The 57671-nt window shown below is 69.3% G+C and carries 48 protein-coding genes, 2 tRNA genes and 1 pseudogene (2 of these 51 cut by a window edge); 30 read left to right on the forward strand and 21 right to left on the reverse strand.

Going from position 1 to position 57671, the window contains the following annotated elements; all coding sequences use genetic code 11:
- Positions 1-6133: the 3' end of a non-ribosomal peptide synthetase gene (locus tag C6Y44_RS12090; RefSeq protein WP_192378850.1), read on the forward strand. 7592 nt of this gene lie to the left of the window's left edge; 6133 of the gene's 13725 nt are visible here — the last part of the coding sequence; its start codon lies beyond the left edge, outside the window; it ends in the stop codon at positions 6131-6133.
- Here C6Y44_RS12090 and C6Y44_RS12095 read toward each other — a convergent pair.
- Positions 6112-6783, reverse strand: a complete 672-nt coding sequence (locus C6Y44_RS12095) for a TVP38/TMEM64 family protein (RefSeq protein WP_159419235.1) — start codon at positions 6781-6783, stop codon at positions 6112-6114. The two genes, C6Y44_RS12090 and C6Y44_RS12095, sit on opposite strands and share 22 nt — an antisense overlap.
- A gap of 277 nt (positions 6784-7060) precedes the next feature.
- Between C6Y44_RS12095 and C6Y44_RS12100 the strand changes: the two genes are divergently transcribed.
- Genes C6Y44_RS12100 through C6Y44_RS12115 form a run of 4 tightly spaced genes read left to right on the forward strand, consistent with a single transcriptional unit; the run spans position 7061 to position 12963 of the window.
- Positions 7061-8926 carry a methylmalonyl-CoA mutase family protein gene (locus C6Y44_RS12100; protein ID WP_159418398.1) on the forward strand — a complete coding sequence of 622 codons (1866 nt, stop codon included), beginning with the start codon at positions 7061-7063 and terminating at the stop codon, positions 8924-8926.
- On the forward strand, positions 8927-11173 hold the full coding sequence (gene scpA, locus C6Y44_RS12105) for a methylmalonyl-CoA mutase (RefSeq protein ID WP_060653296.1): 2247 nt from the start codon (positions 8927-8929) through the stop codon (positions 11171-11173).
- 7 nt (positions 11174-11180) lie between these two features.
- Entirely contained in the window at positions 11181-12230 is a 1050-nt protein-coding gene (gene meaB, locus C6Y44_RS12110; protein ID WP_159418397.1) for a methylmalonyl Co-A mutase-associated GTPase MeaB, read from the forward strand.
- 4 nt (positions 12231-12234) lie between these two features.
- Positions 12235-12963: a lysoplasmalogenase gene (locus C6Y44_RS12115; RefSeq protein WP_159418396.1), complete on the forward strand. Its 729-nt coding sequence runs from the start codon at positions 12235-12237 to the stop codon at positions 12961-12963.
- Here C6Y44_RS12115 and C6Y44_RS12120 read toward each other — a convergent pair.
- The 7 genes from C6Y44_RS12120 to C6Y44_RS12150 form a co-directional block, all read right to left on the reverse strand.
- Positions 12903-13523 carry a hypothetical protein gene (locus C6Y44_RS12120; protein ID WP_159418395.1) on the reverse strand — a complete coding sequence of 207 codons (621 nt, stop codon included), beginning with the start codon at positions 13521-13523 and terminating at the stop codon, positions 12903-12905. The two genes, C6Y44_RS12115 and C6Y44_RS12120, sit on opposite strands and share 61 nt — an antisense overlap.
- 69 nt (positions 13524-13592) lie before the next feature.
- Positions 13593-14171 (reverse strand): hypothetical protein, encoded by a 579-nt coding sequence (locus C6Y44_RS12125; protein WP_159418394.1) that lies wholly within the window; start codon positions 14169-14171, stop codon positions 13593-13595.
- A gap of 19 nt (positions 14172-14190) precedes the next feature.
- On the reverse strand, positions 14191-15228 hold the full coding sequence (locus tag C6Y44_RS12130; protein ID WP_159418393.1) for a sulfite exporter TauE/SafE family protein: 1038 nt from the start codon (positions 15226-15228) through the stop codon (positions 14191-14193).
- Positions 15229-15521: 293 nt separating this feature from the next.
- A complete protein-coding gene (locus tag C6Y44_RS12135; RefSeq protein WP_159418392.1) occupies positions 15522-16757 on the reverse strand; it encodes a saccharopine dehydrogenase family protein in 1236 nt (411 codons plus the stop codon).
- Positions 16758-16770: 13 nt separating this feature from the next.
- A complete protein-coding gene (locus tag C6Y44_RS12140; RefSeq protein ID WP_159418391.1) occupies positions 16771-17151 on the reverse strand; it encodes a DUF2784 domain-containing protein in 381 nt (126 codons plus the stop codon).
- A 61-nt stretch (positions 17152-17212) separates the two neighbouring features.
- Positions 17213-17581, reverse strand: coding sequence for a universal stress protein (locus C6Y44_RS12145; protein WP_006551545.1), 369 nt, complete (start codon positions 17579-17581; stop codon positions 17213-17215).
- 109 nt (positions 17582-17690) lie between these two features.
- Complete coding sequence (locus C6Y44_RS12150) at positions 17691-19160, reverse strand: SDR family NAD(P)-dependent oxidoreductase (RefSeq protein WP_159418390.1); 1470 nt, start codon at positions 19158-19160, stop codon at positions 17691-17693.
- 86 nt (positions 19161-19246) lie between these two features.
- Here C6Y44_RS12150 and C6Y44_RS12155 point away from each other — a divergent pair, with 86 nt between their 5' ends.
- A complete protein-coding gene (locus C6Y44_RS12155; RefSeq protein WP_159418389.1) occupies positions 19247-19480 on the forward strand; it encodes a PLDc N-terminal domain-containing protein in 234 nt (77 codons plus the stop codon).
- Positions 19481-19556: 76 nt separating this feature from the next.
- Here C6Y44_RS12155 and C6Y44_RS12160 read toward each other — a convergent pair.
- Positions 19557-19642, reverse strand: a tRNA-Leu gene (locus C6Y44_RS12160).
- Positions 19643-19927: 285 nt separating this feature from the next.
- Positions 19928-20013, reverse strand: a tRNA-Leu gene (locus C6Y44_RS12165).
- Between the two features lie 133 nt (positions 20014-20146).
- Between C6Y44_RS12165 and C6Y44_RS12170 the strand changes: the two genes are divergently transcribed.
- Positions 20147-21499 carry a M20/M25/M40 family metallo-hydrolase gene (locus tag C6Y44_RS12170; protein WP_159418388.1) on the forward strand — a complete coding sequence of 451 codons (1353 nt, stop codon included), beginning with the start codon at positions 20147-20149 and terminating at the stop codon, positions 21497-21499.
- Positions 21500-21529: 30 nt separating this feature from the next.
- Positions 21530-22072 carry a YbhB/YbcL family Raf kinase inhibitor-like protein gene (locus C6Y44_RS12175; RefSeq protein WP_159418387.1) on the forward strand — a complete coding sequence of 181 codons (543 nt, stop codon included), beginning with the start codon at positions 21530-21532 and terminating at the stop codon, positions 22070-22072.
- 57 nt (positions 22073-22129) lie between these two features.
- Here the strand turns inward: C6Y44_RS12175 and C6Y44_RS12180 are convergent, their stop codons facing one another.
- From C6Y44_RS12180 to C6Y44_RS12215, 8 genes are all read right to left on the reverse strand, one after another.
- The gene (locus tag C6Y44_RS12180; RefSeq protein ID WP_192378851.1) at positions 22130-23200 is read right to left on the reverse strand and encodes a quinone-dependent dihydroorotate dehydrogenase; all 1071 of its coding nucleotides are present in this window, start codon (positions 23198-23200) and stop codon (positions 22130-22132) included.
- A gap of 46 nt (positions 23201-23246) precedes the next feature.
- Positions 23247-23501 carry a DUF5703 family protein gene (locus tag C6Y44_RS12185; RefSeq protein ID WP_006551956.1) on the reverse strand — a complete coding sequence of 85 codons (255 nt, stop codon included), beginning with the start codon at positions 23499-23501 and terminating at the stop codon, positions 23247-23249.
- Positions 23501-24523, reverse strand: coding sequence for an NHL repeat-containing protein (locus C6Y44_RS12190; RefSeq protein WP_159418385.1), 1023 nt, complete (start codon positions 24521-24523; stop codon positions 23501-23503). The genes C6Y44_RS12185 and C6Y44_RS12190 overlap by 1 nt, the downstream gene beginning before the upstream one ends.
- A 139-nt stretch (positions 24524-24662) precedes the next feature.
- Positions 24663-25529 carry a heme ABC transporter ATP-binding protein gene (locus tag C6Y44_RS12195; protein WP_159418384.1) on the reverse strand — a complete coding sequence of 289 codons (867 nt, stop codon included), beginning with the start codon at positions 25527-25529 and terminating at the stop codon, positions 24663-24665.
- On the reverse strand, positions 25526-26623 hold the full coding sequence (locus C6Y44_RS12200; RefSeq protein ID WP_159418383.1) for a FecCD family ABC transporter permease: 1098 nt from the start codon (positions 26621-26623) through the stop codon (positions 25526-25528). Before C6Y44_RS12200 ends, C6Y44_RS12195 begins: the two co-directional genes overlap by 4 nt.
- A 7-nt stretch (positions 26624-26630) precedes the next feature.
- Positions 26631-27656, reverse strand: a complete 1026-nt coding sequence (locus C6Y44_RS12205; RefSeq protein WP_159418382.1) for a heme/hemin ABC transporter substrate-binding protein — start codon at positions 27654-27656, stop codon at positions 26631-26633.
- Positions 27657-27659: 3 nt separating this feature from the next.
- Positions 27660-28325 carry a biliverdin-producing heme oxygenase gene (locus tag C6Y44_RS12210; RefSeq protein ID WP_159418381.1) on the reverse strand — a complete coding sequence of 222 codons (666 nt, stop codon included), beginning with the start codon at positions 28323-28325 and terminating at the stop codon, positions 27660-27662.
- A 95-nt stretch (positions 28326-28420) separates the two neighbouring features.
- Positions 28421-29359: an aldo/keto reductase gene (locus C6Y44_RS12215; protein WP_159418380.1), complete on the reverse strand. Its 939-nt coding sequence runs from the start codon at positions 29357-29359 to the stop codon at positions 28421-28423.
- 211 nt (positions 29360-29570) lie between these two features.
- On the opposite strand from C6Y44_RS12215, the gene C6Y44_RS12220 reads away from it, so the two are divergent.
- From C6Y44_RS12220 to mshC, 5 genes are all read left to right on the forward strand, one after another.
- Positions 29571-30416: an undecaprenyl-diphosphate phosphatase gene (locus C6Y44_RS12220; protein WP_174247147.1), complete on the forward strand. Its 846-nt coding sequence runs from the start codon at positions 29571-29573 to the stop codon at positions 30414-30416.
- Between the two features lie 36 nt (positions 30417-30452).
- Entirely contained in the window at positions 30453-31181 is a 729-nt protein-coding gene (locus C6Y44_RS12225) for a histidine phosphatase family protein (protein ID WP_159418379.1), read from the forward strand.
- Between the two features lie 45 nt (positions 31182-31226).
- Complete coding sequence (locus tag C6Y44_RS12230) at positions 31227-31817, forward strand: DUF3090 domain-containing protein (RefSeq protein ID WP_006551966.1); 591 nt, start codon at positions 31227-31229, stop codon at positions 31815-31817.
- 4 nt (positions 31818-31821) lie between these two features.
- Positions 31822-32628: an SCO1664 family protein gene (locus tag C6Y44_RS12235; protein ID WP_159418378.1), complete on the forward strand. Its 807-nt coding sequence runs from the start codon at positions 31822-31824 to the stop codon at positions 32626-32628.
- 75 nt (positions 32629-32703) lie between these two features.
- Positions 32704-33945, forward strand: a complete 1242-nt coding sequence (gene mshC / locus C6Y44_RS12240) for a cysteine--1-D-myo-inosityl 2-amino-2-deoxy-alpha-D-glucopyranoside ligase (RefSeq protein ID WP_159418377.1) — start codon at positions 32704-32706, stop codon at positions 33943-33945.
- 54 nt (positions 33946-33999) lie between these two features.
- Here mshC and C6Y44_RS12245 read toward each other — a convergent pair whose 3' ends face one another.
- A complete protein-coding gene (locus C6Y44_RS12245; protein WP_159418376.1) occupies positions 34000-37218 on the reverse strand; it encodes a DEAD/DEAH box helicase in 3219 nt (1072 codons plus the stop codon).
- A 170-nt stretch (positions 37219-37388) separates the two neighbouring features.
- Here C6Y44_RS12245 and C6Y44_RS12250 point away from each other — a divergent pair, with 170 nt between their 5' ends.
- The 3 genes from C6Y44_RS12250 (at position 37389) to C6Y44_RS12260 (ending at position 41295) form a co-directional block, all read left to right on the forward strand.
- Positions 37389-38750: a hypothetical protein gene (locus C6Y44_RS12250; protein WP_159418375.1), complete on the forward strand. Its 1362-nt coding sequence runs from the start codon at positions 37389-37391 to the stop codon at positions 38748-38750.
- A gap of 83 nt (positions 38751-38833) precedes the next feature.
- The gene (locus C6Y44_RS12255) at positions 38834-40060 is read left to right on the forward strand and encodes an AAA family ATPase (protein ID WP_159419234.1); all 1227 of its coding nucleotides are present in this window, start codon (positions 38834-38836) and stop codon (positions 40058-40060) included.
- Complete coding sequence (locus C6Y44_RS12260; protein WP_006551973.1) at positions 40057-41295, forward strand: vWA domain-containing protein; 1239 nt, start codon at positions 40057-40059, stop codon at positions 41293-41295. Before C6Y44_RS12255 ends, C6Y44_RS12260 begins: the two co-directional genes overlap by 4 nt.
- 72 nt (positions 41296-41367) lie before the next feature.
- On the opposite strand, the pseudogene C6Y44_RS28100 reads toward C6Y44_RS12260, so the two are convergent.
- A pseudogene (locus C6Y44_RS28100) lies at positions 41368-41565 on the reverse strand (VOC family protein); the annotation flags it as partial.
- Between the two features lie 88 nt (positions 41566-41653).
- Between C6Y44_RS28100 and C6Y44_RS12265 the strand changes: the two are divergent.
- The 11 genes from C6Y44_RS12265 (at position 41654) to C6Y44_RS12315 (ending at position 52896) form a co-directional block, all read left to right on the forward strand.
- Complete coding sequence (locus C6Y44_RS12265; RefSeq protein WP_192378852.1) at positions 41654-42418, forward strand: GntR family transcriptional regulator; 765 nt, start codon at positions 41654-41656, stop codon at positions 42416-42418.
- The gene (locus C6Y44_RS12270) at positions 42415-42852 is read left to right on the forward strand and encodes a phosphonate C-P lyase system protein PhnG (RefSeq protein WP_006551975.1); all 438 of its coding nucleotides are present in this window, start codon (positions 42415-42417) and stop codon (positions 42850-42852) included. Before C6Y44_RS12265 ends, C6Y44_RS12270 begins: the two co-directional genes overlap by 4 nt.
- Complete coding sequence (phnH, locus tag C6Y44_RS12275; protein WP_159418373.1) at positions 42849-43436, forward strand: phosphonate C-P lyase system protein PhnH; 588 nt, start codon at positions 42849-42851, stop codon at positions 43434-43436. Before C6Y44_RS12270 ends, phnH begins: the two co-directional genes overlap by 4 nt.
- A gap of 1 nt (position 43437) precedes the next feature.
- Positions 43438-44547 carry a carbon-phosphorus lyase complex subunit PhnI gene (locus C6Y44_RS12280; protein ID WP_159418372.1) on the forward strand — a complete coding sequence of 370 codons (1110 nt, stop codon included), beginning with the start codon at positions 43438-43440 and terminating at the stop codon, positions 44545-44547.
- Positions 44547-46409, forward strand: a complete 1863-nt coding sequence (locus C6Y44_RS12285; protein WP_120282544.1) for an alpha-D-ribose 1-methylphosphonate 5-phosphate C-P-lyase PhnJ — start codon at positions 44547-44549, stop codon at positions 46407-46409. Before C6Y44_RS12280 ends, C6Y44_RS12285 begins: the two co-directional genes overlap by 1 nt.
- Before the next feature lie 2 nt (positions 46410-46411).
- Positions 46412-47155, forward strand: coding sequence for a phosphonate C-P lyase system protein PhnL (locus tag C6Y44_RS12290; protein WP_225623787.1), 744 nt, complete (start codon positions 46412-46414; stop codon positions 47153-47155).
- Positions 47152-48390, forward strand: coding sequence for an alpha-D-ribose 1-methylphosphonate 5-triphosphate diphosphatase (locus C6Y44_RS12295; protein WP_006551980.1), 1239 nt, complete (start codon positions 47152-47154; stop codon positions 48388-48390). Before C6Y44_RS12290 ends, C6Y44_RS12295 begins: the two co-directional genes overlap by 4 nt.
- 125 nt (positions 48391-48515) lie before the next feature.
- Positions 48516-49481 (forward strand): phosphate/phosphite/phosphonate ABC transporter substrate-binding protein, encoded by a 966-nt coding sequence (locus C6Y44_RS12300; protein WP_159418370.1) that lies wholly within the window; start codon positions 48516-48518, stop codon positions 49479-49481.
- Positions 49482-49513: 32 nt separating this feature from the next.
- Positions 49514-50335, forward strand: a complete 822-nt coding sequence (phnC, locus tag C6Y44_RS12305; RefSeq protein WP_174247041.1) for a phosphonate ABC transporter ATP-binding protein — start codon at positions 49514-49516, stop codon at positions 50333-50335.
- Between the two features lie 7 nt (positions 50336-50342).
- The gene (gene phnE, locus C6Y44_RS12310) at positions 50343-52073 is read left to right on the forward strand and encodes a phosphonate ABC transporter, permease protein PhnE (protein WP_159418369.1); all 1731 of its coding nucleotides are present in this window, start codon (positions 50343-50345) and stop codon (positions 52071-52073) included.
- A 28-nt stretch (positions 52074-52101) separates the two neighbouring features.
- A complete protein-coding gene (locus C6Y44_RS12315) occupies positions 52102-52896 on the forward strand; it encodes an inositol monophosphatase family protein (protein ID WP_120282546.1) in 795 nt (264 codons plus the stop codon).
- Positions 52897-52951: 55 nt separating this feature from the next.
- On the opposite strand, the gene C6Y44_RS12320 is transcribed toward C6Y44_RS12315, so the two are convergent.
- A complete protein-coding gene (locus C6Y44_RS12320; protein ID WP_225623788.1) occupies positions 52952-54583 on the reverse strand; it encodes a Mur ligase family protein in 1632 nt (543 codons plus the stop codon).
- Between the two features lie 17 nt (positions 54584-54600).
- Here C6Y44_RS12320 and C6Y44_RS12325 point away from each other — a divergent pair, with 17 nt between their 5' ends.
- The 3 genes from C6Y44_RS12325 to C6Y44_RS12335 form a co-directional block, all read left to right on the forward strand.
- Entirely contained in the window at positions 54601-56109 is a 1509-nt protein-coding gene (locus C6Y44_RS12325; protein WP_159418368.1) for a protein adenylyltransferase SelO, read from the forward strand.
- Positions 56110-56362: 253 nt separating this feature from the next.
- Positions 56363-57601, forward strand: coding sequence for an ABC transporter substrate-binding protein (locus C6Y44_RS12330; RefSeq protein WP_225623823.1), 1239 nt, complete (start codon positions 56363-56365; stop codon positions 57599-57601).
- A gap of 34 nt (positions 57602-57635) precedes the next feature.
- A protein-coding gene (locus tag C6Y44_RS12335; protein ID WP_159418367.1) for a branched-chain amino acid ABC transporter permease/ATP-binding protein crosses the window boundary here: on the forward strand, positions 57636-57671 show its start. It continues 2781 nt past the right edge of the window; the window shows 36 of its 2817 coding nt (coding positions 1-36); the start codon lies at positions 57636-57638; its stop codon lies off the right edge, out of view.

The following is a 57671-nucleotide window of genomic DNA, read 5'->3' on the forward strand; positions in this document are numbered from 1 at the left end:
GTCCTGGGCGGGATTCGGAACACTCGCCGCGCTCGCCGACCACCTACGGACGGATCGTCCCGACGCCCTGCGCGTGTCCGGCGTACCGCACACCGCCCTGCAGTCCGTGATGGCCGCGACGACCTCCCTCGATGCGATGCCCGGCCACGCGTTCGTACCGGAACCGGACCCCCGGCCACGATCGGACGGCATCGGTCCTGCGGACTTCGATCTGCTCGGCGCCGAACTCGGCTACCGGGTCGCCGTGACGTGGTCGCAGGAACCGGGATCGATGGAGGTGATCGTCCTCCGCGACGACCCGGACGACAGGGCCGATGCAGCGCTGACCGATGTGTACCGTCCGGCCGATGACATCGGCAGCCTCGCCCGCTATGTCAACGACCCCGCCGCAGAGGAGCGACTCGACGACGTCCGTCGCTTCGTCCGAGAGCGGTTGCCCGACTACATGGTTCCCGCCGCGTTCGTTCACATGGCCGACCTGCCGGTGACGGTGCACGGCAAACTCGACCGCCGCGCGCTGCCGGCCCCGGAGGTCGCGACGCGGAGCGAGGGCTACATCGCACCGACCACCGACACCGAACGGGCTCTCGCCCGGGTGTTCGCCGACGTGCTCGGCGTCGACCGGGTGGGTACACAGGATTCGTTCTTCGCTCTCGGCGGCGATTCGATCATGTCGATCCAGCTGGTCGCGCGGGCCAAAGCTGAGGGACTGGTGCTCTCGCCCCGAGATGTGTTCGAACACAAGACCATTGCAGCGCTCGCTGCGGCGGTCACCCTGGCCGGACCGGCCGCGCCGACGCTCGAGGAACTGCCGGGCGGCGGCGTCGGTGACGTTCCACTCACCCCGATACTGCGGTGGCTGGTCGGGAGCGGCCGCACGTATCCGGGCTTCTGCCAATCGGTGTCGGTTCCGCTGCCGGACCGACTCCGCGAGGCCGACCTTCTCGCGGCCCTGCAGGCGGTCGTGGATCGGCACGACATGCTGCGGGCGCGGCTTCACGCGGAGCCCGGAACGCCTGACGAGCTGCATCTCGAGACACGGCCCATCGGATCTGTCTCGGCGTCGTCGATCCTGTGCCGCGTCCGGGTCGACGACCTCACGGGGCCCGAATTCACCGCGATCGCCGCTGCCGAGCATGCTGCCGCGACCGGACGGTTGGATCCCGGCAGGGGAGTGATGTTGCAGGCGGTGCAATTCGAGGCGGGACCCGCGTCGCGGCTGTTGCTCGTGGCACATCATGCCGTGATCGACGGTGTCTCCTGGCGAATCCTGTTGGGCGACCTCGCTGCTGCGGCGGCTCGACTCGAACACGGACTCGACCCGGATCCCGCACCGACGGGCACCTCGATGCGCCGCTGGGCGCACGGTCTCGTCGAGGCGACCCGCCGCGGCACGCGCGCGGCCGAGCTGCCGTTCTGGATCTCGACCCTGTCGGGTCCGGATGCGCTGCTCGGCGCCAGAGAGCTGGACCCCGCGGTCGACGTCGGGGCCACCGTCGACACCGTCACCGTCGAGGTTCCCGCCCCCACGACCACCGCGCTGCTGACCGTCCTCCCGGCGGCCTTCCACGGGAGCATCGTGGACGGTCTTCTCGCAGCGCTGGCCGGAGCCGTCGTCGCGCAGCGCGCCGAGCGCGGGATCGACCTCGCCCGGGTGCTCGTGGCGTTGGAAGGCCACGGCCGGGAGGAGCAGGTCGTGCCGGGAGCCGATCTGTCCCGGACGGTCGGATGGTTCACCGCGGCCTATCCGGTGCGACTGGACCTGGCCGGTATCGACGTGGAGGCCGTGGAACGCGGCGGCACCGCAGCGGGAACCGCGATCAAGACTGTCAAGGAACACCTGCGTGCCGTTCCCGACCACGGGATCGGATACGGGATGCTGCGGTATCTCGACGACGAGGGCCGCGCCGCGCTCGAAGCCCTGCCGGCACCCCGGCTCGCCTTCAACTTCCACGGCCGGAGCACGCTGCCGGACGCCGTCACGGACATCGAATTCGGCGGTGGCCTCGATCCCGCTCAGCCGGTACCGGCGGTGATCTCCGTCAACGCCATGGTCGTCGACACCGCCGACGGTCCGGTGCTGCGCGCGGATCTCGCCTATGCGACCGGGGTCATCGCCCGCCCGGAGGTGTCGGATCTGGCCGAACGGTGGCGACGCATGCTGAGCGGCCTCGCCCGGCACGTCGCCGAACCGGGCGCGGGAGGGCACACCCCGTCGGATCTGCCGCTGGTCCCGTTGAGCCAGGAACGCCTCGACGAGCTCGAGCGCCGTTATCCCGGCCTCGAGGACGTGTGGCCCCTCACCCCCTTGCAGACCGGCTTTCTGTTCCATGCCCTCCGGAACGATTCGCTCGACGCGTACACGGTGCAACTGACCCTGCACCTGGGCGGTGTCGTCGATCCGCGACGCCTCCGGCGGGCGGTGGCCGCCCTGGCGGCGCGGCATCCGAACCTGCGGGTGAACTTCGTCTTCGACGGGGAGTCCCCGCCCGTGCAGGTCGTGCAGGCATCGGTCGAACTGCCGCTGTGTGAGCGGGATCTGAGCGACCTGGATCCTGATGACCGTGCGTCGGAACTGGCCCGTCTGCAGACCGAGGACCGGACGCAGCGTTTCGACACGGCGCACGGACCGCTGGTGCGCTTGAGCCTGGTCAGGATGGGACCGGACGATCACCGGCTGGTGTTCACGAACCACCACATCCTGCTCGACGGTTGGTCGGCGCCGTTGCTGCTGAAGGAACTCCTCGTGCTGTACGGCACCGATGCGGACACCGGGGTTCTCCCGCCGGTACGTCCCTACCGGGACTATGTGCGGTGGCTCGTGCAGCAGGACCCGGCGCCCGCCCGCGATGCCTGGTCGCGGTACCTGGCCGGTCCGGATCGGCCCACGCTGGTCGCCCCGGACGCCGAGCAGACCTTCGTGCAGGCTCTGTCCGAGGAGACCACCTGGGCGCTCGATCCGGCGGACACCCGGCGCCTGGAGGCCTTCGTCCGGGACCACGGGCTCACCGTCGGCACGGTGGTGCAGGTCGCGTGGGGGATCGTGCTGGCGAAGCTCACCTCGCAGCGCGACGTCGTGTTCGGATCGACCGTCTCCGGGCGGCCCGCGGAGGTCGACGGGGTCGAGGAGATGATCGGTCTGTTCGTCAACACGGTTCCCGTGCGGGTCCGGCTCGACCCGTACGAAACCCTCGCAGCGCTCGTCGAGCGGATCCGAGTCGAGCAGACCGCACTGCTCGACCGGCATCACCTCGGTCTCACGGAGATCCAGCAGGTCGCCGGACCGGCTGCCGGGTTCGACACCCTGACGGTGTTCGAGTCGTACCCGGTCGACCGTGCCGCTCTGTCCGATGCGGTCGACATCGCGGGCATGCAGGTGCGCGAGGTCACCGGACACGACTCCGGCCACTATCCGCTGACTTTGATCGCGCACGTCGACGACGCGCTGCGGCTGCGACTGAGCTACCGTCCGGATCTGTTCGACGGGGCCGCGGCCGACGCGATCGTGTCGCAGGTCGCCCAGGTCCTCGAGGCCGTCGTCGATCGGCCGGAGGTGCCGCTCGGTCGTCTCCGCCTGTTCGGGGACGAGGTGTCGGTCGTGTCCGCTCCCGGCACCGCCCCTTCACGGACGTGGGCGGAGATCCTCGACGACTGGATGGCGCGGTCCCCGGAGTCCGTCGCCGTCGTCGACGCAGGCAGGCAATGGACCTACGCGGAGCTGGACGAGCGGGTCGAGCGGCTCGCACATCTGCTCGTCTCCCGCGGAGCAGCACCGGAGACCACCGTCGTGGTGGCGATGCGGCGGTCGTTCCTGCGGGTCGTCGCCATGCTCGCCGTCGTCCGCGCCGGTGCCGTCTACGTGCCCGCCGACCCCGACCAACCCCGCGACCGCGTCACCGCGATGATCCGGACGGTCACACCGCTCTGCGTGCTCGTCGACGGACCCGAACCGGCGGTGCCCGACGATGTATCCGTCGTGCCGGTTCGGGACATGGACGTCGACGGTGCGCCGGCAACGCCGGTGCCGGACATCAACCGCCGCGCTCCGGTGCGCGCCGACAACGCCGCGTATGTCGTCTTCACGTCCGGATCGACGGGCACGCCGAAGGGGGTGACCGTGACGCATCGCGGCATCGCCGAGTTGGTCGATCGGCTCTCGACGGTCGCCGACCGCGAGTCGCGAGTCGCGCAGGCGATGCTTCCGGTGTTCGATGCCTCGCTGCTGGAAACGATCGTCGCGTTCTCGGCCGGGGCACGGCTCGTCGTGGTGCCGCCCGGCATTGCCGCCGGTGACGACCTCGAGCGTGTCCTCGCCGACGAGGAGATCACGCACCTGTACACCACACCCGCGGTGTTGGCGACGCTGGATCGGGACGCGCTGCCGGCCCTCACCTTTGTGAGCGTCGGTGGGGAGGCGTGCCCGCCGTCCCTGGTGGAGACGTGGGCCCGGAGCCGTCACATGGTCAACGGCTACGGTCCGAGCGAGGCCACGGTGATGTCGAACCTGCTCGATCCGCTCGTCCCCGGCGAGAATCCCACCGTGGGGCCGCCGATACCCGGTTTCGACGAGTACCTGCTGGACTCGTATCTGCAGCCCGTGGCCGGCGGCGCGGTGGGGGAGTTGTACCTCGCCGGACCGGGTCTGGGGCGAGGGTATGCGGGACAACCCGGCCTGACGGCGACGCGTTTCGTCGCCGACCCCCTCGGCGCCCCGGGGCGCCGGATGTACCGCACCGGAGATCTGATGCGCTGGACCCGCACCGCGGCGGGCGCCGAGCCCGTCTACGTCGGGCGCAGTGACTTCCAGATCCAGCTGCGCGGTCTGCGCATCGAGCTCGAGGAGGTCGAGGCGGCACTGCTCCGGCATCCGGCCGTTGCCCAGGCGGTGGTCGTGGTGCGCGACGACGGCAGCGGCGACCGGCTCGTCGGATATGTGGTGCCCACCGGGACCGTTCCGATCGAGGCGCCCGAGATCCTGCATTTCGCGGCCACCCGGCTGCCGCGGTACATGGTCCCGTCGGTGATCGTCGTGCTACCGGGCCTGCCCGTCACCCCGAGCGGGAAGGTGGACAGGTCGGCGTTACCGGCGGCCGCGCCGGTCGGGGCTGCCTACCGGGCGCCGCGCACGCCGACCGAAGGTGCCGTCGCCCGCGCGTTCGCCTCCGTCCTCGAACGGGACCGGATCGGGATCGACGACAACTTCTTCGACCTCGGCGGCAACTCGCTCGCCGCGACCGCCGTGGCATCGAAGCTGCGCAGCGAGCTGGGCCGGGAAGTTCCGCTGTCTCTGGTCTTCCTCGACCCCACACCGGCCGGCCTCGCGGATCGCCTCGACGAGGCGACCACGACCACTGCTCCGGCGACCGGCATGTTCGGTGTGCTGATCCCCCTGCGCGGGCACGGTCACCGCCCACCGGTGTTCTGCGTACATCCCGCGATCGGCTTGTCCTGGGTGTACGCGGGACTGCTGCGCCACCTGCCGGATCGGCCGGTGTACGGGCTGCAACTGCCGTACCTCTCGGGCGGACCCCTCGACGCGACACCCGCCGAACTGGCACACCGCTACGTCGAGGAGCTGCGGGCCGTGCAACCGCAAGGTCCCTACACCGTGCTCGGCTGGTCCCAGGGCGGACTGATCGCCCATCACATGGGTGTCGAACTGCGTGCCGCGGGGGAGCCCGTCGATCTGGTCGTCCTCGACTACTACCCGCTCGAACGCGAGCGGCGTGCCCACACCCACGCGGAGCTGCTGGCGGGACTGGGCATCGAACTGCCCCACGCGACACCGGACGAGATGACCTCCGAGCAGCTGCTCGACGCAGTGAACCGCAGTCTCGGGCACGAGACCGGACTGTCCACCACCGACCTGGAGCGGATCCTCACGGCCTACGCGCACGTCCACCGGGCCGCGCCGACGCTCGACCTGCGATGTTTCGACGGTGACCTGCTGTTCGTCGCCGCGGCGCGCTCGCTCGGCACGGGCGACGGTGCGTCACCGGCCCTGTGGCGGCCGTGGGTGTCCGGCACGATCACCGAGCACACGATCGACTGCGACCATCTGGAGATGATGACCCCGGCCGTACTCGCCGTCCTCGGCCCGATCCTGGCCGACTATCTCGCCGCCGGATCCTGATCCGGATCGACGACGGCGTCGAGCGCCGAACCGGCGGGCTCGGGGAGCCTGGCCTCGAGCAACAGCCCGGCGAGACCGAGCGCGATGCACACCCCGGTGATCACCATCAGCCGCGGATCGGTCTGCCCGGTCAGGGCGTCGCCGAGGAGCACCACCGCCACGGTGCCCGGCAGGATGCCCACGACCGTCGCGAGTGTGTAGGGGACGAGACGGACCGCCGAGACCGCGCAGCAACAGTTCACGACGAAGAACGGGGCGGCGGCGATCAACCGCAGGGAGCCGACCGCGAGCCATCCGCGGCGTGCCAGTCGCAGATCGATCGCTTTCGCTGCCGGGTGCGTGAGGCGCGATTCCACGGCCTTGCGTCCGACGGCCCGCACGAGCAGGAACGCGAGGACGGCGCTGACCGTGGACGCGGCGACCGTCACGCCGATGCCGACGGCACTGCCGAACAGCACGCCGGCGCTGAGGGTGAACACCGTGCGCGGAATCGGGGCGATCGTGACCAGGGCGTGGACGGTGAAGAACACCAGGACCAGTGCCGGGCCGTGCACCGATTCCGACCACTCCCGGATCTGGGCGATCGTCGGATGCGGCACCACGAGAGCTGCGACGACGAGCGCCGCCACCAGGCCCAGGATGCCGAGCACTCTACGGTCTGCGGCAAGCCTCGTCACGAGCGTCCACACTACCGGCCGGGCGGTCTCTGCTTCCCCGCGAGCAGAGTGACGAAGGCGGCACGATACCGTTCCGGTCGAGGACGTCGTTATCGAACGCTAGAAAAACTGTGGTGATCCCCACAACGACCGCGCGGTGTGTGGGGATAGCATCACACCGAAGGCAACCTACCCTTTTCGAGGTTGTCCACCTCCGGCCGACAACGCCGTCCGTACAAAGCCTGCAAACCCGCAGTAGGAGGAATCGCCCGTGTCATTAGCTGCAGAAGCCGAGGATGCCGCGCGCGCATATGCGCAGTGGCAGGACGCGGTGGCGGGGGTGCTGGCCAAGTCCCGACGCGTCGACCCGGCCGAACTCGGACCCGAGCCGCAGCGTCTGCTCGAGACCACGACCTACGACGACGTCACCGTCGCGCCGCTGTACGGCGTGCGCGACGAGCGCGACGAAGCGCCGCTGCCCGGTGAGTTCCCGTTCGTCCGCGGTGGCTCGTCCACGCGCGACGTCAACACCGGCTGGCTCGTCGACGTCCGGTTCACCGGCACCGACGCGGCCTCGGTCAACGAGCGCATCCTCGACGCCCTGAACAACGGTGTCAGCTCGGTGTGGCTCGGTCTCGGCGCCGGCGCGGTCCCCGTGGACGCACTCGACACCGCGCTCAACGGTGTGCTCCTCGACCTCGCGCCGGTCCGTCTCGACGCCGGTGCCGATGTGGTCGCAGCGACCACCGCCGTGTACTCCGTGCTCGACAATCGCACCGACATCGAGGACCGCGCCGCCGTGCGCATCTTCCTCGGTGCAGCGCCGCTCACCAGCGCGTTCTCCGAACGTCCCGACGTGTCTCTCGACGAGGCCGTCGAGCTGGCACGGGCCGCCGCCGACCGCACCGAAGCGGTGCGTGCCCTCACCGTGGACGGCACCGCCTTCCACAACGCCGGTTCGTCCGACGCCGAGGAACTCGGTGCCGCGATCGCCGCCGGACTCGATTACGTGCGAGCACTCGTCGACGCCGGGGTTCCCGTCGCGGCCGCGCTCGGTCAGCTCGAGTTCCGTCTCGCCGCGACCGACGACCAGTTCCAGACCATCGCCAAGTTCCGCGCAGGTCGTCAGGTGTGGGCGCGCGTGGCCCAGGTCGCCGGTGCCCCCGAGGCCGGAAACGCTCCGCAGCACGCCGTGACCTCCGCGGCGATGATGGCCCAGCGCGATCCGTGGGTGAACATGCTGCGTACGACCCTCGCTGCGTTCGGCGCGGGTGTCGGTGGCGCCGACGCCGTCACGGTCCTGCCGTTCGACTCCGCACTGCCGGCCGGTGTGCTCGAGGTATCCGAGGCGTTCTCCGCCCGGATCGCCCGCAACACCCAGCTGCTGCTGCTCGAGGAGTCCAACCTCGGTCGCGTTCTCGATCCCGCCGCCGGTTCCTGGTACGTCGAGGAACTGACCGCGCAGATCGCGGAGAAGGCATGGGGCTTCTTCCAGGAGATCGAGGCGGCCGGTGGCTACCGCGCCGCTCTCGAGGCGGGGGTGATCGCCGAGCGTGTCGCGCAGACGCGTGCCCGCCGCGAGTCCGACATCGCGCACCGCAAGTTCTCGGTGACCGGTGTCAACGAGTTCCCGAATCTGGCCGAGAAGCCGCTGCCGGTCGGTGTCGCCGAGGCCGGCGCGTCCGCCGCGCGGTACGCCGCCCCGTTCGAGGCGCTGCGCGACCGCTCCGACACCTATCTGGCCTCGCGTGGTGCCCGCCCGCGGGTGCTGCTCGCTCCGCTCGGACCGATCGCCGAACACAACGTGCGGGCGACCTTCGCGGCGAACCTGCTCGCCGCCGGTGGCATCGAAGCGGTCAATCCCGGACCGCTCGATCTCGACGCCGACCTGTCGTCCCTGGTGGGCGACACCGGAACGTCCGTCGCCGTGCTGTGCGGCACCGACACCCGCTACGGCGAGCAGGCCGGTACGGCCACCGCTGCGCTGCGTGCGGCGGGGATCACGACGGTACTGCTGGCCGGACCCGAGAAGGCCGTGAAGGACGCGCAGGGCGACGATCGTCCGGACGGCTTCCTCACCGCGCGCATCGACGCCGTCGCCGCCCTCACCGACCTGCTGAACACTCTGGGAGCGTAAGTGAGCATCGAACACGAAATCGGCAGCTTCGCCGACGTCCCGTTGACGGACCCGGCCGCGCCGGCGCCCACCGCTCCCACCGCGGAGCAGGCCGCCGCGCTCGTCGAGTCCGTCGCCGAGGCGAACAACTACAGCACCGAGGACGTCGTGTGGTCGACGCCCGAGGGCATCGACGTCAAGCCGGTCTACACCAAGGCCGACCGCGACGCCGTCGTCGCCGAGGGTTACCCGCTCGGCAGCTACCCGGGTCTGGCCCCGTTCGTGCGCGGGCCGTACCCGACGATGTACGTGAACCAGCCGTGGACCATCCGCCAGTACGCCGGCTTCTCCACCGCCGCCGAGTCCAACGCCTTCTACCGTCGCAACCTCGCCGCCGGTCAGAAGGGTCTGTCGGTGGCCTTCGACCTGGCCACGCACCGCGGCTACGACTCCGATCACCCGCGTGTGCAGGGTGACGTCGGTATGGCCGGTGTCGCGATCGACTCGATCCTCGACATGCGTCAGCTGTTCGATGGCATCGACCTGTCGCAGGTGTCGGTGTCGATGACCATGAACGGCGCGGTGCTGCCGATTCTGGCGCTGTACGTCGTGGCGGCGGAGGAGCAGGGCGTCAAGCCCGAGCAGCTGGCCGGAACCATTCAGAACGACATTCTGAAGGAGTTCATGGTCCGCAACACCTACATCTATCCGCCGAAGCCGTCGATGCGGATCATCTCCGACATCTTCGCGTACACCTCGGCGAAGATGCCGCGCTTCAACTCGATCTCGATCTCCGGCTACCACATCCAGGAAGCCGGCGCGACGGCCGACCTCGAGCTCGCGTACACCCTCGCGGACGGCATGGAGTACATCCGCGCCGGACTCGACGCCGGAATGGACGTCGACAAGTTCGCGCCGCGCCTGTCGTTCTTCTGGGCGATCGGCATGAACTTCTTCATGGAGGTCGCGAAGCTGCGCGCAGGTCGCCTGCTGTGGAGCGAACTCGTCGAGAAGTTCGGAGCGAAGAACCCGAAGTCGAAGTCGCTGCGTACCCACTCGCAGACCTCCGGATGGTCGCTCACCGCACAGGACGTCTTCAACAACGTCGCCCGCACGTGCGTCGAGGCGATGGCCGCGACCCAGGGCCACACCCAGTCGCTGCACACCAACGCGCTCGACGAGGCGCTGGCGCTGCCCACCGACTTCTCGGCGCGCATCGCCCGCAACACCCAGCTGCTGCTGCAGCAGGAGTCGGGCACCACGCGGCCCATCGACCCGTGGGGCGGCTCGCACTACGTCGAGTGGCTCACCCACGAGCTCGCCAACAAGGCCCGCGCCCACATCGCCGAGGTCGAGGCGGCCGGCGGTATGGCACAGGCCATCTCGGAGGGCATCCCGAAGCTGCGCATCGAGGAGGCGGCCGCCCGCACCCAGGCGCGCATCGACTCGGGTCGCCAGCCGGTCATCGGCGTCAACAAGTACCAGGTGACCGAGGACCACGAGATCGAGGTCCTCAAGGTCGAGAACTCGCGTGTGCGGGCCGAGCAGCTGGCCAAGCTCGAGCAGCTGCGCGCCGACCGCGACGAGGAGGCCACCCGCGCCGCCCTCGACGCGCTCACCCGCGCCGCCGGTGCGCAGAGCCAGGGTCTCGACAACAACCTGCTCGCGCTGGCCATCGACGCGGCCCGCGCGAAGGCCACCGTCGGTGAGATCTCGGACGCCCTGGAGAAGGTCTACGGCCGCCACCAGGCCGAGATCCGTACGATCAGCGGCGTGTACCGCGACGAGGCCGGTAAGGCCACCAACATCACCGCCGCGACCGAACTGGTCGAGAAGTTCGCCGAGGAGGAGGGCCGTCGCCCCCGCATCCTCGTCGCGAAGATGGGCCAGGACGGTCACGACCGAGGCCAGAAGGTGATCGCCACGGCCTTCGCCGACCTCGGATTCGACGTCGACGTGGGACCGCTGTTCCAGACCCCCGAAGAGGTCGCCCAGCAGGCGGCCGACAACGACGTGCACGTCATCGGCGTGTCGTCGTTGGCCGCGGGTCACCTGACGTTGGTCCCTGCCCTCAAGCAGGCACTGGCCGAGGTGGGCCGCGAGGACATCATGATCGTCGTCGGTGGTGTCATCCCGCCGGGTGACTTCGACGAGCTCTACGCGGCGGGTGCGGCGGCGATCTTCCCGCCCGGCACCGTGATCGCGGATGCGGCGACCGGTCTGCTGACCAAGCTCGCCGCGCAGCTCGGCCACCACCTCGGAGGCTGACGTCGGCATGAGCGACTCCTCGGTCGGCGCCGCGCAGACCCGCCGACGGCAGATCGACGTCGACGCCCTCGCCGAGGCCGTGCTCGCCAACGAGCGGGCCGGCCTCGCACGGGCGATCACATTGATCGAGTCGACCCGCGACGACCATCGGGAGCGGGCGCAGCAGTTGCTGTTGCGCCTGCTCCCGAAGGCGGGCAACGCGATTCGTGTCGGTATCACCGGTGTGCCCGGCGTCGGCAAGTCGACCTTCATCGACGCGCTCGGTATGCATCTGCTCGAGCAGGGGCACCGGGTCGCGGTGCTGGCCGTCGACCCGTCGTCGACCCGCACGGGTGGTTCGATCCTCGGCGACAAGACACGGATGGCGCGGCTCGCGGTGCAGCGGGACGCCTACATCCGCCCGTCGCCCTCGGCCGGCACGCTCGGCGGGGTCGCGAAGGCCACCCGCGAGACGATGGTGCTGCTCGAGGCCGCCGGTTTCGACGTGATCCTCGTCGAGACCGTCGGTGTCGGACAGTCCGAGGTGACCGTCGCGAACATGGTCGACACCTTCTGCTTCCTGACCCTGGCCCGCACCGGCGACCAGTTGCAGGGCATCAAGAAGGGCGTGCTCGAACTCGCCGACCTCGTCGCCGTCAACAAGGCCGACGGGGAGTTCGAACGCGACGCGCGGGTCGCCGCCCGCGAACTCGCCGGCGCGATGCGCATGGTGCATCCGCACGACGCGATCTGGAAGCCGCCGGTGATCACCATGAGCGGCATGACCGGCGTCGGTCTGGACACCTTCTGGGACACCGTGCTCGAGCACAAGAAGGTGCTCACCGAGGCGGGCATGTTCGACGAGAACCGGCGCCGCCAGCAGGTGGACTGGACGTGGACGATGGTGCACGACCAGCTGTTGCGTCGTCTCGAGACCTCCCCGCGCGTGCGGGCGATCCGCAAGGACGTCGAGGCCGGGGTGCGCGACGGTTCGCTGACCGCCGCGCTCGCGGCGCAACGTCTGCTCGACGCCTTCGACGGGGTGGACGACCCCGGAACGTCCGGCGAGGACTCCTGATCCCATGAGCCGCCGCACGATCGCCGTCACCGTTCTCGGTGCGTTCGCGATCGTCGCGGCGGCTCATCTCGTCTATCAGGTTCTCGCGCCCGATTCGGCGTTCACCGACGTCTCGCAGTGGTTCCTCATGCCGTTGCTCGCGCTCGGACTCGTTCTCGTCACGTCCGCACCGCGCGACCGGCTGTTCGTGGGCACGCTTGTGGCACTGGGCTTCTCGTGGCTGGGGGACGCCACACCCGACCTCGTCGACGGTGATGCCTCGTTCCTGGTGCTGGTGGGCTTCTTCCTGTGCGCCCAGCTCACCTACATCGTCGCGTTCTGGCCGTACCGGCGGTCGAGCGTGCTGCGGACCCGCCCGTGGGTGGTCGGCCTCTACGCTCTCGCGGTCATCGCCATGGTCGCCGTGTGCGCTTCTGCGGCAGGGATTCTCGTGGTCCCGATGGCGATCTACGCGTCGTGTCTGGCGGCGATGGCGGTGCTCGCCACCGGCGTGAACCGGACGGTGGCGGTCGGCGCGATGCTGTTCGTCGTCTCCGATGCGCTCATCGCCGTCCGTGCCTTCGTCGACGCGGATCTGCCTGCGGTGGGGTTGTGGATCATGGCCACCTACATCGCGGCCCAGGCTCTGATCGTGCGCGGTGTGCTCACCGCGCACGATCGGCGCGGACGGGCCTACAGGTCGAGCAGTTCCTTGGCGACGGTCACCGAGGTCGGGGCGTCGAGCGACGGGTAGTCGCCCCACTGCCCGCCGGTGATGGACACCTCCACCTCGGGCAGTTGGACCTGGGTGACGGAGACGGCGGCGACCGAGACGGCTTCTCCCATGGTGTAGGCGATGCCACCGGCGGCCTCGATGGCGGCGTCGGGGAGCAATTCGAGACCGCCGGTTTCGAGGTCGCTCGCCGCCGGGACGGTGCCGGAGCCCGGTGCCAGGACGATCTCCACCGACCGGATCTCGTCGAGGTTCGTGGCGCTGTCCGGGGTCTCCCATGCGCAGTAGACGCTGTACTCGTCCACGCCGCTCGACGAACGCAGGCTCAGGCCTTCGATGTAGGGGGCGACGGCGGGCGCGACATCGTCGCACGAGTCGAAGCGGGCGAGGATGTCGCTGCCGAGGCCGGTCGGTTCGCCGACGGTGTCGGCGTCGAAGGTGGTGGTGTCGGAGGCTGCGGAGTCGGCGTCCGAGGCGGTGTCGGAGGAGGCGTCGTCACCGGAGGAACACGCTCCGAGGAGTAGGGCGCCGGCGAGGGTCGCGGATGCGACCGCGTATCGGGTCAGATTCACATGGCGCATCGTAGCGTCCGTACGAGTTGTATGTGATCTTGGTTCCGCCCGGGCGGTCGAGGGTCGCGACACCGTGCGCTACAGCCCGAGAAGCTGCTTGGCGACCGCCACGCCACCTGCCGGATCGAGGACCATCGCGGCATCGCGTCCGCCGACGGTGATCGACACGGAGGCCTGAGGGAGTTCGACGCCGGTCGCGGTGAAGGCGGTGCCGGCCATGTTGATCGGCATGCTGTGCGCGAATCCGCCGGCCGCTTCGATGGCGGAATCGGGAACCACCACCAGGCCGGTTTTCGCTGCGCTGGCGGGTGTGACGGTCTCGGGTTCGACCACGACCTCGACGGAACGGAGTCCGGAGGGCGGCTCACCGGCTCCGGCCTCCCACACGCAGTTCACGCGCTGGGGGCTCACGACACCGCCGGGGGCGGGCGTCAGCCCGTCGATGTAACGCTCGAGGGTCGCGCCGATGGCCTCGCAGCTGGGGAAGTTCTGTGCGATCTTCACCAGATACGGCGATTCGGCGGAGGCGGACGTCGAAGAGCCGATATCGGCAGCATTGCGGATGCCGACCGTGGAATCCTCGGCGGAGCAGGCCGTCAAGGCAGCGCCGGCAGTGAGGAAGACGAAGGCACCAGTATGTATTCGCTTTTGTCGCACGCGGGCATAATAGCGATTATCATGCCCCGTCGGGAGTCCGTGGTGACGTGCTGGAATTCAGGCGAGTTTCATTGTGTCCGGGTACCTCCCGAGGCTCCGGACGGGCCCCGGGGAGAGGCGTCGCGTCGGCACCTTCGAGCAGTGCCGCCGGCGTCGGCTGCGCCAGCGGTTCGAGCGAACCGCTCTTCTCCGCGGGGGTGAGGCGCGAACGCTTCCAGGACACCATCAGCAGAGTGAGCCAGGCGGCGACGATGGCGAGGTAGAGCACCGCCAGTGCCGCGCCGGAGAGTTCGAACGTCTTGGCGAGCTTGTGCGCGTTGGTCAGCACGATGACGCCACCGACGCCGGTACCGAGCAACGTCGCGGGCACACGGCTGACCAGCCAGGCCGCGACCGGCGCTGCGAGGGCGCCGCCGAGGGCGAGACCGGCGACGATCACGAGATTGCCGAGCGACTCGTGGCCGAGCCCGAACAGGAAGCCGACGCTCGCCGCGACCGCGACGAGGAACTCCGACGCGCTCACCGACCCGATCACGGTGCGCGGTGCCGTCTTGCCGCGGGAGAGCAGGGTGCTGGTGGTGATCGGTCCCCATCCGCCACCGCCGCTCGCGTCGATGAAGCCGCCGAAGAAGCCCAGCGGCGACAGGAATTTCGCGGTGTGCGGGGAGGTACGGGCATGGGCCACCGCAGGGGGTCGTACCGAGAAACGCAACGCGACGTACACGCCGATGGCCAGCAGGATTCCGGCGGTCACCGGTTCGGCGGCCTCGGTCGACAGTCCCGACAGCACGGTCGCACCGAGGAAGGCGCCGATGGCACCGGGAACACCGAGTCGCAGCACGACCTTCCAGTCGATGTTGCGGAACCGCCAGTGCGAAGCACCGGAGACGAGGGTGGTTCCCACCTCGGCGAGGTGCACGGCGGCGCTCGCGTGCGCCGGACCGACACCGCTGAACAGCAGCAGGGTGGTCGCGGTCACACCGAAGGCCATGCCGAGTGCGCCGTCGACGAGCTGTGCGCCGACACCGACGAGTGTGAAGATGAGCAGATTGAACATGCGTTGGCTCCGAAAGCTGGAAGAACCCGAAAAGCTGGACGAGCGGCGAAGCGCTCAGCAACACTCCCGGGTGCAACACAGACAATCGAAGCAGGCGCCGCGACGGGTCGGCCAGAACGGCATGAGCGCGAGACGAGCGGCCGGAGCCATCTCGGTACTCGTCGCAGCCATGGTCACGTCCTCAGGTCTCGTTCCGCGCACGGATCGTTCGGTCCGGTCGAGCATAGCCCGTCGCGGCGACGGAACCACACTCGGCGGGCCCGGCGCGCCGATCGGGCGCGCCGGACGCGAGGTCAGCCGAGGCGGCGCGCGGAGATCTCGAAACCGGCCGCGCGGAGCCGATCGGTCAGCACGTCCCCGAAGGCCACCGCGGGGGTGAGGACACCGCCACCGGCGTGCAGGGCCGCGCCGCCGAGGGCGAGCGAAAGGGCGGACTCACCGAGCATCACGGCTGTGGCCTTGTAACCCGGGTCGCCCTGCGCGGAGAATCGCGCGGTGTAGCGGGCGCCGGACTCGGTCGAGGCGTACAGATCCACCGTGAAGTAACCGTTCTCGCGGGTCTTCTCCGACGGTCCCTCACCGGGCGCGGGCAGGAGCTTGTCGAGGACGAACCGCGTGGGCGGGAACGACAGGCCGGCGGCGAGGGCGCCCGTACCGAGTCCGACGAGCCCGGCGAGGACGGGGGAGAGCGGCGAGGAGCCGACACTCATCACCTCCCGGTAGCGGAACCGGCGTCCGTAGGCCCAGTCGCGCAGCGCGTTGCTGCGTCGCACGATGCGGGTGTTGTAGGAGGCCATCACGAACGGAGCGAGCCGTCCCGAGATCTCCGGGACGACGGACTTGCCGTCGACGAACGCGAAGTCGTTCTGGCGACCGAGATCGGGTTCCCGAGTCCGATCGGGGGACAGCGAGTACGGGCGCGCGGCGATCTTCCGTGCGGTGGAATCCTTGCGGATCGCGTCGAGCTGTTGCCGGAGCGAATCGATGGTTCCGCCGCTCACCCCGCCGCGGAAGGAGCCGAGCACGAAGGTCGTGTCGGTGAGCGGCAGGTTACCGTCGGCCTCCGCGGCGCGGTAGAGCGCATGGACGCCGAGGTCGGACGGGACGGAGTCGAAACCGCACGAGTGGACGATGCGGGCGCCGGTGCGCCGGGCCACGTCGTCGAAGCGGTCGATGCTCTCGCGGTGGAAGAGCACCTCGCCGGTGAGGTCGACGTAGTCGGTGCCGGCCTCGGCGCACGCCTGCACGAGCGGCAGCCCGTACGTGGCGTAGGGGCCGACGGTCGTGATCACCACGCGGGTGGACTCGGCGAGCGCGGTCAGCGAGGCGGGATCGTCGGCGTTCGCCTCGATCAGCCGCCAGTCGGTTCCGAGGTCGGCGGCGAGCTTCTCGAGTTTGGTGCGTGAACGTCCTGCGAGTCCGACGGCGACGCCGTCGGGGAGGTTCTCGGCGAGATAGGCGGCGGTGAGGCGCCCGACGAAGCCGGTGGCGCCGTAGACGACGATGTCGAGATCCCGGGAGACAGTCATGCCCCCACCCTACTCAGGAGTAAGTCTCGGGGGCGACCTTCGTCACACGAATCCGGCGCCACAGCACCACCCACGAGATCAGCACGGCGAGCGCGGCGAGGGCACGGACCGCACCGAGCGCGGACTCCGGGTAGATCACCCCGGTGAGGTAGTGATCGATGAATCCGCTCGGCGGCAGACCTTCCTGGCCGGCCGCGCGGCGTGCCCAGTTCTCCACCGCGGTCAGCGGGCAGTCGAACCCCACGGCCACCGAGGCCGCTCCCCACACCACCGCGACGATGTGCGCGACGATCGTGCGGGGCCACCGCCACGCGAGGAAACCACCGAACGCAACGTAGAGCACGAACAGCAGATGCACGAAGGCCGTGAGGTCGGCGACCACCCGGAACGCCATGTGCCCAGAGTAGAACGAACGGCCGCGGAACGAACGGGGATGCCGGAGGGCGGGCGGCGGCTCAGCCGGCCTTGATGACCAGCACCGGCACCGACGACTCGGTGATCAGGCGCTGCACCGCCCGCTCGACGAGGAACTTGCCGGTCGCGGTGCGCCCGCGGCTGCCGATGACCACGCGTTCGGCGCCGCTGCGCGCGAGCAGTTCGACGGTCGTGCCGACCGGATCGCCGTCGTGGACGGCCGAGAGCAACTCCCAGCCGTCGGTACCGGCCACCTCGCTCACCTGTGCCCGCACACCTTCCACCTCGTCGGGTTCGTCGAGCGGGTGGAGCACCACCAGCGACTGCTGCCGGTCGGCGGCCTCCCGCACCGCGGCCTGCAGAGCGATCCGGCCTTCGGGGGTATCGGCGTGAACGACAGCGACAGTCATGACTCTCCTCGTGCGGGCCTGCGGGGACGTCCTCCATTATCGCCGCGGCCCGGAGGGCGGGCCACGATCGACGGTGTGGAACCGGTCTCCCCGAATTTCGGGGTCCGGATCACCACGGTGCCGGGCGGAAGTCCTTGAGGAAGCATCCGTACAGGTCCGTGCCCGCCTCGCCCTGGACGATCGGGTCGTAGACGCGGGCCGCGCCGTCCACGAGATCGAGCGGCGCGTGGAAGCCCTCCTCGGCCAGCCGCATCTTGGTGTGGTGCGGCCGTTCGTCGGTGATCCATCCGGTGTCGACGGCGGTCATGAGGATGCCGTCGCTGAGCATCTCCTCGGCACTGGTGCGGGTGAGCATGTTCAGCGCGGCCTTGGCCATGTTGGTGTGCGGATGCCCGGCGCCCTTGTAGCGGCGACCCGCGAACTGCCCTTCCATCGCCGAGACGTTCACGACGTATTTGCGGCGGGCCGGGGACGCGGCGAGCGCCGGACGCAGACGGTTGACGAGGATGAACGGCGCCACCGAGTTGCACAGCTGCACCTCGAGCAGTTCCAGCGGCTCGACCTCGCCGACGGTCTGCACCCAGCTGTTGGTGTGCACGAGATCCGGCAGCAATCCGCCGGCGTCGACGGCGACCCCGGCCGCGACCCGCTCGGGTGTCGCCGACCCGGCCACCAGTGCCAGCGAGGTCAGCGAATGCGCCGACAACTCGGCCGGCAGCGACCCGGCCAGGGCGGCCGGGTGGGCGTCCGAGGGCTTGCCGAAGGTCAGGACCTCGGGACGCGGTCCGGCGGGCAACGGATCGGCCTCCGCCTCGGCCAGCGCCGAGTAGGCGCCGGGGGAGCGGCGCACCGTCTGCGCGGCATTGTTGATGAGGATGTCCAGCGGCCCCTGCGCGGCGACGTCGTCGGCGAGGGCGACCACCTGGGCGGGATCACGCAGGTCGATGCCGACGATGCGCAGCCGGTGCAGCCAGTCGCCGCTGTCCTCCATCGCGGTGAAGCGGCGAATCGCGTCGTTGGGGAACCGCGTGGTGACGGTGGTGTGCGCGCCGTCGCGCAGCAACCGCAACGCGATGTACATACCGATCTTGGCGCGGCCGCCGGTCAGCAGGGCGCGACGACCCCGCAGATCGGTGCGTGCGTCGCGCTTGGCGTGGTTCTCCTCGGCGCAGGTCGGGCACAACTGGTGATAGAAGGCGTCGACCCGGGTGTACTTGTCCTTGCAGATGTAGCAGTGCCGCGGACGCAGCAGCGTTCCCGCGCTCGCGCCGCGAGTCGCCGACGCCAGCGGAAGTCCGGCGGTCTCGTCGTCGATGCGGGTGGGGGAGGCGGTGGCGGTCGCGGACAGCACCTGACGGTCGGCGTCGACGCGTTGCTTGCGGGCCTCGTTGCGGCGCAACCGCTTGAACTTCTTGAACATGTGCCCCACGGCCCGCTGGACGGTGATCGCGTCGGGATGCTCGGCGTCGAGACCCGCTGCCTGGTCGAGCACCCGCAGACAGGTGGCCAGATCGTCGGGGTCGATACGGGTGAAGCCGTCGGGAGCGGGCTCGGCGGTGGTGTCGCTGTGGGGGTTCATCTGCCTTTTTCCGTGTGCTGCTGTATGCCCGATCGTATCGGGCAGGATGATCGTGTCCGAATTCCCGTGCAGGTACCGGAGGAACGATGAGCCCGAGCTCACCCCTGTCCAAGAAGAAGTTCGCCGAACTGAGCCGCCCCCAGCAGGTGCTGGTGGTCCTGCTCGCGGTGGTGCAGTTGTCGCTCGCCGTCGCGGCCTGGGCCGATCTGGCGAGGCGACCGGCCGACAAGGTCAACGGCAGCAAGTTGCGCTGGGCGCTGACCATCGCGGTGAACTTCTTCGGCCCGATCCGGTACTTCCGCAAGGGCCGCCGGGACTGAGCGATCCGCTCGCGCCGACCCCGGACGAACCGAAGGCCCCGAACCGATATCGGTTCGGGGCCTTCGGGTTTCGGAGTGTCCGAGGGGGGACTTGAACCCCCACGTCCGTTAATAGGACACTAGCACCTCAAGCTAGCGCGTCTGCCATTCCGCCACTCGGACCGACGCCCCACACGGGGCATGTCGGTAGAACCCGCTCCCGCGGGCGCTGAAGAAACAGTAGCGCATCGGGCGCCCGATTCCCAAAACGGCACTTCAGGCGCGCTCGCGGTACTCGACGGGCGGGGCCCCGCGCGGATCCGCTCGCTTGTTCGCCATCCGCTACAGCGAATTGCCGTAGCGGGTAACGAAACCGGTAGCGGTTGTCGCCCGTTCGATCTTCTCCCGACAACGACGAAGGCCCCGAACATGATGTTCGGGGCCTTCGTCGTCTGTCTCGACTCAGAGTGTCCGAGGGGGGACTTGAACCCCCACGTCCGTTAATAGGACACTAGCACCTCAAGCTAGCGCGTCTGCCATTCCGCCACTCGGACCTGATGCTTGCGCCCACTCGTCGTGGGCGCTGTGAAAGAGTAACCCACCGCGCCCGCGGTCCCAAATCGCCACCTCCACCTGCGACGATCCGAACTGTCGAGATGGTGGGCGGGCGGTGGTAGACATACGGCCATGGCCATTGACACGAGCGCCCACCAGCCGTCCCGGGCGGAGGAGGAGGTCGTCGACCTCGTCTCCCGCCTCATCCGGTTCGACACCTCGAACACCGGCGAACCCACAACCACCCGCGGCGAACGCGAGTGCGCCGAGTGGGTTGCCTCCGTGCTCGAGGAGGTCGGCTACGAGACGACCTACGTCGAATCCGGAGCGCCGGGCCGCGGCAACGTCTTCGCGCGTCTGCCCGGCTCCGACCCGAGCCGCGGCGCCCTCATGCTTCACGGCCACCTCGACGTCGTGCCGGCCGAGGCCGCGGACTGGAGCGTGCACCCGTTCTCCGGGGCCGTCGAGAACGGTTACGTGTGGGGACGCGGCGCGGTCGACATGAAGGACATGGTCGGCATGATGATCGCCGTCGCCCGCTACTTCAAGGTCGAGAACATCGTGCCCCCGCGCGATCTGGTGTTCGCGTTCGTCGCCGACGAGGAGGCCGGAGGAAAGTTCGGTTCGCAGTGGCTGGTCGAGCACCGGCCCGACCTGTTCGAGGGCGTCACCGAGGCCGTGGGGGAGGTCGGCGGGTTCTCCCTGACCGTGCCGCGCCCCGACGGCACCGAACGTCGCCTGTACATGGTCGAGACGGCCGAGAAGGGCATGCGCTGGATGCGCCTGACCGCCACGGGTGTCGCCGGGCACGGCTCGTTCCTGCACGAGGACAACGCCGTCACCGTCCTCTCCCGCGCGGTGGCACGGCTCGGATCCCACACCTTCCCGCTGGTTGTCAACGATTCCGTCGCCGAGTTCCTCTCCGTCGTGAGCGAGGAGACCGGGCTGGACTTCGATCCGGCCTCGCCCGATCTCGAAGGTGCCCTCGCCAAGCTCGGGTCGATCGCCCGCATCGTGGGCGCGACCCTGCGCGACACCGCGAACCCCACGATGCTCGACGCCGGGTACAAGGCCAACGTCATTCCGCGTACCGCGCACGCCGTCGTCGACTGCCGCATCCTGCCGGGTCGGCTCGCCGAATTCGAACGCACCGTCGACGAGCTGATCGGCCCGAACGTCACCCGCGAGTGGATCACCGGCCTCGAGCCGTACGAGACCACCTTCGACGGCGAGCTCGTCGACGCGATGAACGCCGCGATCCTCGCGCACGACCCGATCGGCCGGACGGTGCCGTACATGCTCTCGGCCGGCACCGACGCCAAGGCGTTCGCCAAGCTCGGCATCCGCTGCTTCGGTTTCGCGCCGCTGCAGTTGCCGCCCGATCTGGACTTCGCCGCGCTGTTCCACGGTGTCGACGAGCGTGTCCCCGTCGACGCACTGCGCTTCGGCACCAGGGTCATGGAACACTTCCTCATGCACGCCTAGAACACACGAAACCGTCACGAAAGGACCGGAATGGCTTTCGATTACGACCCGTACAAGTTCCTGCCCGAGCTGCCCACCTTCGAGGTGACCAGCGCGGACTTCGCCGAGGGCGAGGAATGGAAACTCCCGCAGGCCAGCGGTGCGTTCGGAATCCCCGGGGGCGGCGACGTCTCCCCGCAGCTGTCCTGGTCGGGTTTCCCCGCCGAGACGAAGAGCTTCGTCGTCACGGTGTTCGATCCGGACGCCCCCACGGCGTCGGGTTTCTGGCACTGGGCCGTCGCGAACATCCCCACCTCGATCACGGAGCTGCCGGCGGGTGCGGGTAGCGCCGACTCGGATGCTCTTCCGGAGCAGGCCGTGACGCTGCGCCACGACGGCGGCGCCCACGGGTTCATCGGTGCCGCTCCGCCGGCCGGCCACGGCCACCACCGCTACATCGTCGCGGTGCACGCACTCGACGTCGAGGTGCTCGAGGGCGTCACGCCCGAGTCGAGCCCGGCCTTCCTCGGCTTCAACGTCTTCGGGCACGCCATCGCCCGCGGTCTGCTGACCGGCACCTACGAGGTGCGCTGACAGGTCGTGACGGACGGGGCCCGGGTCGAGTACGACCCGGGCCCCGTCCGTTGCAGGTCAGACCCGTGCGGTGGCACCCACCGCGTCGGCGATGGAGCGGTAGCCGTGTGCGCGCAGCTTGCGGGCGATGCCGCGGTTGATGCGCCGCGCCCAGAACGGACCGCCGTAGATGAAGCCGGTGTAACCCTGGACCAGCGACGCGCCGGCGAGGATGCGCTCGAACGCCTGCTCCGGGGTCTCGATGCCGCCCACCGAGACCAGGGTGAGGCGATCACCGACCCGCGTGCGCAGCCGGCGCAGCACCTCGAGGGACCGCTCGGCGACCGGGGCGCCCGACAGGCCGCCCGCGCCGATCTCCTCGACACGGCTCTGCGGAGTGTTCAACCCGTCGCGGCGGATGGTGGTGTTGGTGGCGACGATGCCGGCGAGCCCGAGTTCGAGCGCCAGATCGGCCACCGCGTCGACGTCCTCGTCGGACAGATCCGGGGCGATCTTCACGAGCACCGGCACCGTCACGGTGTCCAGTACCGCGGCCAGGATGGGGCGCAGCGACTCGACGGCCTGCAGATCCCGCAGGCCCGGGGTGTTGGGGGAGGAGACGTTGACGACCACGAAGTCGGCGAGCGGGCCGAGCAGCCGTGCGCTCTCGGTGTAGTCCTCGGCGGCCTGCTCGGCCGGCACGACCTTCGTCTTGCCGATATTCGCGCCGATGGGGACGGTGCGCCGACGCTGCCGCAGCCGGTTGGCGGCCTCCCCGGCACCATGGTTGTTGAAGCCCATCCGGTTCACGATCGCCCGGTCCTCGGGGAGTCGGAACAGTCGCGGCTGCGGATTGCCCGGCTGCGCCTGGGCAGTGACGGTGCCGATCTCGGCGAACCCGAATCCGAGCGGCCCCCACACATCGACACCGGTCGCGTCCTTGTCGAAGCCGGCCGCCAGACCCACCGGCGTGGGGAACTGCACGCCGAAGACGGTGTTGCGGAGGATGGGGTCGTCGGTGACGAGCACCTTCGCCACCAGGGCGCGCAGCGGCCCGAAGCGAGTCGACCAGCGCATCGCGAGGAAGGCGAGGTGGTGGGCTCGTTCCGGCGGCAACAGGAACATGAGCCGAAGAAGATAGCGGTACACGAACTACTCCCTGCAAGCCCGGTCCACGACGGTCCGGGATCTGTTATCAACCAACGGTGGGTTCGGGGACGTGATGGGCGGTCTTGCGGCGGCGCAGCAGCACCCGCCGGCTCCCGTCCGGATACAGACGCACCCGGGTGAGTTCCCAGCCGTGGAATTCGGCGGAGATCGCCAGACGCATCGACGCGCTCACCCGGGACACGTCCCGGGGCAGCTTGAGCGGCACGTATTCGTATTCGTCGTTGCTGGTGTCCCAACCGACAGGCATCCGGGTCAACCGGCCGAGTCGCTCGTTCGCCATCACTGTCCTTCGATCGGGATCCGTTGCAGTCCGTCACCGGTTGCCGACGCGATCACCAGTGCCGCATCGGCCGGATCGACGGCGATCGAATTCGGTTGCCGCACCGTTGCGAAGCGGTGGCGTTCTCGCGGGATCCCGGTCGAAAGATCGTAGCCCACGACCTCGTTGCTGCCGGTCAGAGTCACCCAGATCAGGTCCCGCGTCTCGTCGTAGGTCACAGCGTACGGGGCGGGGCCGACGGGATAACGCTGCCGCAGGACGATCGCGTCGAGGGTGTAGACGAGCAGTTCGTCGCCGGTGGTGTCGGTGACCACGACGCGTCCGAAAGGGTCGGTGGTCAGCTGTGTCGCACCTTCGCCGGCACGCAGCGCGGGCCCGAGATGGGCGTCGGCGAGATCGAGCTCGGTGAGGGAGGTCTGCCGGCGGTCGAGCGCCGCGACGGCGTCACCGGTGACGGCGAGGGCGTCGACGGAGGCGAGGCCACCGACGGTGGTGGCCACCTCGCCGGATTCGGGGTCGACGACGAGCACGCGGCCGTTGTCGGTGCCGACCGCCCAGCGGCCATCGGACAGCACGGCGGCCGACGTGGCATTGCCGTCGACCGGGACCTCGGTGATGGTGCCGTCGGCGACGTCGATGCGCAGCACGGCCCCGGACACGGGGGCGAGCACACTGCCCTCGGGGCCGGTCACGACGGTCGCGGCGGACGACGGCAGGTCGACCAGGCGCGGTTCCACCCCGGGACCGTCGAAGGCCGTGTCGTCGAACAACGCGAGCCGTGCGCCGTCGTCGACGAGCGCGGCGAAGGTGCCCGTGGACGGTTCGACGACCAGCGCGTCGACCTGCAGGTCGAGTGGACGGACGTCGCCGGCGGGGGACGGGCCGACCTCGGGGGCGGCCGCGGGAGTGGCGGGTTCGATGGTCTGCAGCACGTCCGGGGTGCTCTCCGACGAGCAGCCGGCCAGCACGACCATCGCGATCGCGCCCACCATCGTGACCGCTCGGATCCCCGCTCTGCCCATCGTTGCTCCTCGTCCTCGGATTCGATTCGCACTTGCCGGACGCGCTCCGGCGCCCGGCGCGCCGACCTTCAGTGTTCCTGATGCCGGTCGCGGGGAAGAAATCAGTGGGTCGTCCGACGGGCCGGATGTGACCTGCTGCTCAGGTCTGCGCCGGGGCGGACCTGTCGGGGTTCGGGCGTCGCGGCAACACGAGTGGGGTGCCGGTCTCGGGGTGGCGGCCGATCGCCACCGGGTACTGGTAGACGCGGCCGAGCAGCTCTTCGGTGAGGACGTCGCCGGGTGCGCCGTCGGCGACGATGCGGCCCTGTTCGAGCACGCAGACGCGGTCGGCGTAGGCGGCGGCGAGCCCGAGATCGTGCAGCACGACCACCACGGCGTGCCCGTCGTCGGCGCGGGCCCGCACGACCTGCATGACCACCTCCTGGTGGCCGAGGTCCAGTGCCGCGGTGGGTTCGTCGAGCAGCAGTGTCTCGGTGTCCTGGGCCAGCACTCGTGCGAGCGCGACCCGGGCCCGTTCGCCGCCGGACAGCGCGGGGAACGGCCGGTCGGCCAGATGGGCGACGTCGGAGGTCGCGAACGCCTCGGCGACGATGCGATCGTCGTCGTCCTGCCGCGGGGTGCGCGCCCACGCTGCCCGCCCCATCCGCACGACCTGCCGGGCGGTGAACGGGAAACCCACGGTGTGCTGCTGCGGCAGCACCGCCCGACGGCGGGCCAGCGCGATCGACGACCACCGCTCGAGGGGACGGCCCTCGACCTCGACGGTGCCACCGCTGATCGGATGGTCGCCGGACAACGCCGCGAGCAGGGTGGACTTACCCGCTCCGTTGGGGCCGACGAGCGCGACGACCTCACCGGTGCGCACCTCGAAGTCGACGCCGTGCAGGATCTCCCGCTCGCCGCGCCGTAGTCGCACCCCCACCGCGCGCATCGTCGCGGTGCCGGGCGCCGATCGGGCCGGGACGGTGGTCGCCGGGGATCCGGGGGAGCGGGGGAGCAGCCTCATGCCCACCCGCCCTGCTTCGCGCGGGTGCGGCGCAGCATCAGGAAGAAGACCGGACCGCCGATGAGGGCGGTGATCATGCCGAGCGGCAGGTCGGCGTTCTCGACCAGGGTGCGCGCTCCGAGGTCGGCGGCGAGCAGGACGACCGCGCCGGCGAGCACACTCGCCACGACGAGCACCCGGTGGGCGGGGCCGAGCGCCAGGCGCATCAGGTGCGGCACGACCAGGCCGACGAACATGATGATGCCGGTGAAGGCGGTGGCGCCGCTGACCAGCACCGCGACCGCCAGGATCGACAGCTGCCGCACCCGTTCGACGTCCACACCCAGATGCCGGGCGACGCTCTCGCCGAGCGCCAGCAGGTCGAGTTTCGGGGCGAGCAGGACCGCGACGAGCACACCGGCGAGGGTCAGCGGCGCGACCACCGCGACGATGTCCCAGGTGGCGCCCCCGAGACTGCCGAGCTGCCAGAACACGATCTGGTCGCGGGCGGCGGGGCTGGCGACGAAGGTGAAGAACGCGATGAGCCCGCCGGCGACGGCGTTGACGGCGACGCCGGTGAGGATCACCGTGACCACCTCCGTGCGTCCGTTCGATCGGGACAGCACGTAGACCAGCACAGTGGTGATCAGACCGGAGACGAGTGCGGCACCGGCCAGCGCCCAGCCGGCGGTGAAGGCGCCGCCGAGCACGATCACCGCGGACGCGCCGACGGCGGCGCCGGAGGACACCCCGATCACGCCGGGTTCGGCGAGGGGATTCGCGAAGATGCCCTGCAACAGCGCTCCGGAACAGCCGAGGGCGGCACCGACGAGCATCGCGAGCACCACGCGCGGGAAGCGCACCTCCCACAGGGTCACCTCCCCGGCGGGGTGCGCGGGCACTGGGCCGAGGTCCAGCCCGATGCGGTGAAGCAGACTGCCGACCACCTCGGCGGGACTCGTGGGCACCTGACCGAGGCACGCCGACGCGACGGCCAGGGCGAGCAGGGCGACAACGAGACCGACGAGGACGACGGTGGTGCGTCCCCGTCCGGCCTTCCGCAGTGCCCGTTCGGGCAGTCCGGTGGCCTCGGTGACTTCTTCGCTCACGGACATCCGGCGATCACGACCGGTCCGGCGGGTAGAACGCCTCCACCAGAGCGGCCAGGACTTTGCCGGTCTGCGGGCCGAAGCTGAGCAGGGTCGAATCGTCCATGTCCACGATGGTGCCCGTCTTCCCGGCCGGGGTCTGCGCGACGCCCGGGAGCTGCGCAAGCCCGTCCGGTCCGCCCACCGAGTCGAGACTGTGCGTCATCACCAGGATGATGTCGGGCGCCGAGGCGATCATCGCCTCGCTGGTGATCGGCACGAACTGTGAGTCCAGGCCGGCGAGGATGCCGGCGTCGCGACCACCGGCAGCTGCGACGAGCGCATCGGCCCCCGAGCCGGGGCCTCCGAGCATCTTGATCGCCGAACCGCGCAGATAGAGGAAAGCGACGGTGGGTTCGGGATGATCGGCGGGGATCGAGTCCTTTGCCGCGGCGATCTCGTCGAGCGTCCGCTGCGCGAGCGCCGCACCGGCCTCGGGGACGCCGAGCGCGACCGCGACCGCCTCGATGTCGTCGGCGACGGTGTCGAGGGAGCGTTCCGGGTCGACGAACACCACCGGCACACCGGTCGCGCGGACCTGTTCCTGCACCGCCAGCGGACCGATGGAGGTGTCGGTGAGCACGACGGTCGGATTCAGCGCGAGGATCGCCTCGGCGTTGAGACCGTGCCCACCGGGGGTGACGTTGGGGACGTCCTCGATCGCAGGGAAGGACGCGGTGGAGCGGCCGACGAGCTTGTCGCCGAGACCGAGCGAGTACACGGTCTGCGCGAGGGTGCCGGAGCGGTCGGCCACCACGATCCGGGAGATGTCGGTGATCGTGGTCTCGACCCCGTCCACGCCACGCACCGTGGCCGGCAGCACGGGTGCCGGGTCGGTGGTGATCGGCTCGGGTTCGGAGTCGACGACGGCGGTGCGCGGACCGGTCGCGACGTCGGTGGCGGTCGTGCCGTCGGTGGTCGGCGCACTGCACGCCGCGACGACGAGGACACCGAGCACCGCGATCAGCGCGACCGGGAGGCGGAGGAAGGAACGGAACATCGGTCAGGCACGCACCCGGTAACGATCGATATCGCGTGCGAGGTCGGCGAACAGGGCACCGTTGAGCCCGTACACGAGGTTCGCCTCGTCGATGACGGCCTGCTGCTGGTCGCCGTCGAGCGGTGCGGCGTCGAGCTTCGCGCGGTAGGCGTCCTTGAACGGCTTGGTCTTCGGGATCCCGTCGAAGATGTAGAAGCGCAAACCGTCGCGCTCGTAGCCGTAGGCGCGTTCGAGCATGCGGCGGATGATCTGGCCGCCGGACAGGTCGCCGAGATAACGCAGATAGTGGTGCGCGAGGAAGGCTTCCGGGGACACTGCCGCGACCTGCTGGAGCCGGTCGACGTAGGCGACGGTCGCAGGCAGCGGCGCGATGCGGTCGCGCCAGTCGGAGCCGACGAGGAAGTCGAGGTCGGCTTCGAGCGCGGCTGTGCGGAGCAGTTCGTCGCTGAGGAAGGGGCCGGCGATCGGGTCGTCGGCGTAGCCGCGGCCGATCCGCTCGAGGCTGTCGTAGACGAACCACGTCTGCGCGATGAGCGCGGCGTGGGCTTCGGTCGACAGCGTGCCGCCGAGCAGTTCCGCGACGAACACCGAGTTCTCGGTGTCGCTGTGCGCCTGCTGGGTCTCGAGCCGGATGCGCTCGGCGAATCCGACGACTTCGGTCGTGGCCATCGACCGACCTCCCCTCACATTGCCTGTACCGAATGTACTCGGCAGGCTAGCCTAACCTTCCGGAAAAGGGCAGGGTGCGGGCGGTGTCGCCGAGATCACGCGCTCACGTCGTCGAGTGCCGCGGCGATCGCCGGCGGCAACGCCAACTCCTCCGCGACCAGCACTCCGGTCAGCTGCGCGAGATCCCGGGCACCCACGAGCGTCGAGGCCACGTGTGGTCGGTCGCGCACCCACGCCAGCGCGACGGCCAGCGGCGAGGTGCCCAGACCGTCGGCAGCTGTGGCGACCGCGTCGACGACGCGCACCGCGGATTCGGTGAGATAGCGGCGCACCTCCTCGGTGTGCACGTCGTCGGCGCCGCGCGAATCCACCGGCACCCCCGACCGGTACTTACCGGTGAGCACACCGCCGGCGAGCGGCACGGCCGCGAACACACCCACGCCGTGGTGGGCCGCGGCGGGGATCAACTCCTCCTCGACGCCGCGGGCGAGCAGGGAGTACTCGACCTGCGTGCTGATCAGCGGAGCCGGGCGCCGGGCGGCCGCCGCGGCGGTCGCGAGCTGCCAGCCGAGATAGCCGCGCACCCCGACGTAGCGCACGCGCCCGCTGGTGACGGCGAATTCGAGGGCGTCCATCACCTCGTCGACGGGGGTGTGCGGATCCCACGTCGCGACCTGCCACACGTCGAGGTGGTCGGTGCCGAGTTCGCGCAGGGTCGCGTCGAGTTGGTTGAGCAGGCCCGAGCGGGAGCAGTCCACCCGGCCGGAACCGAGTGTGGAGGTGTCGATGCCGGAGCTGCCCGACAGCACCAGCTGGTCGCGGGGCACCACGTCGTCGAGCAGTTCGGCGAGGATCCGTTGCGCGACCCCGTCTCCGTAGGCGGGGGAGGTGTCGACGAGCGTGCCGCCCACATCGACGAAGGCCGACAACTGGGCTGCGGCCTCGTCGCCGTCCGTTCCGCGACCCCACGTCAAGGTGCCCAGGCCGAGCCGTGAAACCCGCAGGCCGCTCGCACCGACTGTCCTGTATTCCATAACCGTCCGCGTTTCCTCCCGACACGACGGGACGTCGCCGCGCTCGGCCACGACCCCGGTACTGCACCCTAATGCGCGACAGGTGCGTGGCAGTGTCCGGCGCGCCGACCGGTCGGGTTCCACGTACTCTTCGGCGAGTGAGAACTGCTCCCTGCATCCGCGACCACCGATCCGTCCCCACCGCAGCCTCCGTGCCGGGAGCCGCCGCATGATCGGCGAATCGATGACCTGGCTGCAGACGATCGTCCTCGGCATCGTGCAGGGCCTCACGGAGTTCCTGCCGATCTCCTCGTCCGGCCACCTGCGGATCGTGTCGGAGATCTTCTTCGGGGAGGACGCGGGCGCGTCCTTCACCGCGGTCACCCAGCTGGGCACCGAGGCCGCGGTGCTGGTGTTCTTCGCCGGCGACATCTGGCGCATCCTGCGCGCGTGGTTCCGCGGCCTGTTCCACAAGGAGCACCGCGCCGACCACGATTACAAGATGGGCTGGTACGTCATCCTCGGCACCATCCCGATCGGCATCCTCGGCGTGCTGTTCAAGGACGACATCCGCACCGTCGCCCGCAATCTGTGGCTCGTCGCCACCATGCTCATCGTGTTCTCGATCGTCATCGCCGCTGCCGAGTACTTCGGCAAGCAGCGGCGCGACGTGAGTCAGCTCACCCTCAAGGACGGCCTGATCATGGGTTCGGCGCAGGCGCTGGCCCTGATCCCCGGCGTGTCCCGCTCCGGCGGCACCATCTCGGCCGGTCTGTTCCTCGGTCTCACCCGCGAGGCCGCCGCCCGGTATTCGTTCCTGCTCGCCATTCCTGCGGTCGTCGCCTCCGGTCTGTTCAGCCTGCCGGACGCCTTCGAACCGGCCGGTGAGGGGCTCAACGCCTCGGGAGCGCAGTTGCTCGTCGCGACCGTGATCGCCTTCGCGGTCGGTTACGCCGCGATCGCATGGCTGCTGCGCTTCGTCGTCAACCACTCGATGTACTGGTTCGTCGGCTACCGCGTGATCCTCGGCGTGATCGTGCTGGGGCTGCTCGCGACCGGCGTGGTCTCCGCCACCTGAGAGGCTGCCGACAGGCGGTACCTCTAGGCTGGGCGCATGACGGTCATCCTGCTGCGGCACGGACGGTCGACGGCGAACACCTCGCACGTGTTGGCCGGTCGTTCCCCCGGTGTCGAACTCGACGAGGTCGGCCACGTCCAGGCGAAGAATCTCGTCACCCGGTTCGCCGGTCTCGAGATCACCGAGATCGTGCGGTCGCCGCTGCTGCGGTGCCGGCAGACGGTGCAGCCGCTGGCGACCGATCGCGGACTCGAACCGGTCGTCGACGAGCGGCTCGCCGAGGTCGACTACGGGCAGTGGACCGGACGCGAACTGAAGGAATTGGTCGAGGAACCGCTGTGGGCGGTCGTGCAGCAGCACGCTTCCGCGGCGGTCTTCCCCGACGGTGAAGGGCTCGCGCAGGTGCAGTCCCGCGCAGTGGCCGCGATCCGCGAACACGACCGGCGCCTGCGCGACGCGCACGGCAAGGACGTCGTGTGGATCGCGTGCAGCCACGGCGACGTCATCAAGTCGATCCTCGCCGACGCGCTCGCGACGCATCTCGACAGCTTCCAGCGGATCGTCGCCGAGCCGGCGTCGATCAGCGTCGTCCGCTACACCGACACCCGGCCGTTCGTGCTGCGCGTGAACGACACCGGTTCGGACCTGTCCGGACTCGCCGGCCCGTCCGAACCGAAGTCCGTGCCCGGCGGCGAAGTGCCCGGCGCGGTCGAGGAACCCGGCGACCCACCGCAGGGGCACCGACAGGAGACGGCACGCGGATAATGACAGTGACCGTCATGGCAGAGTGTGGGGACTCGAGGAGGTGTGATGGCCCGCGCGATACACGTGTTTCGAACACCTGATCGGTTCATCGCCGGCACCGTCGGTGAACCGGGCGACCGGGTGTTCTACCTGCAGGCCGTGCACGAGTCCCGTGTGGTGAGCGTGCTTCTGGAGAAGCAGCAGGTGCAGATCCTGGCCGACCGGATGGGACTGTTGCTCGAAGAGGTGCAGCGCCGCTTCGGCACGGTGATCCCCGACGATCCCGAGGTCGACGTCAGTCCGCTGGTGACACCGATCGAAGCCGAGTTCCGGGTCGGCACCATGGGTCTGGGCTGGGACGCCGACGCCGGATCGGTGGTGGTCGAACTGCTCGCGGTCACCGACACCGAACTCGACGAATCGGTAGTGCTCGACGACACCGAGGAAGGCCCCGACGCGGTGCGGGTGTTCCTCACCCCGGTGCAGGCCCGCGAATTCGCGGCCCGCTCCGAACTCGTCGTCTCGGCCGGGCGCGCGCCGTGCCCGCTGTGCGGCGAACCGATCGGCGCCGACGGACACATCTGCGTCCGCACCAACGGTTACCTGCGCACTCCCGGATTCGATCCGGCCGCGTGGTTCGGCGAGGAAGAAAGCTGACCGCGTGACGACGCCGGACGTGCGGAGCGTGCTGACCGACGGCGACCTCGACGTCGTCGGGCAGATCGCGCACGCGAGCAACGCGACCCTCGTGTGCGACGCGCAGCTCGGCGACACCGAGGTGCGGTGCGTCTACAAACCCGTCCGCGGGGAGCGGCCGCTGTGGGACTTCCCCGACGGCACCCTCGCCGGACGCGAGGTCGCCTCGTACCTGATCTCCGAGGCACTCGGCTGGGACGTCATCCCGCTCACCGTGCTGCGCGACGGTCCGTACGGTCCCGGCATGGTGCAGCGCTGGATCGACACGGTCGACACCGCGCAGGGCGGAACGGAACGCCTGGATCTGGTGGACCTGTGCCCCGCCGGTGCGGTCGCGCAGGGATGGCTGCCGATCCTGCGTGCCCGCGATCTGGACGGCGCCGAGGTGGTGCTCGTCCACGCCGACGATCCGCGCCTGCAACGCATGGCGGTGCTCGACGTAGTCCTCAACAACGCCGACCGCAAGGGCGGCCACGTCCTCGAAGGTCGCGACGGGCACGTCTACGGCGTCGATCACGGCATCTGCCTGCACCAGGACGACAAGCTGCGCACCGTGCTGTGGGGGTGGAGCGGCGACCCCGTCGACCCGGTCCTCCTCGCCGACCTCGACAAGCTGCTGCGCCGATTCGACGGCGGCTTCGCCGAGGAGCTGTGCGAGCACGTCACCGCCACCGAGGTGCGTGCCCTGCAGCGCAGGATCACCCGCTTGCTCGAACATCCCGTGATGCCGCATCCGCGCGGCGACCGGCGCATTCCCTGGCCCGCCTTCTGACGTCCCAGCCGTTCGCCTACCGCACGCCCGGGTGCCCGCGCGGAGCACTCCCGCGACTCCATTAGGCTCGTAGTCATGCAATCTTGGTCCGACGTCGCGATCCCGTCCGTCCCCGGTCAGGGGCCTCCGTTGCGGTTGTTCGACACCGCGGACCGAGCGGTGCGTCCGGTCACCCCGGGCGACACCGCGACGATGTACGTGTGCGGCATCACCCCCTACGACGCCACGCACCTCGGCCACGCCGCCACCTACCTGACCTTCGATCTGGTCAACCGCATCTGGCGCGACGCCGGCCACGACGTCCACTACGTGCAGAACGTCACCGACGTCGACGACCCGCTGTTCGAACGCGCCGAGCGCGACGGTGAGGACTGGGTCGTTCTCGGCATGCGCGAGACCGCCCTGTTCCGCGAGGACATGGAAGCCCTGCGCGTGCTGCCGCCGCGCGACTACATCGGTGCCGTCGAATCGGTGAACGAGGTCGTCGAACTCGTCGAGAAGCTCGTCGCCTCCGGTGCCGCCTACATCGTCGAGGACGCCGAGTACCCCGATGTCTACTTCCGGACCGACGCCACCGAGCAGTTCGGCTACGAATCCGGCTACGACCACGACACGATGATGCGGTTCTTCGCCGAGCGCGGCGGCGACCCGGAGCGCCCCGGCAAGCGCGACCCGCTCGACGCGCTGCTGTGGCGCGCGCAGCGTCCCGGCGAACCGGCCTGGCCGTCGCCCTTCGGTGACGGACGCCCCGGCTGGCACATCGAGTGCGCGGCCATCGCCCTCAACCGCATCGGCTCCGGCTTCGATGTGCAGGGCGGCGGCAGCGACCTGATCTTCCCGCACCACGAGTACTCCGCCGCGCACGCCGAGGCCGTCACCGGCGACCGGCGCTTCGCGCGGCACTATGTGCACACCGGCATGATCGGCCTCGACGGCGAGAAGATGTCGAAGTCGCGCGGCAACCTGGTGTTCGTCTCCAAGATGCGCGGTGAGGGCGTCGACCCGGCTGCCATCCGCCTGGGTTTGCTGTCGGGTCACTACCGCGTCGACCGTCCGTGGACGTCCGAGGTCCTCGGCGCCGCCGAGGCGCGACTGGCGCTGTGGAAGCAGGCGGCGGCGCTGCCGTCGGCAGCCTCCGCCGAGGACACGGTCGCGCGCCTGCGCCAGCACCTCGCCGACGACCTCGACACCCCGAAGGCCCTCGACGCCCTGGACGGGTGGGCGAGCTTCGCTGTCGAGCGCGGCGGCGACGATGCTGCGGCGCCGGGCCTGTTCGCCGACGCGGTCGACGCGCTGCTGGGCGTGCCGCTGCGCTGACGCGCCCGTGCGTGGTTGGGGTAGCGGGCGTCACCACAACCACGCACGGGGCGGTTACGCCAAGAGCGCGCGGATGTCGTCGGCGGTCAGGGCCGACGAGAACATGTCTCCGTCGTCGACGACGGACGAGAACAGTTCGGCCTTGCGCACTTGCAGCGCCCGCACCTTCGCTTCGATGGTGTCGCGGGCGATCAGCCGGTACACCATGACGTTGCGGGTCTGCCCGATGCGGTGGGTACGGTCGACTGCCTGCGCTTCGGTCGCGGGGTTCCACCACGGGTCGAGCAGGAAACAATAGTCCGCTTCCACCAGATTCAGGCCGAACCCTCCGGCCTTGAGGCTGATGAGGAACACCGGCGCCACCCCGGACTTGAAGTCCTCGAGCACTTTTCCGCGTTCTCGGGTTCTGCCGTCCAGGTACAGGTAGTCAATTCCGGCAGCATCGAGCCGTGTCCGGACCCGGTCGAGGAACCCGGTGAACTGGCTGAATACCAAGGCCCGGTGCCCGCCTGCGATCACGTCGTCGAGCTGTTCGAGCAACGCATCGATCTTCGCGGAGCCGACTGTGCCGTGCGCGTCGTCGACCAGCGTCGGATCGAGACTCATTTGCCGCAGCAAGGTCAGCGACCGCAGGATCGTGAAGCGGTTGCTGTCGAGGTCGTCGACGAGCCCGAGAATCTTCTGCCTCTCCCGCTGCAACTGCCGGTCGTAGAGGGCACGGTGTTTCGGTGCGAGCTCCACCTCGAGCACCTGCTCCTGCTTCTCCGGCAGGTCGGTGGCGACCTGTTCCTTCGTGCGACGCAACATCAGCGGCTTGATGCGCTGCCGTAGCTGCACCAGCAACTCGGGATTGCTGCCGCTCTCGATGGGCTTGCGGTAGTAGTCCTGAAACTTCGTCGGATGGGGGAACAGGCCGGGCGCGGTGATCGACAGCAGCGACCACAACTCCATCAGATTGTTCTCCATCGGAGTTCCGGTGATCGCGACCTTCAGTGACGCCTCGATCTGCCGCACGCACTGATACGCCTTCGCCCGGTGGTTCTTGACGAACTGGGCTTCGTCGAGCAGCAACATCGACCAATCCCGTTCGAGATAATCGTCGATGTCCAAGCGCAGCAACGTGTAGGACGTGACGACGACGTCGATGCCGTCGATCAGTTCGCCCAGCGACGCACCGCGTTTGCCCGACGTCTCGGTGATCGCGACGACATTCAGATCCGGCGCGAACCTCCGTGCCTCGGTAGCCCAGTTCGGAACCACCGAGGTCGGCGCGACGATGAGTACCGGGGCATCCGCGGGTCGCTTCGCGCGCGCGTGGCAGATCAGTGCAAGCGACTGCAGGGTCTTGCCGAGGCCCATGTCGTCGGCGAGGATTCCGCCGAGCCCGTGCGTCCACAAGAACGTCAACCACCGGAATCCGTCGAGCTGGTACGGCCGCAGCGTCGCCTGTAATGCCTTCGGCACCCGGGTCTTTGCTGTGGCCTTCACGTCGAGAAGTCCTTGTACCTGTTTCTTCCAGGCCGCGGCCTGCTTGTCGACGACACCGAGCGCTGCCAATTCCTCCCAGATTCCGGCCTGGAATCGGCTCAGCTGCAACCGATCCGGATCGTCGTCTTCGTGCAGCGCGCGGGCTTCGTCGACGAGCCGGCGCAGTTGCTGCAGTTCGGGCTTGTCCAGCGGCAGGTAGGCCCCGTCGGGCAGCATCAGATACGCCGCCCCGTCGCTGAGTGCGGTGAACACCTCGCGGAACGGGATGGTCGTGCCGTCGAGTTCGATGGTGATGTCCAGATCGAACCAGTCGGAGTCGGCGGTGGCCTTGGTGGACAGTCCGATGCGCAGGCTGTCGCCGACGTCTCGGTAGTCGGCGGGGGTGCCCTCGACGCGCACCTGCACGTCGTCACGGCCGGACAGTAGTGGCAACACCTCGGATACCAGTCGTGCGGTGTTGAGATCGACGATGGTGACGCGGGAGAACAGCTGCCGGTCGACGGAGTTGTCCAATCCGAACGGGGCGACCACCGGTCGGATCTCGGTGAGCAGCGCGTCCTCGACGTCGCGGTCGCGGACGGTGTCGCCGAGATGTTCGTACAACTCGACCGTATATTCGCCGTCGCCGACGGTGTAGACGAACTGCCAGTGCAGATCGGCGCGATGCTGAGGGCGGAACGCGACGTGCAGTAGCAGCGCCGGCCCCGTCACGGTCGGTGCCGTGAACGAGCCGTCGACGGAGGTGACGGTCGCTGCTCGGTGCAGACGCGGGTAGTAGGTGGTCGCGAACCGCGGCACCTGATCTGCCGGCACGGTGAGCGCACCGCCGCTCTGCAGCAGTTGCTGCATGCCGACGGCAACGGGGTTGCGGAGTTGCGCGAGACGGAACGGTAGATCTGCCGGCGCGCCGCCGTCGTGATCCCCGGACAGGAGGTAGACGACGCCGTGGGCGGGGGCGCCGATGAACGCGACCGCGGCCCCGGTCGAATCGTCGCTGATGTGCAGGGCTGGGGTGACGGTCAGGCCGTCACCCACATCTGCGACGTCGACGTGCACCTCTGCGGCGCCCGGCGGCGGCACCGCGCCGTGCTTCTTCTTCGCGTAGCGCAGCTCGATCCCGAGGCGGCGGGCATCGTCGAGCAGCGACCACAGTCGCGGCGACACCGCGGACAGGTCGAGGGTGGTCGAGGCGGAACTGTAGTAACTTCGTGTCGATGCGTGTACCAGCGCCGCGAATTCGAGCAACAGTTGCTGGTGTTGTTTGTTCACGTCGTAGGTGTAGGCCAGATTCTGCCATGAGATGTTGCCGGACACCCACCCGGTGCGTCCGGGACGCAGCACCCGTGCGGACAGCACCGGAGTGGGAGCGTGTGCTCGCTGTGTCAACGCCAGTTGCAGCGCGAGCGGCGTTCCGCTACCGGTCACGTGATCCTCGAACATCGCTTCGAACGGCTCCTCCCAGGAGGGGACAGCCGGGGTCGTATCCTCCTGCGGGACAAGCAACGTGAGCAGAAGCGCTACGGTGTGCTTGCAGTCGTAGCCCACCGGGCACGAACATTCTCCGTACTCGAACTCGAGGCCTCGTGGCCCGGGGTGGAGTCGAACGACCGCCTGGTACATCCGCGTGCCGGCGATCTGTCCGAAACCGACGAGATTGTCCTCGTCGAATCCGCAGTCGACGACCGCGCCCGATTCGGCGTAGCGCCTCCCTCGTTCGAACGTAGGACGACCCACCGCGGTGACCAGCGACTGGATGAGGTGGTCGAATGCTGGATCTCCGGACATGAATGGGCAGTCTATGCGCCCACATCCCGCGCGAGGGCAGGGACTCGCACCCGTCGCCATGCCGTCCGGACCGGGCGCTGGCCGCAAGCGCCGCGACACGCTACGATTGCGTCGATGACAACCTTCTCTGATCAAAGATTGGGGGCCCAGTTCGCTCACGGTGAGTGCTGATGCACCCTCCGACCGCGAACGGGATCGACCCCCGACTGTCCTTCTGGCTGCGTGTGCGCGAGTTCGCCGTGCCGCCGTCCATGATCGAGTCCGCAACCGACCGGCGTCTTGCGGGTGATTGGCGTGGCGCTTGTGCCGCAGCGGGGTTCGATGTCGACATCGATCTGTCCGTGTCGGCCCGCACCTACGGCGCCGACATCGCCGCGCAGGTCTCGGACGACCTCCACCACCTGGCGCCCGACCTGCTGCGCTGGCACCTGCCACGTGTGGCTCCGGATGGACTGCTGCGCCCCGCGCTGACCGTCACACTGGCCGGATACGGTGACATCGTTCCTGGAAATCGATGTCGCGGAACGGGTTCCGTCTATCTGGTTGTCCGCACTGCTCCTGCCTGGGCGGATGCCGGGCAGCGCGTCGTATTGACCCTGTGGGACGGCTCGAATACCGGGAACCATCCGCACCCGCGTCCCAATGCACGATTTCGGCTCGACCTCCACCGGCACCTGTGGGACGCGCGCAGGTCCGGAGAACTGCGATTACGTAGTGGCACAGGACAACCGGCGGACGGAACGACGCTCGACCCCGCCCTGGCCGCGATGATCCCGAGTGGTTGCGCCGTCGACCGCTGGGCGGCCGAATCCGGCATTCTGCTCCGCGCGGCCGGGCAGTGCGACGGTCCCGTACGGGTGCGATCCGGGAGTCGGTTCGACGTCGTGATCGAAGGGCGCGGCGACGATCCTGCGGCGCTTCGACTCGTGGACCACTATTCTCGCGGCCGGCTCGCCGCGCTGCCCGTGCTGCCGGACGCGGCGACTCTGGTACTGCCCGACCTGGAGTTGATCCGGTCGGGAGCAATCACCGCCGACCGACTGCACCCGCTCGTCGCCGCCGCTCTGGATCCGGACCGACCAACGCCGACAACACTCCGGATGCCGAGCCGGGAGAAGCGGATTCACCTGGTCGACTGCCGTGGCGAACGGCACCGGCTCGGGCTCGTCGACGGTGCGCTGACCGCCCTCGATCACGACCCCGCCGAGATCCGGCGCGAGGAACTGCTCGCCGCCCTGGGTGGCATCCCGCTGCCGTGCCTTCAGGCCATCGATCACGCCCATCGCCGTCCGGATTGTCTGCCGGGCGTTCGTGAACGCCTGGACCATGGAGACGCCGCCGGGGCGCTGGCAGTCGTCGAAGGACTGCTCGGTCCCGCTGCCGTCCTCCGTGAAGGACCCCTGCTGGACGAACTCCGCGCGTCGGTCGACCGACGCGACGCATACGACCGCTTCCGTACTGCACCCGTCGAAGCGCCCCCGGCAGCGCGACCTCGACGTTCCCGACGGTCACCCCGGACCCGATTCCGCTGAACCCGTCTCGATCCCGAAAAACAGTGTCCCGCAGGGCAGCCGGTCGGGCTGCATCCTGCTGTTCCTCCACGACCTCACAGGTGATGCACATGTCTTCCACGCCTCTTCCCGGTAGTTCATCGAACAACGAACTCGACAGTGCCGCAACTCTGTTGGACATGCTGGGGGCGGTCACCACCGAGCCTCGCCCCGACAGTCGACTCGAAGCGCTCACCCTGGCCGTAACCGCGGACCTACCGGTGCTGCTGTGGGGTGAACCGGGAATCGGTAAGACCGCCGCCTTGACGCAGCTCGCCGAGGCCGTGGACCTACCGCTGACCACTGTCATCGCAAGCGTGCACGAGCCGTCGGACTTCTCGGGCCTGCCCGTTCTCGGGGACGACCCGGCAACACACGGTGTCCCCATGGCTCCACCGGACTGGGCCGTCCGGCTCGTGCAGGCGGGGAAGGGACTGCTCTTCCTGGACGAACTGTCCACGGCACCGCCCGCCGTGCAGGCAGCCCTGCTCCGCCTCGTCCTCGAAAGACGGATCGGAGCCTTGCAACTCCCGCCAGAGGTCCGCATCGTAGCCGCCGCCAATCCACCGTCCTCGGCCGCAGAAGGCTGGGAGCTGAGCCCACCTCTGGCCAACCGATTCGTGCACCTGCACTGGACCTACGACCACGACGTGGTCGTGCGAGGCCTCGGCGGGACGTGGCCTCGGGCGACGCTGCCGCACCTCGACCGGGAGAAGTTCCCTGCCGCGGTGACCTTCGCCCGGCGCGCGGTCTGTGAGCTGCTCAGCGCCCGACCCGCTCTCGTTCACCAGCTGCCCACCAGCCAGACCCGTCGCGGCAGTGCCTGGCCGTCGCCACGAAGCTGGGACATGGCCGTACGGCTGATCGCTTTTGCGACCGCGGCCGCGTCGTCGAAGGACGTGCTGTCGCTGTTGGTCCGGGGAAGTGTCGGTGACGGGCCCGGCTTCGAACTGCTGGCCGCTATCGACCGTATGGATCTCCCGGATCCCGAGACGCTGCTCGCCGATCCGGAGGCTGCCGAGCTTCCCGAGCGCGGGGATCTGCGCCAGGCAGTGCTCGATGCGGTGGTCGCCGCTGTCCGCCGACGGCCGGAGAAATCCCGCTGGGACGCGGCGTGGACACTCCTGGGCATCGCGGTGCACTCCGGGCCGCCCGACCTCGTGGTGGTCCCGGCGACCACGCTGGCGGCCCTGCGCCGGGACGACTGGGAGTTGCCGGCCTCGATCGACGAACTCGCCGGTGTCGTCGCGGTCGCTCGATCAGCGGACGCCGCCGCGCAGGCCGGTCGATGACGACGTCACCGGCATTCGACGCGAACAAGGTCTACGCCGCCCGGTTGTATGCCGTTCGCGCCCGGCCGTATCTCGCGACCGCCTTGTACGCGCTGCACATCGTCGAGTCCACCCGGGTGCCGACCATCGGTGTGGACCGGTACTGGCGCTGCTACGTCTCACCGGCTTTCGTCGCGCAGCGGCCGGTGGCGGAATTGGCCTCGCTCCTCGTCCACGCGGTGTCGCATCTGTTGCGCGATCATCACGGCCGCAGCGAACGCTACGCCCGCGCACACGGAGCGGGCTCGCGCGCCGATCGGCTGCGGATGAACATCGCCGCCGACGCGGAGATCGACGACGACGCGTTCGGGGACGGATTACCGATACCCGACGATGCCGTTCTGCCGTCGACCCTGCAGCTGCCGGCAGGCCGGCTCATGGAGGACTATCTGCAGCAGTTGGGTCTCGGTCCGTGCACCGACAGGCTGGCCTGGCTCGACTGCGGTAGTGGCGCCGACGGACTGGATCGGGCATGGGAACTGGGTCCGGAGGGGGCGAATGCGCTCAGCGATCAGCAACAGGAGGCCGTCCGTTTCCGCGTCGCGAACAGCATCATCGGGCATCCGGGCAGCGCACCTCGAGGTTGGCGTCGGTGGGCGGAGGAGGCGCTGCACCCGCCGCAGCCCTGGCGAAGCCTGCTGGGCGCGGCGATCCGCTCGGCCACGGCATCGTCCGGCGCCGGGGACGACTACACCTATCGTCGACCGGCGCGCCGCTCGGCAGCGGTGCCCGGGGCGGTACTACCGAGCCTGCGGCGGACCCCGCCCCGGGTCGGCGTCATCGTCGACACGTCGGGCTCGGTTTCCGATGCCGACCTGGGCAGCGCGCTGCTCGAGGTGGCCGCCATCGTGCGGGCCGTAGGTGGGCGACGCGACCTCGTCACGGTGCTGTCCTGCGACGCAGCGGCGCGGATCGTACACCCGCTGTGCACGGCCGAGGACATTCCACTGTTCGGGGGCGGTGGCACGGATCTGCGCGCCGGGTTCACCCGGGTGCTGCGCAGTACACCCCGGCCCGACGTGGTGGTCGTCCTCACCGACGGGCAGACTCCCTGGCCCAACAGCCGTCCGAGGTGCCGAACGGTGGTCGGACTGTTCCCCCGGTTCGCTTCCCTGAGCGAAGCGAACCCCGACTTCGTTCCGGACCGGCCACCGGAATGGGCGCAGGTGGTGGAGATCGGCACCTCGCGCACCTGAGCGGCATCGCCACGCACGCGCGCGGATGCTCCACCGACCGGGTGGTCGATCAGCTCGTGGTGCGAAGAACTCGAACGCGATGTGGTCGAGCCCCGTGTTCCGCTCGTCGAAGGACGCCTGCGGCGGCGAATCGGAATGGGTGCGCAATCCGAACGGTGTGCCACCGTCGAGCGTGAAGACCGCATGATGGACGGCGCCCGGTTCGTCGTCTTCGTCGAGCACGGGTGAGGTGTCGAAGAGGCGGGAGCACCACGCGGTACTGGTGGCCATACAACTACCCGAGTCGTTCAGCTTTGTTTCCCTTCTGCTTATCTGAAGGGAAGTTGTCTGTACAACTCCGTCGGCGACAGTCGTCGACGTGACAGAACGTAGCGGTTACCACGACATCGCGTGTGTGCTCGCCGACGAGATCTCCGAGCTCGAAACCGGTACGAAGCTCGCCAGCGAACACGAGTTGATGCATCGGTTCGGAGTCGGCCGGGCCTCCGCCCGCGCCGCCGTGCAGGAACTCGAACGTCGCGGACTGGTCCGGCGCGTCCGAGGGTCGGGCACCTTCGTCAACCGGCCCATCGACTACCTCATCTCGCACGAACAGCGACCGTCGTGGCACCGCACGGTCGAGGCCGCAGGTGCAACGCCCCGGTCGACGGTGCTGTCCTCCGATGTCCGGCCGGCCTCGGCACGCGAAGCCGCGTACCTGGGGGTCGCGCCCGGAACCGAGGTGCACCATATGCGTCGCCTGCGGTTCGTCGACGGCAACGTCGCGGCGGTCGGCGACGAATGGGTCACCCGTGCCGCGCTCACGGAACTCGGCTCCGGTCTTCGGGTCGAAGAATCTCTCGACGAATTACTGCGTCAGATGGGAAGATTCGACGTCGTGCGGTCGTGGTGCCGCATCGGAACGGAAGTGCCGGCACCGGAGATCGCCGACGCACTCGAAATGAACCTCGTGACGCCCGTGTGGACGGTCGAATCGATCAATCGGGACGCCGACACCGGCGTCGCCGTCACCTACAGCATGTCGTGGATGCGCGCCGACATGATCCGCGTGGTCATGGAAATAGGCGACCGCTCCGTATCGAACCCACTCGAATCTCAGAGGAGAACAGGGATATTCGTATGATTACAGCCGACTACACGCGTGAGCGGCTCGCCGAACTGCTCGCGGCGGCACCCGAACCCGACCTCGTCGCGGCCGCCGACGCGTGTCTGTCCGACGGCGCCGACCTCACCGTCCTGACCGCTCCCGAAGTGGGATGCGTTGCGGTACAGGTACGCGAACCCATCGCCCACGACCGCTTCTATCTCGGCAACGTCCTGGCCTGCCACGCCGAGGTGCGCGTGGCCGGAACCCGCGGCTGGGCTCTGCGTATGGGTGACGACCGCGCGGCCGTGCTCGCCGCCGCGGTGTGCGACGCCGAGGTCGCCGCCGATCGTCCGCACGCCCATGTCGTCCGCGATCTGTGTGCCCGTGTCGAGCAGGACCTCGACCGCGCCGATCAGGAGGAATGGGCCCGGATCGCCCCCACCATCGTGCAATTCGAGGAGCTCACGTGACCATCGCAGACCCGATCGTCGGTATCGGACTCGATCCCGCCACCGCCGGACGCATCTACCGCGACGTTCTCGCCGCGTACACGCGCCCCGGCCTCGAGCAGATGCTGCCCTCGACCGATTTCCCGGCGGCGCTGCTGCCGGCGCTCGCCCTCGCCGATCTCGATACCGGCGTCGAGGTCCTCGAATCCGACGGCCGCCACTGGCTCGAGGTGCTCACCGTCGCCACCGGCGCTCCCGTGACGTCGGCCGACCGTGCCCGCTACCTCACGGTGCTGCGAGCTCCCACCGCCGACGATCTGCTCACCGCGACCCGCGGCAGCGCCCTGTCACCCGAATCGGCCGCGACCGTCGTGGTCGAGGTGACCTCGCTGCGCGGCGGTACCCCGGTCGAACTGACCGGCCCGGGAGTCGAGGAAGCCGAACGTATTTCGCCGTCCGGGTTCGACGAGCAGCTGTGGCGGGCCCGCAACGAGGCCACCGCGGATTTTCCCGCAGGTATCGACCTGCTGATCGTCGCCGAAGACGGTGCGATGGTCGGCATTCCCCGCACGACACGCGTCGTTCCGATCGCAGAGGAGAACTGACATGGGGTACTCGGGAGCACGCGGCGGACTCGACGCGATCCTCGCCGCCGAAGAACTCGTCCGCACCGCCCGCGACACCGACGATTCGCCGGCGCTGACCACCGCGCAGATCACCGGCCGGATGCGACTCGCCGTCGACCGCGTGATGGGGGAGGGCTCGCTGTACGACGAGGCCACCGCCGCCGATGCGCTGCGACAGGCCGAAGGCGACGTCATCGAAGCCACCCACCTCGTCCGCGCCCACCAGTCCACCCTGCCGCGACTGGCGACCAGCGAGCCGGTCGACCCCGACGAGATGACGGTGCTGCGCCGCATCGTGCCGGCGTGGCGGACCCCGGACGGACCCCAATTGCTCGGCCGCACAAGCGACTACACCGGACGCATGCTGGTGCGTGAGGGCACGAACATCGTGACGGTGCCGTCCGAGGCCGATCCGTCCGTCGAACGCACCGAGGCCGAACGGCACCCGCGCCGCTTCTCCGACCTGCTGCGCGACATGAACCTGATGGTCGACAGCCGTCCCGAGGACGGCTCCGACCCGGAACCGTTCGACATCTCCCGTCACCTGCCGGTTCCCCCGGCGCCGCGCTCGGCGGTGCTCGCCTCGATGGCGCGAGCCGAGACCGGTGCGCTCGTGGGCACCTGGTACCGCTCGGTCCGCGGCACCGACGGGAACATCCACGAAACGACCCTCGGCGAGGTCCGGCACGGGCGTATCCCGGTCCGGATCCGGCACCCGCACACCGGTAATCCCTTCGTCATGGGCGAGATCCGCGCCAGCGAGTGCGAAGCGATCGAGGACCTCAACGGTCCCGACGAGGACCGCGGCCGCTTCGACGTCGGCTACGGCCTGTGCTTCGGGCACAACGAACGCAAGGCCATCGCCATGGCCAACCTCGACATCGCGTGCCGTCGCTTCGGTGACAGCACCGGCCTCGAACAGACCCTGCTGCTCACCACGGACGGCCTCGACTCCTGCGGCTTCCTCGAGCACCTCAAGCTTCCGCACTACGTCACCTTCCGATCGATGATCGACCGCAAACTCGCAGTCCAGGCCGGCGAGGACGACGCTCCGGCCCGCACTGCCGAACCTCTCGGAGGCATCTGCTGATGACCGACACCCTCACGACGCACGCTCCCGGCGCTGCGCCGTCCCGCCTGACCCACACCCTCGACGCGATCGACGCCGCCACCCCCGGCCGCGGCATCCTCGACGAAGGTTCCAAGCGCGAGATCCGCCGCGCATCCCTCACCGCGGTCTGCGTGCCCGGTTACCTCACCCCCTTCGGGTCCCGCGAGATGCCGGTGGCACGTGGCTGGGGTTCCGGTGGCCTGCAGGTCACGCTCGGTCTGGTGACCGCCGACGACGTCGTCAAGGTCATCGACCAGGGTGACGACGACGGCGTCAACGCCACCAACCTGCGCCGCCTCATCGAGGACAGCGAGAAGTGCGCGAGCACCAAGGACACCCGTGAGGCGACGATCATCCAGTCGCGTCACCGGATCCCCGAGGAACCGATGGGGGAGGACCAGATCCTCGTCCTGCAGGTCCCCAACTCCGAACCTCTTCGCGCCGTGCAGAAGTCCGTCACCGAGTGCGCGCGCATGCACGCCGAGGCCGACTACTCGATGATGTGGGTGAGCCTCTACGAGGACCTCGTCCGCAACGGCGTCATCACCAAGACCACCGGCTACCCGGTGCTCGTCAACGGCCGCTACGTGATGATCACCTCGCCCATCCCGCGCTGGGACGTGCCGCAGCTTCACGACTCGCCGTTCCTGACGCTGCTGGGTGCGGGTCGTGAGAAGCGCATCTTCGCCGTCCCCCCCTACACCGACGTGCGCCCGCTGACGTTCGACGACGTGCCGTTCGAGGTGGAGGGTTCGAAGGATCAGCAGTGCGAGCGGTGCGGTTCCACCGACACCTTCCTCGTCGAAGCCGCCCCCGGCCGCATGATGTGCAGTGACGTCGAGTGGTGCACCCGCGTCACCGACGCCGACGTCGACCTCGACCGGCACGCGAACAACGCCCCGCTGCAGTACCTGCCCGATCCGCAGCGTCGCGTCCGCGTCGCCGCGGCCGCCGATCACCGCGACCCGAAGGAACTCGTCGACCGGCCCGTCCCGGCCCATGCCGAAGGCTGGACGCTCGCCGTCCGCGGAGTCGGCAAGGTGCACGGCCCCGGTGGCGCCGACGCAGTTCCCGGCACCGGACCCGAGGCCGGCACGGCCATCAGTCCCCGTACCGGAGCGGTCGTCGCGGCATGGGACGTCAGCTTCGACGTCGCACCCGGTGAGGCACTCGGCATCATCGGCGAATCCGGATCCGGCAAGTCGACCGTGCTGCGCTGCCTCATCGGCGACGAGAAGGCCACGGCCGGTTCGATGTTCCTGACCACGCTCGACGAGGGCCGCACCGACGTGTTCACCCTCGACGACACCGAGCGTCGTGCTCTGCGGATCGACACCCTGGGGCTGGTCCACCAGAACCCCGCCGACGGACTCACCATGACGGTGTCGGCCGGTGGCAACATCGCCGAGCGGCTCACCGCGGCGGGCTGGCGCAACTACTACGAGATCCGCGACCGCGCCGCCTATCTGCTCGAGAAGGTCGAAGTTCCCCTCGACCGCATGGACGATCCGGTCCACACCTTCTCCGGCGGTATGCGCCAGCGCGTGCAGATCGCCAAGGCCCTCGCCACCGACCCGCGGGTGCTGCTGCTCGACGAGCCCACCACCGGTCTCGACGCCTCCGTCGCCGCGGGTGTGCTCGACCTGCTGCGCAACCTGCTCGCCGAACGCGACACCGCAGCCGTGGTGGTCAGCCACGACTTCGCGGTCATCGAAGCGCTCACCGACCGCACGCTGGTGATGAACGTGGGACGCGCCGTCGAAACCGGCCTCACCGACCAGCTGTTCCAGGACCCACACCACCCCTACACCCAGCGGCTCGTCGCCGCCGCCCGGAGATGACCATGCAGACCACACCTGTTCTGACCGTGCGCGACCTGCGAAAGTCGTTCACCCTCCACACCATCGACGGACGGAAGGTGACGTCGCTGCACGGCGTCGACCTCGACGTGGCCGCCGGCGAGCACGTGGCGCTCGCCGGGCCGTCCGGTGCAGGAAAGTCCAGCTTCCTGCGCTGCGTGCACCGCAGCTACCTGCCCGACTCCGGATCCGTCGTGCTGCACACCGACGACGGCCCGGTCGAACTCACCGACCTGCCCGACCGGGAGATGGCCCGCCTCCGCGGCCGCGAACTCGGTTACGTCTCCCAGTTCCTGTCGGCGCCGCCGCGCACCGCACCGCTCGAGGTGGTGGCATCCGCCGCTCGTCGCCGCGGGATGAGCCGCACCGAGGCCCGCGACGCCGCCGCGGAGTCGCTGAAGCGCCTGGCCCTCGACGAGGCACTGTGGGACGTCGACTGCAGCGTCCTGTCGGGCGGTGAACGTCAGCGTGTGAACATCGCCGCGGGCACCGTGCACCCGCCGCGCCTGCTGCTGCTCGATGAACCGGTCTCGGCGCTCGACCCCGTCAACCGGGAGCGCGCCCTGGAGCTGATCGCCTCGCTGTCCGCCTCCGGCGTCGCCGTTCTCGCGGTCTTCCACGACATCGACGCCATGCACCGCCTCGCCACCCGTGTCGTCCGGTTCGCGGACGGTGACATCGCCGAAATCGGTCCCCCCGCCGACGTATTGGGAGCACACGCAGCATGACCGGAATCGAACTCGCCCCCGAGACCACCGACGCGCTGCCCTGGACGTTGCAGCGCGCACCGCAGAACTACGTGATCGGGCACGTGCGGGCCGTGCTGCCCGACCGGGTCCTCGACGACGCCCGCATCGTGGTGCGCGACGGTCGTATCGCCGAGGTCGGCCCGTCGGTGCCCGGTGTCCGCGCCGACGTCGACGGCGGGGGACTGCTGTGCCTGCCCGGGCTCGTCGACGTGCACTCCGACGGCCTCGAGAAGGAACGGATGCCGCGACCCGGCGTCGAACTGCCCTGGTCGTTCGCGCTCATGTCGTTCGAGGGCAAGGTTCGCGCCGCCGGCGTGACCACGGTCTTCCACGGCGCGTCGTTCTCCGACCGGGCCACCGCGACGTCGGGCCGCAGCGTGCACGTCGCGCAACGCATGTGCGAGTCCATCGAGCAGTGGTCGCTGCGCGAGACCGACTGCGGGCTCGTCGACCACCGGGTACTGCACCGCCTGGACGTCCGGTCGGAGGCCGGGTTCGAGGCCATGCGTGCCGAATTCGAGCGGCTCGTCGCCACCGGTGCGGTCACCACCGAAACGCCCGCGGTGATCTCGCACGAGGACCACACCCCCGGCATCGGGCAGTACGCGGACCGCGCCTACTACGAGAATCACATCGCAGGTGTTCGCGGCATCTCCGCGGAGGCCGCCCGCGCCTACGTCGACGAACTGGCAGCCGAACGCGAAGCCAACGCCGGCATCCGCGACACGACGATGGGCTGGCTCGCCGAGCAGTCCCGTACCGGGCTCGTCCGCATCTTCGGGCACGACCCCGAGTCGGCCGTGGAGATCGCCGACCTCGCTGCGCGCGGCGGCAACGTCGCCGAGTTCCCCACGACGGTGGAGGCGGCACGAGAGGCGCGGGATCGCGGGATGTCGGTGGTCATGGGCGGACCGAACGTGCTGCGCGGGAAGTCGCATTCCGGCAACGTGTCCGCCGGTGAGCTGGCCGACCTGGGACTGGTGACCGCGCTGGCGTCGGATTACCTTCCGTCGTCGCTGCTGGGTGCAGCGTTCGTCCTCGCCGAGCGGGGGATGGGCCTTCCGGCCGCCGTCGCGCTGGTCACCAGTGGCCCTGCCACGGCCGTGGGGCTCGCCGACCGAGGGGCTCTCGACGCAGGTCAGCGCGCTGATCTGGTGCTCGTCGCCGTCGAGCACGGGCATCCCGTCACCCGCGCCGTGCTGCGCGCGGTGTGATCCGAATTACCGCACAAGGCGTACGGATCGTCGCTCGGGCGAGATGAACGGTTCATCTCCAGTTCGATACCCGGATACACCATGCAGACAGTCTGAACGCGACGCCCCGACAAGGAGTTCTTCCCATGCGTATTCGTTCATCACGTTCCCTGACGGCTGCCGCCGTGGCCGCCGCCGCGGCGCTCGCCCTCTCCGCCTGCGGGTCGAGCGCCGACGAGGACAACTCCGCCGGCGGCACGTCCGTCGGTGACGGCGCCCCCGACACCCTGGTGATCGCCGCCATCCCCAGCGAGGAGAGCTCCAGTCTCCAGCAGCAGTTCGCGCTGGTGCAGAAGGTCATCGAGGACGAGACCGGCCTGAAGACCGAATTCCAGAATGCCACCGACTACGCCGCTGTCATCGAGGCGCAGCGCGCAGGAAAGGTGCACATCGGCCACTACGGCCCGTTCTCCTACGTCACGGCACGGGACAGCGGTGTGCCCGTGCAGCCTCTCGCGAGCTTCGCCGATGCCCCCGACGAGAAGCCCGGCTACCAGTCGTACGCGATCGTGCCTGCCGGTTCCGACATCCGCTCGCTCGAAGACTTCCGTGGCAAGACGGTGTGCTTCGTCGACCCCACCTCCACATCCGGCTACCTGTATCCCTCGGCCGGTCTCATCGAGGCCGGAATCGACCCGGAGAACGACGTCACCCCGGTCTTCGCCGGCGGTCACGACGCGTCGGCGCTCGCCGTGAAGAGCGGCCAGTGCGACGCGGGCTTCGCGTTCGACACGATGGTCACCGAGACCCTCGTGAAGAAGGGCGATCTCGCCGAAGGTGACCTCGACGTCGTCTGGGAATCCGAGACCATCGCGTCCAGCCCGACCGCGGTGCTGAGCACTCTGCCGCAGGACCTCGTCGACCAGCTCAGCGACATCTTCCAGAACAAGCTCAACCGTCCGGCGCTCGTCGAGGCCGGCTACTGCAGCACCGCGGAGGAGTGCGAACTGCCGGAGAGCGCCGAGTACGGATACATCCCGGTGACCGACGACGTCTACGACGGCGTCCGCAAAGTCTGCGAGATCACCCAGTCGCCGTCCTGCGCGAGCTGACCCCACGAACCCCGACCCTCTTGGAGCCCGACATGACCGACTCCGATCATTCGCGCCTCGGCGCATCCATCGACAAGATCCTCCGGCCCACCATCTCGCTCAGCGGCGTCACGAAGCAGTTCGGTCCCGATCTGCGGGCGCTCGACGACGTGTCGCTCGAGGTGTACCCGGGTGAAGTTGTCGCGCTCCTGGGCCTGTCGGGCTCCGGAAAATCCACCCTGCTGCGTCTGCTCGACGGCCTGCACCTGCCCACCTCGGGCACGGTGCAGGTTCTCGGCCAGGACGTCGGCACCGCCCGCGGACGAGAACTTCGGGCGTTGCGCCGCAAGGTCGGTTTCGTCTTCCAGCAGTTCCATCTCGTCGGGAACATGACGGTGCTCGAGAACGTGTGCACCGGCGCCCTCGGGTCGCTGCGCGGCCCGCGCTTCGGGCTGATGAGCTATCCGAAGTCGGTGCGGCTCGCCGCGATGGAACAACTCGACCGTGTGGGCCTCGCCGACCGTCCGTTCCAGCGCGCCGACACCCTCTCCGGGGGCCAGCAGCAGCGAGTCGCCGTGGCCCGCGCACTCATCCAGAAGCCGCGCATCCTGCTCGCCGACGAACCGGTCGCCTCCCTCGATCCGGAATCCTCGGCTCAGGTGATGGCCTTGATCTCCCGCATCGCGTCGGAGGATTCGCTGACCGTGGTGTGCAGTCTGCACCAGGTCGACCTCGCGTTGTCGTGGGGACATCGACTCGTCGGATTGCGCGGCGGCTCACTGGTTCTCGACAAGCCGGTCTCGCAGATCGACAAGAACGAGACGATGTCGATCTACTCGGCCGTCGAACCGGTCTCCGTCGGACAGCCGGTGTAGCGCCTCCATGACTCTTCTGACCAACCCACCGCGCTCGACGCTGCCACGCCCGACGTGGCAGACGGTGAGCGTGAACGTCATCCTGTTCGGCCTGTTCGCCGCGTCCCTGTGGGCGGTGGCGGACCTGAAGATCAATGTGGCCACGATCATCGACAGTGCCGACAATGCGGTGAGTTTCGTCGGGCGCATCTTCCCGCTCGACTTCCCGCCGATCGGCGAACTCGTCACGATGACGGCACAGACCCTCGGCATCGTGCTCCTCGCGACGGTGCTGTCGGTGATACTCAGCATGTTCGTGGCCCTCGCTGCGGCCCACAACACCACCCCCGGCACGGCGCTGCGCTGGGGTGCCCGTGCGATCATCGTCGTCACCCGCACCATTCCCGAACTCGTGCTGGCGATCCTGTTCCTGCGGTTGTTCGGACTCGGAGCGGTCGCCGGCATTCTCGCGCTCGGCCTGCACTCGATCGGCATGGTCGGCAAGCTCTATGCGGATGCGATCGAGGACACCGACCCCGGACCCCGCGATGCACTGCGTGCGGCCGGTGCGTCATGGTGGCAGCAGATCGTGGGCGGAGTGTTCCCGCAGGCCATGCCGGCCTTCGTCGCCACCGCCCTGCACCGTTTCGACATCAACCTGCGCGCGTCGGTCATCCTCGGATACGTCGGCGTCAGCGGCATCGGCCTCGAACTGTCGGGTGCGTTGCGCACCATGAACTATCAGCGCGGCATGGCGCTGGCGCTGTTCGTCGTCGCACTGTGCATCGTCGTCGAACTCATCTCCGGAGCGCTGCGGAAGATGGTGCTCGGCGATCAGGCACCGGCACACCGCACCATCTGGACGCGGATGCGCGAGAAGGTCGCCACCGCGCAGAACGGCTGGCTCGACCGCGGCGCCGCAGCCACTTCCGAGGCCCGGGCACGCACGGCCGCCGCCCGCACCGCCGACGGAAACTACCGGGTCAGCCCGCCGTGGACCGGCGAACGTATCCGCCGCACGATCTACGTGGTGCTCTTCGCACTCGCGCTCGTGTTCGCGACGTGGGGTGCGCAGATCGACCTGTCGCGCATGGCCGACGGTTTCGGCTCCATGTTCAACACCCTGTCGCTGTTCTTCCCGCCCGGTACCGGCGGCATCGGGTCGGAACTGTGGGAGCAGCTGCTCGTCACCGTCCAGATCGCTCTGGCCGCAACGTTCATCGGTCTGGTGGTCGCGGTCCCCGTCGGCCTGCTCGCCGCCCGCAACGTCGCACCGACGCCGGGCATCGCCAAAGGCTTCCGTATCTTCATCGTCGCGGTCCGCGGCATCCCCGACCTGATCTTCGCGATCATCGTCATCGTCGTCACCGGTCTCGGTGCCACCGCCGGCGCGATCGCCTTGTCCGTCGGTGCCATCGGACTGCTGTCCAAACTGATCGCCGACTCGGTGGAGGAAACCGACGTGCGCGTTCAGCAGGCGGTACTGGCCGGTGGCGCCACCCGGATGCAGGTGCTCATCGGTGCGACCGTCCGCCAGTCGGGCCCCGCGATCGTCGCACACATCTTCTATCAGCTCGACAGCAACATCCGCGCCGCAACGCTTCTCGGCGTCGTCGGCGCGGGCGGTATCGGCTTCTATCTCATGAATGCCGCGCGGGTGATGCAGTTCGACGTCGTGACCATGGTCGTCGTGATGATCTTCGTGGTTGTCATGGCGGTCGAAGGGCTCGCGATATGGGTGCGCCGCGCCATTTCGTAACCACCACAACTACGACCCGGAGTTTCACGTGACCATTATCGAAGCGGCCCGGACCGCTGCCACCGGCATCCTCACCGCCACCGCCGACGCCGCAACCGCTGCCTACCGCGACGCGGTGCGTACCTACTCGCGGGAGAAGCTTCGTTCGGTGGCCATGGTGGGTGCCGACGGCACCGACACCATGTTCGTCGACGTGCTGGTGGAGGACGCGATCATCGGTGCCGCCACCGCTGCGGGCGCGAACATCCTGTCGGAGGAGCGCGGCTTCGTCGACGTGGGTTCGGCGATCACGCTGGTCGTCGACCCCGTGGACGGATCCGCGAATGCCGCAGCGGGCATCCCGCTGGCCTGCTTCAGTGCAGCGGTCGTCGTCGACGGGGAGTTCACCGAGGCGATGACGTCGTGGCTGCACACCGACGAACGATGGTGGGCGTCGCGCACGGCATCGGAGTACCGGACGAGCGGCTGCACGTCGCTCGACAGGGCGGCGGTGTCGATGCTGCGTCCGCACGAACGCAACCGCGACGCCTGGTGGCGGGTCGCATCGGCCGCGACCCGCATCCGCATCCTCAGCTGCAGCACCCTGGAATCGGTGTTCGTGGCGACGGGTGCGTCGGATGCCTTCGTCGACGCCGGCAGCGACACGCATCGCCTCATGGACATCGCCGCGGCCGTGGTTCTCGTCGAGGCGTCCGGTGGTGCGGTGATCGACGCCTACGATCGGCCCGTCGAGTTCGATACGGACCTGACGAAACGGTGGAGCGGGATCGTCGCGTCCACTCCCGACCTGGCGGAAGAGTTGCGGGCCGCCATTGCCGGGTGATCCCGGTCGGGATACCGGCGGCTACATGTGGCTGCAACCGTGGTCACCGAGCGGATCACTCAGGGGCGGGGACGCGCGAGACGGGCCTGTGTTGCGCGCGGCGCAGTGCGCGGCGCAGTTCGTCCCGGTCGTCGAATACCTGCACCATGTCCCCGGCGACCAGCCGTGGCTCGCATCCGCGCCCGGCCACGACGACGACGTCTCCGGGGCCGGTGTGAGCGACGGCGATGTCGAACGCGCGACGTCGGTCGGCCTCGACGACGACGCGGGCACTGCGCGCTGCGAAGGCACCTTCGGCGACCGCATCCCTGAGCACCCGCGGGTCCTCCGAGAGGGGACTGTCGTCGGTCACGACCACCACGTCGGCGTAGGTCGCGGCGGTGTGCCCGAGCGGAAATCGCTTGCCGGGATCGCGTTCTCCGGTCGCGCTGATCACGAGGACCAGTCGCCGCTCGGGGGCGAGCGACCGGAGGAAGGGCAGCAGTTCGCGTTGCCCGGACGTGTTGTGCATGTAGTCCACGAGCGCGAGAACGCCTTCGCCGGTGTCGACGCGTTCGAGTCGGCCGGGCACACCCGCGAGGGTTTCCAGACCCGCCGCGGCCTGCAGGACGTCGCCGTCGACGGCGGCCACCGAGGTGAGCGCCGTCAGCGCATTGGCCACCTGGTGCGGCCCGAGCAGCGACAGTCGCACCGGCGCACTCCCGGCCGGTGTGTGCACGGTGAAGGTGGTGCCGTGGAGATCGCACCGGATCGTGTCCGCGTACACGTCGGCGCGGGGATCGCGGGTCGAATGCGTCCACAGCGGCACGTCGACGGAGGCAGCCAGACGTCGGCCGTACTCGTCGTCGATGTTCACCACGGCCGTCTGCGTGCGGTCGGCGGTGAACAGTGCCGCCTTGGCAGCGAAGTACTGCTCCATCGTGTGGTGGAAGTCGAGGTGGTCGCGCCCGAGATTGGTGAAGGCGACGGTACGGAAACGCACACCGTCGACGCGGCCCTGACTGATGCCGTGCGAGGACACCTCGAGCGTCACCGCCTGCACGCCCTGGTCACGGAACTCGGCAAGGGTGCGGTGCACCACCGAGGCCTCCGGGGTGGTGCGGGTTGCGGGCCGTGTGCCGGCGGGACCGCGCACCACGACCCCGCCTATCATGCCGGTCACCACGCCGGTGGCCGCGAGTGCGGTGTCGAGGAGATAGGTCGCGCTCGTCTTGCCGTTGGTGCCGGTGATGCCGTGGACCTGCAGGTCGTGGGAGGGATGCCCGAGAATCCACGACGCCAACGGGCCGACCACCTCGCGTGGTCGATCGACCACGAAGGTGGGCAGCAGGCGCGACGGTCGGTCGCTGAGCACCGCGACCGCGCCGTGGGTGGCGGCTTCGGCTTCGAACTCCAGGCCGTGGGCGTGGTGTCCCGGTAGCGCTACGTACAGATCGCCGGGCCGCACCGCGCGGGAATCATCGCTGATGCCGGTGATCACGCGGTCGTGTCCGCCCTGCGGTCCGGATCGCATGACATCGTGGAGGTGCTCGGCGACGTCGCGGACCTGGATCCGCCGGGTGGGACGGCAAGGATCGTCCGGGTCGGTGTGCACGGGGGCGGATACCCGGTCCGGGGCGGAATGATGCGCCGCCGGTGACCGGGGTCCACCGGCGTTTCCCTCGCCCGCAGCGTGCGTCGGTGTCACACGGTTACCCTCGAAGGATGACTGCGATTCCGGATTTCCCCGTCGGCACGAACACCACGATATCCGGTCTCGGCAGCTCCTTCGCCGACGAATTGAGCGGATTGTCGGTGCCGTGGCAGGGCGCCGAGGCCCCCGACCCGGAACTGCTCGCGCTCAACGAGGACCTCGCGGTGTCGCTGGGACTGGACGTGGCGGCGTTGCGCAGCGCCGACGGCGTCGCCGCCCTGGCCGGCGCAGAGGTACCGGCGGGCGCGAAGCCGGTCGCGATGGCCTATGCCGGACATCAGTTCGGCGGATACGCTCCGCTGCTCGGCGACGGTCGGGCGTTGTTGCTCGGTGAACTCGTCGACGCGGATGGTGGCCGCGTCGATCTGCATCTCAAGGGTTCGGGGCCCACTCCGTTCTCCCGGGGTGGGGACGGCTTCGCGGTCGTCGGGCCGATGCTGCGCGAGTATCTGGTGAGCGAGGCCATGCACGCGCTCGGCATTCCGACCACCCGTTCGTTGTCGGTGGTGGCGACCGGTCGGCCGGTCTACCGCGAGGGCGCCGAGCCCGGTGCGGTGCTGGCCCGTGTCGCGGCCAGTCATCTGCGGGTGGGGACCTTCGAGTTCGCTGCGCGGCAGGGTGAGGTCGTGCGCGCGCTGGCCGACCACGCGATCGCCCGGCACTATCCGGATCTGCTCGATCTACCGGAGACCGGTGAGAACAACCGCTACCTGGGCCTGTTCACCGCCGTGGTCGAGGCGCAGGCGTCGCTGGTGGCGCAGTGGATGCTCGTCGGTTTCGTGCACGGGGTGATGAACACCGACAACACCACCATCTCGGGGCAGACCATCGACTACGGTCCGTGCGCCTTCGTCGACGCCTTCGATCCGGCGGCGGTGTTCAGTTCCATCGACCACAGCGGGCGCTATGCGTTCGGCAACCAGCCCGCCGTCCTGAAATGGAATCTGGCGCGCTTCGCCGAAACCTTGCTCAGACTCGTCGATTCGACCCCGGACGCGGCGATCGCCGCGGTCACCGCCGTTCTGGACAGCTTCGACACCCGTTACGAGCGGCACTACCGGTCCGGTCTGGCCGCCAAACTCGGTCTCCCGGAAGACTCTCTCGACCAGACGCTGGTCGACGATCTGCTCACGCTGCTGGAAGAGCACCGCGCCGACTGGACGGCGACCTTCCGTGCCCTCGCCGACGAACTGCGCGGCAATCCGGCACCCCTCGACGGACTCGTGCCGCGTGAGCGCTCGGCATCGTGGCTCGAACGTTGGCACGCCGCAGCCGAGCGGGACGACCGGGCAGCGGGGGAGAGGGCGGGGGCGATGGACCGCGTCAACCCGCTGTACATCGCGCGCAACCATCAGGTCGACGCCGCGCTGAAGGCGGCGACCGGCGGCGACCTCGAGCCGTTCGCGAAACTGCTCGACGTCGTCACGCATCCCTTCGAGGCGCGTGCCGAGTGGACCGAATACGCCTCGCCCGCACCGCGTTCGTTCGCCGAGTCCTTCCGGACCTTCTGCGGCACCTGACCGTCCGATCCTGCGCACATCTCGTCGCGACACGCCGAACCGGCGCGACAAGATGTGCGCATTCGGCGTGCCCGACCGGCGTCCGCGCCGTCGGGTGCGATTGCTGCACCATTCTTACATAGATAACTACGTAATCCTATTGACACAACTGAGAAGCCAACTTACGCTCAGCCCACTCCAGTGTGAGGTGCATCACTCAGCCGGAACGTCCAACGCCCGTGTCAGGAAACGAGGGAGTGGCCCCGTGTCTCAGATGTTCGGTTCGACCCGCAGGGAATCCGTCAAGAGAATGCGTCTGGGGTTGCTCCTGGTGACCTCCGCGCTGGTGGTGGGAACGGCGTGCGGCAGCACGGACGACAGTGCGGACGCCGGTTCCGCCGAAGCGCCGAGCAGCGCGTTCCCGGACAACCCGGCGACCGGTACACCCGTGAGAATCGGGGTGATCAATCCCGAAGGCGGACCGGCGATCTCGATGCCCGACAACCGCCGCGCCGCCGAGGCCGCCGCCGAATACGCCAACGCCCATCTCGGCGGTATCGGGGGACGCCCGATCGAACTCGAGATCTGCGCCGCCAAGGAGGATCCCGCCTCCAACCAGGACTGCGCGAACCAGATGGTCGAGAAGGGGGTCGCGGCGGTCGTCGTGCCCTCTTCCGGCCACGGCGCCGCCATGGTCCCGATCATCACCGGCGCCGGCATCCCGTACATGACGCCGTCCGGCACCACCCCCGCGGAGCTGACCTCCCCGTCGGCCTACGCCCTCAACAGTGGTTTCCCGGGCTCGCTCGCCGCGATGGCGAACTACGCTGCGGAGCAGGGCTATCAGAAGGTCGCGGCCTTCGTCATCGACACCGGCGCGGTCATCGCCTCCACCCAGGCCCTCGGCGACAGCACCTTCGGCGCCGCCGGTGTGGAGCTGAAGATCGCCCCGGTGACACCCGGCACCCCCGACGCGACGCCGCAGGTCAGCGCCGGCCTGGCGGACGGCGTCGACGCGGTCGCGGTGATCGGCGACGCGACGATGTGCACCTCCGTGCTCCGCTCGATGATGACGCTCGGCGCCGACCAGGCGAAGATGATCATCCAGCCGTGCCTCGACCCCTCTGTGATCGACGCCGTCGGCGACTCCCTCGACGGCGCCACGGCCTTCCTCGGGGCCGACATCGACTCCGACGAACCCGAAGCCGTGCTCTACCGCTCGGTCATGGAACGCTACGCACCCGACGCCGACATCAACGGCTTCACGTTCACCGGCTACCAGGCCATGCTCGGCCTGATCCGCGCGGCCGAGAACCTCGAGGGCGAGCCGACCGCCGCCGCGATCGACGGTGCGATCAAGACCGCCGTGGACGTGCCCATGCCCGCCGCAGACGGCATCACCTTCACCTGCGACGGCACCGCGATGCCGGGCATGCCTGCCGTGTGCGCAAACCAGGGCATCATCGCGACGGTCGAAGGCGGGAAGGCCACCGACCCGAAGGTCGGACAGTGACGAGCCGGGCCGGTTCACCGGAAACGAGTGACTGATGTCCGATCACTTCGTCTTCCTCGCGCTCGGATTG

It is taken from the genome of Rhodococcus rhodochrous (assembly GCF_014854695.1).
Taxonomy (GTDB): Bacteria; Actinomycetota; Actinomycetes; order Mycobacteriales; family Mycobacteriaceae; genus Rhodococcus.

What these genes read in the sequence shown, in the direction of transcription:
- C6Y44_RS12135 (WP_159418392.1), bottom strand. Translation starts at nt 16,757, where the DNA reads ATGACTGTCTCCCGGGATCTCGACATCGTCGTCTACGGCGCCACCGGC.
- C6Y44_RS12215 (WP_159418380.1), bottom strand. Translation starts at nt 29,359, where the DNA reads ATGGAATACAGGACAGTCGGTGCGAGCGGCCTGCGGGTTTCACGGCTC.
- C6Y44_RS12250 (WP_159418375.1), top strand. Translation starts at nt 37,389, where the DNA reads ATGCACCCTCCGACCGCGAACGGGATCGACCCCCGACTGTCCTTCTGG.
- C6Y44_RS12145 (WP_006551545.1), bottom strand. Translation starts at nt 17,581, where the DNA reads ATGACTGTCGCTGTCGTTCACGCCGATACCCCCGAAGGCCGGATCGCT.
- C6Y44_RS12295 (WP_006551980.1), top strand. Translation starts at nt 47,152, where the DNA reads ATGACCGGAATCGAACTCGCCCCCGAGACCACCGACGCGCTGCCCTGG.
- C6Y44_RS12190 (WP_159418385.1), bottom strand. Translation starts at nt 24,523, where the DNA reads ATGGGCAGAGCGGGGATCCGAGCGGTCACGATGGTGGGCGCGATCGCG.
- C6Y44_RS12290 (WP_225623787.1), top strand. Translation starts at nt 46,412, where the DNA reads ATGCAGACCACACCTGTTCTGACCGTGCGCGACCTGCGAAAGTCGTTC.
- C6Y44_RS12330 (WP_225623823.1), top strand. Translation starts at nt 56,363, where the DNA reads ATGTTCGGTTCGACCCGCAGGGAATCCGTCAAGAGAATGCGTCTGGGG.
- C6Y44_RS12325 (WP_159418368.1), top strand. Translation starts at nt 54,601, where the DNA reads ATGACTGCGATTCCGGATTTCCCCGTCGGCACGAACACCACGATATCC.
- C6Y44_RS12225 (WP_159418379.1), top strand. Translation starts at nt 30,453, where the DNA reads ATGACGGTCATCCTGCTGCGGCACGGACGGTCGACGGCGAACACCTCG.
- C6Y44_RS12140 (WP_159418391.1), bottom strand. Translation starts at nt 17,151, where the DNA reads ATGGCGTTCCGGGTGGTCGCCGACCTCACGGCCTTCGTGCATCTGCTG.
- C6Y44_RS12195 (WP_159418384.1), bottom strand. Translation starts at nt 25,529, where the DNA reads ATGAGGCTGCTCCCCCGCTCCCCCGGATCCCCGGCGACCACCGTCCCG.
- C6Y44_RS12245 (WP_159418376.1), bottom strand. Translation starts at nt 37,218, where the DNA reads ATGTCCGGAGATCCAGCATTCGACCACCTCATCCAGTCGCTGGTCACC.
- C6Y44_RS12185 (WP_006551956.1), bottom strand. Translation starts at nt 23,501, where the DNA reads ATGGCGAACGAGCGACTCGGCCGGTTGACCCGGATGCCTGTCGGTTGG.
- C6Y44_RS12115 (WP_159418396.1), top strand. Translation starts at nt 12,235, where the DNA reads ATGAGCCGCCGCACGATCGCCGTCACCGTTCTCGGTGCGTTCGCGATC.
- C6Y44_RS12300 (WP_159418370.1), top strand. Translation starts at nt 48,516, where the DNA reads ATGCGTATTCGTTCATCACGTTCCCTGACGGCTGCCGCCGTGGCCGCC.
- C6Y44_RS12230 (WP_006551966.1), top strand. Translation starts at nt 31,227, where the DNA reads ATGGCCCGCGCGATACACGTGTTTCGAACACCTGATCGGTTCATCGCC.
- C6Y44_RS12150 (WP_159418390.1), bottom strand. Translation starts at nt 19,160, where the DNA reads ATGAACCCCCACAGCGACACCACCGCCGAGCCCGCTCCCGACGGCTTC.
- C6Y44_RS12200 (WP_159418383.1), bottom strand. Translation starts at nt 26,623, where the DNA reads ATGTCCGTGAGCGAAGAAGTCACCGAGGCCACCGGACTGCCCGAACGG.
- C6Y44_RS12260 (WP_006551973.1), top strand. Translation starts at nt 40,057, where the DNA reads ATGACGACGTCACCGGCATTCGACGCGAACAAGGTCTACGCCGCCCGG.
- mshC (WP_159418377.1), top strand. Translation starts at nt 32,704, where the DNA reads ATGCAATCTTGGTCCGACGTCGCGATCCCGTCCGTCCCCGGTCAGGGG.
- C6Y44_RS12155 (WP_159418389.1), top strand. Translation starts at nt 19,247, where the DNA reads ATGAGCCCGAGCTCACCCCTGTCCAAGAAGAAGTTCGCCGAACTGAGC.
- C6Y44_RS12175 (WP_159418387.1), top strand. Translation starts at nt 21,530, where the DNA reads ATGGCTTTCGATTACGACCCGTACAAGTTCCTGCCCGAGCTGCCCACC.
- phnC (WP_174247041.1), top strand. Translation starts at nt 49,514, where the DNA reads ATGACCGACTCCGATCATTCGCGCCTCGGCGCATCCATCGACAAGATC.
- C6Y44_RS12120 (WP_159418395.1), bottom strand. Translation starts at nt 13,523, where the DNA reads ATGCGCCATGTGAATCTGACCCGATACGCGGTCGCATCCGCGACCCTC.
- C6Y44_RS12280 (WP_159418372.1), top strand. Translation starts at nt 43,438, where the DNA reads ATGGGGTACTCGGGAGCACGCGGCGGACTCGACGCGATCCTCGCCGCC.
- meaB (WP_159418397.1), top strand. Translation starts at nt 11,181, where the DNA reads ATGAGCGACTCCTCGGTCGGCGCCGCGCAGACCCGCCGACGGCAGATC.
- C6Y44_RS12205 (WP_159418382.1), bottom strand. Translation starts at nt 27,656, where the DNA reads ATGTTCCGTTCCTTCCTCCGCCTCCCGGTCGCGCTGATCGCGGTGCTC.
- C6Y44_RS12285 (WP_120282544.1), top strand. Translation starts at nt 44,547, where the DNA reads ATGACCGACACCCTCACGACGCACGCTCCCGGCGCTGCGCCGTCCCGC.
- phnE (WP_159418369.1), top strand. Translation starts at nt 50,343, where the DNA reads ATGACTCTTCTGACCAACCCACCGCGCTCGACGCTGCCACGCCCGACG.
- C6Y44_RS12170 (WP_159418388.1), top strand. Translation starts at nt 20,147, where the DNA reads ATGGCCATTGACACGAGCGCCCACCAGCCGTCCCGGGCGGAGGAGGAG.
- C6Y44_RS12255 (WP_159419234.1), top strand. Translation starts at nt 38,834, where the DNA reads ATGCACATGTCTTCCACGCCTCTTCCCGGTAGTTCATCGAACAACGAA.
- C6Y44_RS12210 (WP_159418381.1), bottom strand. Translation starts at nt 28,325, where the DNA reads ATGGCCACGACCGAAGTCGTCGGATTCGCCGAGCGCATCCGGCTCGAG.
- C6Y44_RS12130 (WP_159418393.1), bottom strand. Translation starts at nt 15,228, where the DNA reads ATGTTCAATCTGCTCATCTTCACACTCGTCGGTGTCGGCGCACAGCTC.
- C6Y44_RS12270 (WP_006551975.1), top strand. Translation starts at nt 42,415, where the DNA reads ATGATTACAGCCGACTACACGCGTGAGCGGCTCGCCGAACTGCTCGCG.